Here is a 56,170-nt window from a genome sequence, read left to right as displayed (position 1 = left end):
GCCGGGCCAGTAAAGCAACAGGCTCTGTATCGAGCCCATGGACATCAGTACGAGCGGGCCATGGAGTGTCTGGAGAGTGGTGGTGACTTTGCCTCCTGCGGATTCGGTCAGTGACAGTGTCAGGCTTTTCACCACCCGATTGGTATCGGTTCGATTGGGTGCATCGAGCCATGCGGTGAGCAGGTCATGCTCTTCGACACTCAGGCGATTCAGTGCCCGCTGCATCCCGGCCTCGGCCCGCAGACCTTGAATGTGTGCGTTGTACAGCGCGGTGAACTGGCGGTTGAAGGTGGTCAGGTCGAGCACCCGCTCGCGATAGAGCAGGGCGCGTGCTGCGAGGTCGCTGGCCTGTTCGGCCGTTTCCAGAGTCGTTTGGAGTGCCTCGAACGATTTCAGGGTGTCGCCATCGCTTAATGTTTCCAGCGCATCGTGTGCCCGGGTGATGCTGGCCTGTCGCAGGGAACGGGGAATATCGGGATGCAGGCTGCCGAACAGCGAGACTTCGTCTTCGTCCGCTGTCCGGGCGCCGGACGGCTGATTGTCCAGGCCGGGCGGGGCGCAGAAGACGGCCATGCTGCGTTGCCGGTCGACACTGTCGGCGAGGTCCAGTGCGTGATGGCCCTGTTCGGCCAGACCGCCCTTGCCGTCCGTCCCGTTGCGCAGGGCTGCAACCTGTGCGATCTGCTGCTGCAACAGCCATTCGTTGACCGCCGTAACCAGCGATTGCCTGGCCGGGGTGTATTCGACCTGAAGGTTTTCGAGCGGCAGGCCGGCGGGCACCAGAGGTCGTTGTGCCAGCCAGGCATGCAAGTCACTGCGACGGGCGAAAGCCTGGATCGCGTCTGCTCGATCAGGCACGTACAGCAACTGTGCGGTGTCGTCTCCACGACTGATGACCCAGGCGGCCGGCAGTTTCACCCGCACGCCATTGTGCAGGCGCAAGATCGGCAGCTCGACGCGGAGGGCATCGTCAGCCGCTGGCCGCATACCCGGCTCCCCCATCAGCGACCACAGTGGCTGTAGCTGGTCGGCTGTCACTGTGCGTCGGGCGAAGGCCATTTGCGCGGCCGCTTCGATATGCCCGCGATACAACCGGCCGGCCTGTTCCAGGCGAGAGTAAGGCGTACCCGAGGCGCGGCCCTGCCAGTAGGCATTCCAGCCCTCATCGAGCGCCAGTGCCGGTTCGAGGGCTTTGATCCGGGCGAGCAGTTGCGACGGGGTGAGTGCCGACAATGCATGGCCGCTGTTCACGCCGGTCAGCCGGCATTGGCTGTCGAGCCATTCCTCTGGTCGGGGGGATTGGGTGAGGAAGGCGCAGGCTGTCACCAGGCTGATCCGACGCTCCGGGTACCCGTCGCCCGGGGGGAACGACAGGCCAGCCTGCTCACCGTCCAGGTTCAGTTCCCGGTGGAGCAACCGGTTGAGCGTTGCGCGTACCGAAGGTACGTCGGCACACAGTTGTCGCAGTCCTTCGCTGCATGCTTGCCGGCGGGTGGCCGCATTGTGCAACAGGTTTTCATCGACAGATGCCGGCAGGGCGGTGAAACCGGGAAATGCTGGCAACGGCGCAGGAGGGTTCACTAGAAAGAAGCGTTCGATCATGGCGATGGGGCTCAAGGGAAGGACGGCGGATCCGCCCCACTCAAGCGCCATTCAAGGAAAACCACCAGGTGCCCGGGTGCTACATAGTTATCGGCACGTTCGACCGCTCGGCACTCTTCATCAAACTGTCATCGAACTGTGGCAGCGCGCTTGAACAAACTTCATCAGACTCGCGCTCTACTGGGGTTCTGCGTTTCGGTGTTTTTCATGTTCAAGGGAATTTGTGCAATCGCGGCGTTGTTGGCCGCGGTTTTTTTCGGGCAGACGTCTTTTGCGGCGTCGCGTTGCGACGTCAATGTACCGACCGAACGGGTCGATCTGGCACAGGTGAGCCTGGCGTACCAGAGCATCGGTCGTGCGTCGGATCCGGCGTTGCTGCTGGTGATGGGCCTGGGCGGGCAGTTGATCCACTGGCCGGACGAAGTGGTGGTCGCGCTCTGTCAACAGGGTTTCCGGGTAATTCGCTATGACAACCGCGATGTCGGGCTGTCGACCTGGCGCCAGGCACCGGCCGAGGCCAACCTGACGTTTGAAGTCTTGCGCTACAAACTCGGCCTGCCGGTGGCGGCGCCTTACAGCCTGACCGACATGGCCGACGATGCGCTGGGCCTGATGGACGCGTTGCATGTCGAGCAATTCCACGTGCTCGGCGCGAGCATGGGCGGGATGATCGCCCAGCATCTGGCGGCCATGGCGCCGCAACGGGTCGAGAGCCTGACGCTGATCATGACCAGCTCCGGCGCCGAAGGTTTGCCGGCACCGAGCGCGGCGCTGGTGCAGCTGTTGTCGCGGCGCGGAGCACCCAATCGCGAAGTGGCGCTGGAGCAACAGGCCGATCTGCTGGCGGCGCTGGGCAGCCCGATGGTGACCGATGATCGCCAGGTCCTGTTGCATCAGGCGGCGGTGGCCTATGACCGGGCGTTCAAACCCGAAGGCGTGAAACGCCAGATCATGGCGATCCTCGCCGAACCGAGCCGGGTGGCGCTGCTCAACCAATTGCGGGTGCCGACCCTGGTGGTGCACGGCACGGCGGATCCGTTGCTGCCGGTGATGCACGGCGTGCATCTGGCGGCACACATTCGGGGCAGTCAGTTGAAGCTGATTCCGGGCCTGGCCCATCGCTTTCAGGAGGCGTTCAAGGCGCCGTTGCTGGCGGCGGTGCTGCCGTATCTGCAGCAGCACCGTGAAGACACCTCGCACTGGGCGCAGATCGAACCGGTGGGCGAGCGCAACCTGCTCTAGCGGGGGATCGTGCAGATCATGAGCGAGTCCCGGGGCGGCATCGTGAACTGAATTCAGCGCACGATCTTGTCCACGTGAATCCCCAGTTTCTTCAATCGATACCAGAAACTGCGCTCGGAAATCCCGATCAGCTGCGCCGCCGCAGCCTGCACACCGTTGCTCTGCGCCAGCGCGGCGAGGATGTAGGCTTTCTCCACCTCGGCCAGCGCCGCTTCCAGGTCGGCCGGCACGCTGCCTTCGGCAACCGGAGCACCCGGCTCGCTCGGCTGTGAGGCAAACAGATACGCCGGCAGGTCCTGCTCTTCGATCTGCGCGCCGGAAGCAACGATGGTTGCGCGCTCGACGCAGTTCTGCAGTTCACGAATGTTTCCCGGCCACGAATAACGGGCCATCGCCTGCAACGCCTCGGCACTGAAACCGCTGAAGCGTTTGCCCGCAGCAGCACCCAGGGTGTGGGCGAAATGCCGGGCCAGCGGGGCGATGTCTTCGACCCGCTCACGCAAGGCCGGCAACGGAATCGGGAACACGTTGAGGCGGTAATACAGGTCTTCGCGAAACTCCTTGTTGGCCACCGCGTCCAGCAGGTTCTTGTTGGTCGCGGCGATGACTCGCACATCGACCTTGCGCTCGCGCGGATCACCCACCGGTTCGATGACGCGTTCCTGCAGGGCACGCAGGATCTTCGCCTGCAACGCCAGGGGCATCTCACCGATTTCATCGAGAAACAGCGTGCCCTTGTCCGCCTGCTGGAAGCGCCCGATCCGGTCCGATACCGCGCCGGTGAACGCGCCCTTGCGGTGGCCGAACATTTCGCTTTCCAGCAGTCCTTCCGGGATCGCCGCGCAGTTGACCGCGACAAACGGCTTGTCGGCGCGATTGCCGTGCTTGTGGATGGCCCGGGCGACCATTTCCTTGCCGGTGCCGCTTTCGCCGGTCAGCAGGATGGTGGCGTTGCTTTCGCGCACCGAGTCGATCGCGCTCAGGACCCGGCGAAAGCTCGGGCTGTCGCCCACCAGACTGTCGATCTGCTGATGCTCGTCGAGTTCGGCGCGCATGCGCAGATTGTCTTTGAGGATGTCGCGAAATTGCAGGGCCTTGCTGACGGTGATGTCCAGCTCATCGATGTCGAAGGGTTTGGCGATGTAGTCGAAGGCGCCGTTGCGCATCGACTGCACGGCGTTTTTCACCGTGCTGTAGGCGGTCATCACGATCACCGGCAACTGCGGGTAACGGGTCTTGATTTCCGCCAGCAATTGCGGGCCGTCCATGCCGGGCATGCGCCAGTCGCTGATCACCAGATCGATGTCTTCGGACTCCAGCACCTTGAGCGCGTGCAGGCCGTTACTGGCGGTGAACACCGCAATGTCGTTCTGACTCAGGGCCGATGCCAGCAGGTCGCAGAGCTTGGGCTCGTCGTCCACCACCAGTACGTTATGCGTCATCGCTGTCCTCGTCGAAATCTTCACCGTTGGCCGGAATGTACAGGCTGAAGGTGGCTCCGGCATCTTTTTCGCTGACGCACTCGATGCGCCCGTCATGGTTTTCCATGATCGAAAAGACTTTGGCCAGACCGAGCCCGGTGCCGGACGCCTTGGTGGTGACGAACGGTGTGAAGATCCGTTCGAGCATGTCCGCTTCGATGCCCTGGCCCGTGTCGCTGATACTGAGGACCGTATTGTTTTCGTCGGTGTGAATGCCCAGGGTCAGACGACCGCCGTCGGGCATGGCGTCGATGGCGTTGACGATCAGGTTCAGGCCCGCCTGTCTGAGTTGCTTTGCATCGGCGTACAAGGTCGCACCCGGCGCACGGTCGTCGATCCGCACGTCGATCTTGTGACTGGCCAGCTCCGGCGCGCAGAAACCCACCAGATCATCCACCAAGGGCCGTGCCAGTTGGGTCGAACGCAGTGGTGCACTGGGTTTGGCGAAGTCGAGAAACTCGGTTATCAGGTCATTGATGCGGCTGACTTCACTGACCACGTATTCCAGATGACGCTTGTCGGTCTCCGGCAGGTCGGCGCGCCGGTGCAACAGTTGCGTGGCGGTCTTGATGATGCCCAGCGGGTTGCGGATTTCATGAGCCAGGCCCATCGCCACCTCGCCCAGGGCGTGCAGACGGTCACGGCGCCGCAGTTGCGACTCCAGATGCTGCAACTCGCCGAGGCGTTCGCTCATGTGGTTGAAGATGCTGCTCAGTTCCGCCAGTTCATCGCCGCCGGTGACCGGCAGGCGCTGGCGGTAATCCCCGGCGATCACCGCTTGCACGCCTTTGGCCAGCCCCCGCAGCGGCTTGGTCAGGCGTTCCGACACCAGCCAGCCCACCGCCAGCGAAGCCGCCGAACTGAGAATGAAGATGAGGATGAACAGGTTGCTCTGATTGACCAGTCCCACCAGCGTGGTGTGGCGCAGCAGACCGCTGAATACCACGCCTTGCAGCTCGCCGTTTTCGTTGAGGATCGGTCGGTAGATGCCGCTGTAGCGGTTGGTCGACTGCTCGATCGGCTGGCGGGTGCTGCGCAGTTGCTGTTCGATGTTTTCCGGCACGATCGCCGGATGATCTTCGAAGCGCTGAGTGGAAAAGATCTCGGAGAAATCCGCGTCCCTGGCCAGGTACAGGCGCAGGTCCAGGGAATGCACGTCGGCGACGCTGGTGAGGAAGCTGTTGTCGAGGTAGGTCACCACGATCAGTTTGTAGTCGGTGCCGTCCTGCTCGGACTCGAAGGTCGAGACCACGGCACCGGTCGCCACGCCGCCGACCTGCAACGTCTGCAACACGGCTTTGGGCGCGGTGCTGATCTGCCGCACGATGTCGTCGGCGGCGGTGCTGAACACCACCTTGTGATCGCTGTTGCGCATCAGTGCGACCACGTCGATACCCATGGAGTCGGCAATGTCGGCGGTGAGCTTGTCGCGTCTGGACGACTGCCGGTCCGTAGGCGGACGGGTATAGCGCAGGAACAGCTGAGCGGCCCGGGCATTGTCGCGCACGATCTCGCGGATTTCGTCCTCGACGATCTTGGTCGATTCCTGCAGCCAGATGCGCACGTTGCTGTCGAAAATCTGCGACAGGGTGGTGGCCGCCAGTTCGGCGGCGATCATGGTCGGAACCACGCTGACCAGCCAGAACGCCAGCACCAGTTTGCGTTGCAGGCTCCAGCCGGAAAGGGCGAAGGGTCGGGCGGTGGCGCGTCGGTCTCTGCTCATCATGCTCGCTTATTGTTGTTCGCTTATCGCGGTCGCCATGGCCGGATCGGTGCGGTCCGGGCGGATGAAAATCTTCACCAGCCGCAGCAGGTGATTGAGTACGGGATGGCGATGGCGGAAAAACACCGTATTGCCGATGAACGAACAGCCCAGGCGCAGCTTACTGGCATAACCGGCCTGGCCGCACGCGTAGATCGGAATCCGGTGTTCAATACAGTAGCCGACATTCGCCAGCCAGCTGCGCATGTACAGCTTGTGCTCGCGGGTGCGGGCCAGATCGTGGGCGAAGAACTTGTCCACCAGACGCTGTTCGTCCAGCAGCACCAGGTTGAACGCGACCAGCTCATCGCCGACCCAGTACAGGACGCAGGCGGCGCGTTCGTCGAGGTGTTCCAGCACCTGGCGGAAATAGGCCGCCGGCAGGCATTCGAAGGCCAGGTCGCTGCGCGCCAGCGTGGCTTCGTAGAGCCGCATCATGGTCGGCAGGAGGTCGTCCACCGAACGTCGCCATTCGATGCGCGGGCCGGTTCCGCGCAAAGTCCGGCGCAGCTCCTTGCGGGTGGATTTACCCAACGTGCCAAGGTAGGCGTCGACCGAGGCGAAGGTGATCGGCAGCTCGGCACCGGGCAGTCCCGGCATGCTTTGCAATCCGGCTGCGTGACAGGCTTGCAGCCATGACGGATTGCGATGGGAAGCGTCCTTGACCGCCAGCAGGCCGATCCCGGCCTGATCCGCATCCTCGCGGGCCAGTTTCAGCAGGTGCGCGAACAGCGATGGCAAACGGGCCGGATCGAGTGACGGGAGCGTGCCGACATGGCATTGCTCGGCCACCGGCGAACCGAGGGCGTACAGACGAATGTCGAACAGCCCCGGCCATTGCCGGCGCAGCCACTGGCTGACACGTTTGCCGGTGCCTTGCAGGGTGGTGTCCAGCGAATACGCGGTGGTAAACGCCACGACCCCCGCAATCAGGCGCTGCTCTTCGAACAACGCCAGATAGCGCCACTGAAAGCCCTCGATGCCGGCCCGTTCAATGGCGCGATAGTAGGCCCAGTCTTCGAGTTCATCGGGAAAGCAGGCATTCCACGCGTCGCGATCAATCGCTTCGATGGTTGAAAAGGCTTGGGCCGTGATCACGTCGTTTCCTTAACCGGCATGGCAGGTCGTTTTGCAGTCGCTTCACGCTCGCTGCCGGTATTCCTCGGTGGGCAGGGAATGAGCGGAGGACGCAAGGTCGGTGCGGTGGTTGTCGATGAATTGCACGCTCAGTTCCACGACACGTCGGTACTGCAGATCGACGGTGATCATGTGATAGCAGTCGTCCAGCAGGATCTTCACCACTTCGCCGCCGAGCTTGCGTTCCACATAGTCGGCATTCCAGCGACTGGTGATGTCGTCCTCGATGGAATGCAGCACCAGTGCCGGCACGGTGATCGAAGGCATGCGTTTGCGCACCACGGCGTTCATCCGGTGCAGTTCGCGCACCGTCACGCCTTCCATGGTCAACAGGCCGGCCTCACTGCTGTGGCCTTCTTTCATCTGCCGCTCGACGATGGCCCGCAGGCGCTCGTTCTTGATGCCGTAGGGCGGTTTCTCTTCGAACCTGCAGATGTGCACACCGAACGGGATTTTCATCAGCAACGGCGTCAGGAATGCCAGTTTGTGGATGCTCCAGCCGTCGTACTTGAGCGTCGTGGAATACATCAGCAACCCGGCCACCTGACCCGGATGCTCGGACGCCACGTACATCGACATCACCGCACCCATCGACAGGCCGCCGACGAATACCTTGCTGTGCTGGCGACGGATGCCGACGAAGGTCTTGCGCACGCCTTCGTACCAGTCACGCCAGCCGGTGGCCTGCAGGTCGGCGTTGCCGCCGCAGTGTCCGGCCAGGGTCGGCACGTACACCGTGCAACCGGCCTTGGCCAGTCCCACGGCGACCCGACGCAACTCCGTCGGGGTGCCGGTGAGGCCGTGGATCAACAACACCCCGACCTCCCCCGTGCCGAGAACGAAACCGGCGTCACCTTCGCCCAGATCGATCCCGGCCGCGTTCATCGCTTCATCGCCCGGGCCAGCAGACGGTCGAGCAGGGCGAGGCCCAGGTCGATTTCCGGGTAGCTGATTTCCAGCGAAGGCGCGAGGGTGATCACGTTCTTGTAGTAACCGCCCACGTCGAGGATCAGGCCCAGTTTGCGCCCGTCGATTTCGATGTCGCCTTTCATGCCTTCCTCGACCATGAAGTCCAGGGTGGCCTTGTCCGGGGTGAAACCGTCCGGGGCGCAGATTTCGCAGCGCAGCGCCAGGCCCAGACCATCGACGTCGCCGATGATCGGGTAGCGCTTCTGCAGATCCTGCAGGCCTTCAAGGAAGTATTTGCCCTTGGCCATGACCATCGCGCCGTAGTCGACTTCGCTGGTCATCTTGAACATTTCCAGGCCTACCGCCGTGCCCAGCGGGTTGGAGGCGAAGGTGGAATGGGTCGAGCCTGGCGGGAAGACTTTCGGGTTGATCAGCTCTTCCTTCGCCCAGATGCCGCCCAGCGGGTTGAGGCCGTTGGTCAGCGCCTTGCCGAAGACGATCACGTCCGGTTTGACGTCAAAGTGTTCGATCGACCACAGCTTGCCGGTGCGATAGAAGCCCATCTGGATTTCGTCGACCACCAGCAGGATGCCGTGCTGGTCCAGCACATGCTTGAGTTCGCTGTAGAAGTTCATCGGCGGGATCACATAGCCGCCGGTGCCCTGGATCGGTTCGACGTAGAACGCGGCGTATTCGCTGGCGCCGACTTTCGGGTCCCAGACACCGTTGTATTCAGTCTCGAACAGGCGGGCGAACTGCTGCACGCAATGGCTGCCGTATTCTTCCTTGGTCATGCCTTTCGGGCCGCGGAAGTGGTACGGGAACGGGATGAAGTTGGCGCGTTCGCCGAAGTGGCCGTAGCGGCGGCGATAGCGGTAGCTGGAGGTGATCGACGAGGCGCCGAGGGTACGACCGTGGTAGCCGCCTTCGAAGGCGAACATCAGGCTCTTGCCGTTGCTGGCGTTACGCACGACCTTCAGCGAGTCCTCGATGGACTGCGAACCGCCGACGTTGAAGTGCACGCGACCGTCGAGGCCGAACTTGTTCTTGGCGTCCACGGCGATCATTTCCGACAGCTCGATCTTGCCCTTGTGCAGGTATTGGCTGGCGATCTGCGGCAGGGTGTCGATCTGCTGTTTCAACGCATTGTTCAGGCGCGGGTTGGCGTAACCGAAGTTGACCGCCGAGTACCACATCTGCAGGTCGAGGTAGGCCTGGTCTTCGGTATCCCAGACGTAGGAACCTTCGCAGCGGCTGAAGATGCGCGGCGGTTCGATGTAGTGAACGGTGTCGCCGTAGGAGCAGTATTTGGCTTCTTTTTCCAGAAGGATCTGGTCTTCCTGGGTAGCGATTCGAATATCAGACATGGTGGAAGAGTTCCTGGGTTTCCGGGTTGAAAGTGGTGGCGTTGGCGGCGCTGGCTTTTGGCAGCAGGGCCAGCAGCGCTGGCAGTTCGGCGAAACTGTCGAAGCGGGCGTAAGGGATCGCGTGGCGCTCGCAGTAATCGGCGAGGCGACCCTTGGCGAAGACGAAGTCGGCGGTGGAGGACACGCACATGTCGGACTGGCCGTCGCCGATCACCAGCACCCGTTTGTTGCCGGGCGTGGATTTGCATTTGCAGTTGCCGGAGGCCGCGCGGCAGGCATCGCTGGAATGCGGGAAGTCGATGCGCCAGCTCTCGTGATCGAGTTGTCGCAGACGGTTGGCGAGGATCGGCAGCAGGGTCACGTAGTTGCGCGAAAGAATCCGCGCGATGCCTTGCTCGATGCCGTCGCTGACCACTTCGAACGAAGCGCCCAGGCCGATGGCGTGATCGACGAAGTCGGGGAAGTCCGGATCGATCTCGATGCTGTCGAAGAATTCCAGCAATTGGCCGGGCGTGGCCTTGACCAGCGAGAGCTGGCGGCTGAGGCATTCACGGGAACCGATTTCACCGGCCAGCCACTGGTTTTCGATCGTTTCCCAACTCGGGTCGGCGAAGCGTTCGAGGATGCTGTCGATCACGTCGGTGCGGGTGATGGTCCCGTCGAAATCACACACGATATGCCAGTCAATCATCTGCATTACCTATTGGTCAGAGCGCGTTGTGTGCGCTTGCCGGGGGGTAGAGCAGGGACTGTGCCAAGTGCCGGGAGCCCTTGCGGGCGGGGCCGATGAGGCGCTTTGGCCATTCGAAGCTACAATTTTTGTAGCTCGCTACAAACAACATGAGTGCTTGCGTGGCGGGTGGCATCCGGGGGTTGATGCGCGCATGTTCAATTAAAGGAATGGCCTCATGAAGAGGAAGACACTGTTTTTACTCGTGGCGCTGAGCGCTTTTTCGGCCAGCGCATTCGCGGACAGGATTACCGGGGAAGCGGGCGCGGGCCTGGGCTATCAGCCCCATGACCCGAGTGGCAGCCGTTATGAAACCCGTCCGTTGCCGTATCTGGACCTGGACTGGGGCGATGTCAGCCTCAGTACCGACGACGGCCTGACCTGGAGTGCGTTGAAGACCAATGGTTTCAGTGCCGGGCCCTACCTGAATTACCTGCCGGGCCGCACGTCCAACGGCGAACTGCGCGGCTTGCGCGATGTGCCGGACATGGCCGAGGCCGGTGGTTTCGTGCAGTACGCACCGGCTGACTTCTGGCGGGTGTTCGCCTTCGTTGGCCAGGCCATCGGCGGTAATGGCGGGCAGGGCGGCGTGCTCGGTCGGGTCGGCGGCGAAATCGGCTATCCCCTGGGTGGCGGCGTGATCGGCAGCAGCAACCTGACCGCGCATTTCGCCAACGCCCGGCAGAACAATACGTTCTTCGGTGTCAGCGACAAGGAAACCCTGACGTCCGGCATCCGTGCCTATAACGCCGGTGGCGGCCTGCAGAACATCGCGTTGACCCAGAGTTTCGAGTTTCCGCTTGGGCCGCAATGGTCGCTGGTGACCAGTGCGAGCTGGATTCACCTGACGAACTCGGCGGCTGACAGCAGCATCGTGAAAAGCGTCGGCGACACCAACCAGGGCGAGGTGCAGATGGCGATCGCCTATAAATTCAAGTGACCCCGGCGGGAACTGGTCTGGCCTTTGCAGACAGCCGTGACGAACCCATTGTTTCAGGATGTTCTTCATGGCTCGCCCTGCTTACCGTCTGCTGGCCCACTCGTTGTGGGACCTGATTCCCGTCGCCCTCGGCCTGGCCCACTTTGCCTTCGTGGTGTGGCTGGTCCTGGCCTTTCATGCGCTGTCCTGGTGGGCGCTGGTGCCACTGGCGCTGGGCTATGCGGTGAGCCTGTCATGGAGCATCAACAGCATTTCCCACAACCAGATCCATAACGCCTACTTCACCCCGGCATGGCTCAATCGCGCCTTTGACCTGCTGCTGTCGGTGACCATCGGTTTTTCCCAGACCCTCTACCGCGATATCCACAACCGCCATCACCGGGGCAACTCGGACCGGCCGGGGGCGGATGGCAAGACCATCGATCCGCTGTCGATCTATCAGCGCGGCAAGAATGGCCAGCCCGAGAATCCCTGGGCCTACACCTTTCTGAGTTTCTTTCGTGACGACCCCAAGCCGATCTACGACGAGATGCGGCGCAAGCGTCCCGCCGATGCGCGTTGGGTCAAGGTTGAAATCGCTGTGACGCTGGCGTTCTACGCCGGGCTGGCAATCTGTGACTGGCGGGCGGTGCTGGTGTTGCTGCCGTTCTGGTATCTGGGCCAGGCGCTGTCTTCGCTCAACGGTTACTACGAGCATTTTGGCGGCAACCCGGATTCGCCCATCGCCTGGGGCGTCAGCGCCTACAGCCCGCTGTACAACCTGCTGTGGATGAACAACGGCTACCACGCCGAGCATCACTACCGGCCGAAAATGCACTGGATCCGGGTCAAGGCGTTTCATCGGGAGATCGCCGGGCAGCAGCGGGAGGCGGGGGTGAAGGACATTCCGGTGGCCCATGGCCTCGGGTTTCTGGTGGCGCATCGCAAGGATTGAGTCGCCGAAACCGTGGGAGCCCGCAGGCTCCCACGACCGTTCACCTCAGTTTTCCTCACCTTCGGCCAGCAGCGCGATGCCGCCCATGATCACGGCCACCCCCAGCCAGTGCAGCAGGCTGATCTGTTCACCCAGCCCCAGCCACGATCCCAGCAACACGCCGACGAACACCAGCGAACTGAGCGGGAACGCCAGGGACAGGCTGCTGCGCCGCAGAATCAGCATCCAGACAAAGAACGCGCCGATGTAACAGGCGATTGCCACCAGCACGCCCGGCGCCTGGGCGACGCCGAGCAGCCATTGCAGGGTGAAGTCCATTTGCCCCAGTTGATCGCCGCCGATCTTGGTCGCGATCTGTCCACCACTTTCCAGAATGATCAGCAACGCCCAGAGCACCACGGTGCCGAGGCGGCCGTGCAGCCAGTCCATCGAGCCATTCCTTTTGAGTATCAGTTGAGAATCAGGCATGGCCGACACACACGAGCATCACGCCCGCCGTAATCACCAGAGTGCCCAGCCAGCGTCGGCGGCTGACGGTTTCGCCGAGGAACTGCTTGCCGGCCAGCACCACGCCGCAATAGGCCAGTGCGGCGGCGGGGAACAACAGGCTCAGCGGCGCCCGGGACAGCGCTTCGAGCCAGACGAAAAACTCGATCACGTAGGCGCCGATCCCGCACCACAGCAGCGGCGCATTGAACACCTGGCCCCAGAACGCGCCCAGCCGAAAACCGCCTTCCAGTTCTGGCAAACGGTCCAGGCCGAGCTTGAAACAGAGCTGGCCTATCACGTCCAGCACGATGGAAAACGCCACCAGCAAAATCACGGTCAAGGTCATGGGAACAGCTCCTCGAACAACTCGATCAGCGCCTGATTGGTCGCCGAGTTGCGCAGCAGATCGGTCTCGCTCCAGCGTTCGGCCGGGGGCTGGTCGGACCTGGCTTCCCAGCGCTTGAACGCATTGCTGAAGGCCGGACGGGCGAATTCACCGCAAATGTCGATGCCGAGCACGCGCTTGCTGGCCGCCAGGCTGCGAATGGCCTGAAGCAAGTGGCTCAGACGCATCTGGCCCTGATCCCAATTGGTCGCGGCGTCTTCGCTGGCCAGCACGTCCTTGTCGATGGTGATCCACACGGCTTTGGTCGGAAGACTGGCGATCATCCGGTCGAGAAACGCCGACCAGTCCTGATCGGCCAGATTGTGCCAGTGCAGCAGGTTTTCCTGTTGCTGATGGCCGGCGCCGTCACCGACCCGACCCCAGACTTTCGACGGCGGGTGCTGCCACGGAAACAGCTGCAACACCCCGCGTTTGAGCGCCCCGAGATTGCCGCCCTTGATCTGCGGATTTTGCAGATCGTCGCTGCACGGGCCGAGGGTGACGATACGTTCGATGTTCGGCAGTTTCAGCGCCTGATTGACCCACGAGCCGCAATGGCGACGGGGCGCGAAGTGCACCCAGTCGGGATGGTTGTCGAAGTGGATCAGGCTCACCGGCTCCGGCAGGTCAGTCAGGAACGCGGGCGTCAGATGGTGGTAGTCGCCGGAGCCGACGAAAAAGATTTCCGGTGCAGGGCCGCTGTGCCGGGGCCGCTCGCGCAGGCGTTCGGCAAAGCGGCGGAAGGTGCGCTCGCTGGACCAGAGCCGCAGTTTCGGGCCGAGGTCGAGCAGGTCCAGGCGCCGGGCACGGCCACTGTCGAGCAGCCGCGCGATGGACGCCTGAGCGGTCAGGCTGTGGTCGAGATCTAAAATGTTCAAGGTCGCAATTCACCCTTGGCAGACCCTCCCAGACACCGGCCTCATCGAACATGAGCGCCGGCCGGACGGGCATTTCGGGGTAAATGCAAGGGACGGGCCAGCCTTTTTGGCGTCAGGCGTGCAGGCGTACCCAGACGCTGACCAGCACGGTTGCCGCCATCAGCCATGCCACTGCGGCAACGGCCAGCGAAGCTTCGAGGCGCAGCCGGTCGACCATCACGTACAACGTCGCGAGATACACGAAATACGGAATGATCGACCACATGCCGAACACGATGGTGGTCTTCAGATCATCGACCGAGCGACCCTTGCCGACGATGTAGTGGGCGATCAGGGCAAAGGTCGGAAACAGCGGCACCAGACCGGCGATGTAATAGTTTTTGGTTTTGGCCAGCATGGCGAGGATCACCACCACCGCCGCACCGAGAAAGGCTTTGAAAATCAGATCCACATCGTTCTCGCTTAATGGCTCAGGCCGTATTTTTTCACTTTGTCGAACAGCGTGGTCTTGGCCATGCCCAGCTCCAGACTGGCCTGGGTCAGGTTGCCGCCGCTGCGCTGCAGGGCATCGCTGAGCAGGTTGCGTTCGAAGGCTTCCACCGCTTCGGCGAATGCCAGACCTTGCCCGCCGCTGCCGGCACCGGACTTCTTGAACGCCGGCAGACCGAGAGCGAAGCGCTCGGCGACGTTGCGCAACTCGCGCACGTTGCCCGGCCAGTCGTGGCTCATCAGGCTGGACAGGGTCTGGTTGTCCAGCTCCGGCAAGGTGCGATCGAAGCGCAGGGCCGACTGCTGGGTGAAGTGTTCGAACAGTTGCAGGATGTCTTCGCGGCGCTCGCGCAGCGGTGGCAGTTCCAGTGTCACCACGTTGAGGCGGTAATACAGGTCACTGCGAAACTCCCCGGCCTTGCTCGATTCGTCGAGGTCGGACTTGGTCGCCGCGATCACCCGGCAATCCACCGCCACGCTCTGGTTCGAGCCGAGGCGTTCGAGGGTGCGCTCCTGCAACACCCGCAGCAGTTTGATCTGCAACGGCAGCGGCATGCTTTCCACTTCATCGAGGAACAGCGTGCCGCCGTCGGCGTGCTCGATCTTGCCGATGCGCCGCTTGCCGGCGCCGGTGAAGGCGTTGGCCTCGTGGCCGAAGATTTCGCTTTCGAACAGGTTCTCCGGCAGACCTCCGCAGTTCAGGGCGACGAACTGTTTGCCGTGGCGACGGCTGAAGTCGTGCAGACAACGGGCGACCAGTTCCTTGCCGGTGCCGGTTTCGCCTTCGATCAATACGTTGGCCGAGGTGTCGGCGACGTTGGCGATCAGCTCGCGCAGGTTCTGCATGGCCGGCGAGCGTCCGATGATCCGTCCTTCAAGGGAATCGCGTTCGGCCAGTTGCCGACGCAGGGACGAGACTTCGCGGGCCAGGCTGCGTTGCTCCAGCGCACGCCGGGCGACGTCCACCAGACGTTCCGGAGAGAACGGTTTTTCCATGAAGTCATAGGCGCCTTTCTGCATGGCGCCGACGGCCATGGAGATGTCGCCGTGACCGGTGATCAGCACCACCGGCAGGCTGCGGTCCCGTTGCTTGAGGCGGGTCAGCAGTTCCAGGCCATCGATGCCGGGCAGGCGAATGTCGCTGATGACGATGCCGGCGAAGTTGTCACCGACCTGCTCCAGCGCTTCCTCGGCACTGCCGACGCCGATGCAGGGGATGTCTTCCAGGGCCAGTGCCTGCTGGCAGCCGAGCAGCACATGGGGATCGTCTTCGACGATCAGCACACTAAGGTCGTTGTTCATATTGGCTCGGCAGGGTCAGGGCTTACCAACGGTAAACTGAGGACGAAAGTAGTGCCACCGCCGGCCGGGTGTTCGACACCCAGATGCCCGCCGGTGGCGGCCGCCAGACTGGCGGAGAGGGTCAGGCCGAGGCCCAGGCCCTGTTCGCCGGGTTTGGTGGTGAAGAACGGCTCGAACAGATGCTTGCGCGCTTCGGCGTCGATGCCGTGACCGTTGTCGCGCACCCGCAGGCGATATTTGCCGTCGAAGGCTTCGCCTTCCAGCCACAGTTCCGGCAACGGTTGTGCCTGCATGGCGTCGAGGGCGTTGCCGATCAGGTTGACCAGAATCTGTTCCAGCCGTGTCTGGTCGATCTGCACCTGGACATCGTCGAACCGGCGATGAATCTGCAGGGCGGCGTGTTCGACCCGTGCGCCCAGCACTTGCAGCGCGGCGTCCACCGCTTTGCCAAGGCTGGCGCGGCCCTTGTCGTCGCCGCGCCGGGCGAACGAGCGCAGGCTGGCGGTGATCCGGCCCATACGGTCGATCAGGTCGTTGATGGTCTTGAGGTTGGTGCTGGCGACGTCGAGCTGGCCGCGCTCCAGAAAACGCACGGTGTTGCCCGACAGCGTGCGCATCGCCGCCAGCGGCTGGTTGAGTTCGTGGGCGATGCTGGTGGACATCTGGCCGATGGCCGCGAGTTTGCCGGCCTGCACCAGTTCGTCCTGGGCACGGCGCAGGGTTTCTTCGGCCTGACGGCGTTCACGGATCTGGCTTTTGAGCCGTTCGTTGCTGGCACGCAGGTCGGCGGTGCGTTCGGTAATCCGACGCTCCAGCTGATTGTTGGCTTCCTGCAGGGCCTCGCGGGCGGCGAGGCGGGTGGCGATGACCTTGCGCCGCTCGTTCCAGGCAATCAGCAGGAACGCCACCAGCGCGAAGGCGACCGCCACCAGAATCCCCTGATTGATCGCTTCGCGCCGCAGATCCTGCAACGGCGTGAGCAGGGTGAAATTCCACGGGGTGTCGCTCAATGGCCGGGTTTGCGCCAGGTAGCTGATGTTCTCTTCATCGCGGTCCTGTTGCGGCAGCACTTCGCTGTTGGCCGGGAAGGTGAGTTTTTCCACGCCTTCGGCCAGGGTTTCCCGGGCCAGCGGTTGCAGTTCGTTGAGCGGGAACCAGTAATACTGCAGGCTGCGGGCAAGTTTTTCCTTGGTCTCGTCGCTCAGCGGCACCACGGATTTCAGGCGCCGGGCCGGATCGCTGGAGAGAATGATGATGCCGTTCTCGTCACTGACGAAGGCTTCCAGACGTGCCCGTTGCCAGCGCTCCTCCATGGCTTCCATGCGCACCTTGACCACCGCGACGCCGATGATCTTGCCGTGTTCTTCCAGGCCGTGGGCCAGGTAATAGCCGGGTTCACCGTTGGTGCTGCCGATCCCGTAGAAACGTCCGGGCTGGCCGCGCACCGCGTTCTGGAAATAGGCACGGAAAGACAGATCCTCCCCAAGATAGCTGTCGACATCGCGCCAGTTGCTGGTGGCCATGACCCGACCGGTGGTGTCCATGACGTAGATGGCCCGACTGCGGCTGCGCCGGTTCAGGCCTTCCAGATAATCGTTGACCGTTTGCCGGTGCTCCGGGGTCGGGTCGCCGAGCAGCTGCGAAACGCTGGATTCGAGTTCCAGCAGGCTGGGCAGGTAGGTGTATTTGCTGATTTCGCTTTCGACGGCCCGGGCGTTGAGTTCGAGCTGGCGCTGGCCGTTTTCGCTGAGGCTGCGAATGCCGAAGTGTTCACTGACCCAGAAGCCGGCATACCCCAGACCGACCATCAAAACGATGATCAGCGGCGGCAGGAACAGATGGCGGATCAGACGGGGTTTCACGGCAAGTGATGGCGTGGTTGCGCGATAGAGATTGGGGTCGCATTTCATCACAGATGCCTTGGGTCAACCACAACACTTACCTGAAAGCTGCCACTGCCCCTGTGGGAGCTGGCTTGCCAGCGATAGCGGTCTGTCAGTCGACATCATCGACAACTGACAGGGCCCCTTCGCGGGCAAGCCCGCTCCCACAGGGATCGCAGTGTTTTAGTGCTGCAGGATTTTCTCGAGGAAATGCTGCGCGCGTTCGGAGCGTTGGCTGATGTCGCCGAAGAACTCTTCCTTCTTGCAGTCTTCGATGATCTGGCCCTTGTCCATGAAGATCACCCGATCCGCCACCTTGCGGGCAAAGCCCATTTCGTGGGTCACGCACATCATGGTCATGCCTTCGTGGGCCAGTTGCACCATCACGTCCAGCACTTCGTTGACCATTTCCGGATCCAGCGCCGAGGTCGGCTCGTCGAACAGCATGACGATCGGGTCCATCGCCAGCGCACGGGCAATGGCCACACGCTGCTGCTGGCCGCCGGACAGCTGGCCCGGGTGTTTGTGGGCATGCGCCGACAGACCGACGCGCTCCAGCAATTGCAGGCCTTTTTTGGTTGCTTCTTCCTTGCTGCGGCCCAGCACCTTGATCTGCGCGATGGTCAGGTTCTCGGTGATGGTCAGGTGCGGGAACAGTTCGAAATGCTGGAACACCATGCCCACGCGCGAGCGCAGTTTCGGCAGGTCGGTCTTCGGGTCGGCAATCGAGGTGCCGTCGACCACGATGTCGCCTTTCTGGAACGGCTCAAGGGCGTTGACGCACTTGATCAGGGTCGACTTGCCCGAACCGGATGGCCCGCAGACCACGATCACTTCACCTTTCTTGACCTCGGTGCTGCAATTGGTCAGCACCTGGAAGTCCCCATACCACTTGTTGATGTTCTTGATAGAAATCATACGGCGAACCTTTTTTGCAGACGCTTGACCAGCTGCGAGGCGGCAAAGCTGATGATGAAGTACACGAGACCTGCGAAGATCAGGAACTCATTCGAACGGCCAATGATGTCGCCACTGGCGCGCGAGGCGTTGAGGAAGTCCACCAGGCCCACGGTGTAGACCAGCGAGGTGTCCTGGAACAGGATGATGCTCTGCTGCAGCAGCAGCGGGGTCATCTTGCGGAACGCCTGGGGCAGGATGATCAGGCGCATCATCTGGCCGTAGTTCATGCCCAGTGCCTGGGCGGCACCCATCTGGCCTTTGGGGATCGACTGCACGCCGGCCCGGACGATTTCGCAGAAGTACGCCGCTTCGAACATCATGAAGGCCACGATGCACGAGGTGAACGCGCCGATCGGGGTGTCTTCGCCGGTGATCCAGCGCAGCACGAACGGCACCGCCAGGTAGAACCAGGTGATCACCAGCAGCAGCGGGATCGAGCGGAAATAGTTGACGTAGGCGCCGGCGAGGTTCGACAGCAGTCTGTTATGGGACAGACGGCACAACGCGAGGAGGGTGCCGAGGATGATCCCGCCGACCACGCCCAGCGCCATCAGCTTGAGGGTCATCAGCATGCCGTTCCACAGGCCGGGAATGGCCGGGACGATGCCACTGAAATCGAATTCCATCATTTACCCCCCACGGAGATCAGGCCGGGCACGGCGACTTTCTTCTCGACCATGCGCATCAGCAGCATCAGGCTCATGTTCAGGGTGAAATAGATCAGGGTCGCCAGGGTGAACGCCTCGAACAGGTTGGCCGAGAACTCGGCGGTCTGTTTGGTTTGCGCCAGCAGTTCCATCAGACCGATCAGCGAGGCCACGGAGGAGTTCTTGAACACGTTCAAAAATTCCGAGGTGAGCGGCGGAATGATGATCCGGTAGGCCTGGGGCAGCAGCACGTTCCAGTAGATCTGCGGCAGCTTGAAACCCATGGCGCGGGCGGCGGATTCCTGGCCGCGTGGCAGCGCCTGGATACCGGTGCGAACCTGTTCGCAGACCCGGGCGGCGGTGAACAGGCCCAGGCACACGACGACGCTCAGGTAGGCCGAGGTGGTCGGGTTCAGGTCCTGCTTGTACCACTCCTGCAGGTTTTCCGGCAGCAGATCGGGCACCAGGAAGTACCAGATGAACAGCTGAACCAGCAGCGGCACGTTGCGGAACAGTTCGACGTAGCAGGTCGCGATGCCCGATACGATGCGGTTCGGCACGGTGCGCATGATGCCCAGCAGCGAGCCGAGTATCAGGGCGATGATCCAGGCCACGATGGCGATGGCGATGGTCCAGCCCAGGCCGGAGATGAACCAGTCGAGATAGGTCTCGCTGCCCACGCCGGTGGACTTGAAGAACACGCCCCAGTCCCAGTTGTAATTCATTAGGGTCTCCCCTCGATTCGATCGATGTACAAGTGCCCGCCTGGGGAAGCTCCGTTCCCGCCCTGATTGTGAAAATCAGGCACACGCGATCGGCTCGAAAACCACCGGGTCGAGTGTTCCAGTTGAAACCAGCAGGTATTGACTGTCGCCCGAGGGAGGGTTGGCTCCCTCAGGCAACAAGGTTAGATCAGGTATCAGATCTTGACGTCGGGTGCAGGCTTGTCGCTCGGATTGGCGATCAGCTCTTTAACCTTGTCGCTCATCGGGAAGTTCAGGTTCAGACCTTTCGGCGGGATCGGGCTTTCGAACCACTTGCTGTAGATCTTGTTGATCTCGCCGGACTTGTAGAGCGCGACGATGGCGTCGTCTACCGCTTTCTTGAAGGCCGGGTCGTCCTTGCGGACCATGCACGCGTAGGCTTCGAAGGACTGCGGGGTGCCGGTGATGACCCAGTCGTCCGGCTTCTTGGCCTTGGCTTCTTCGCCGGCCAGCAGGGCGTCGTCCATCATGAAGGCGACGGCGCGGCCGCTCTCCAGCATGTTGAAGGCTTCGCCATGGTCCTTGGCGGAGATGACGTTCATGCCCATCTGCTTGTCGGCGTTCATCGCCTTGATGATGCGCTCGGAGGTGGTGCCGGCGGTGGTCACGACGTTCTTGCCTTTCAGATCGGCAAAGTCGGCATAGGAAGGCTTGCCTTCCTTGTCTTTCTTGACCAGCAGACGGGTGCCGATTTCGAAGATGTTGTTGGTGAAGGCGACCTGCTGGGCGCGTTCGGCGTTGTTGGTGGTGGAACCGCATTCGATGTCCACGGTGCCGTTCTGCACCAGCGGGATACGGGTCTGCGAGGTCACCAGGTTGTATTTGACGTTCAGGTCGGGCTTGTTCAGGTCCTTTTTCAGGGCTTCGACGATAGCGACCTGAATGTCGTGGGAGTAGCCCACGGGTTTGCCCGAAGCATCGGCGAGGTAGGAGAACGGAATGGAGCTGTCACGATGTCCGAGGGTGATGGTGCCGGAATCGTTGATCTTCTTAAGGGTGCCGGTGAGCTCGGCAGCGAAAACTGGTGTGCTGATCAGAGCGGCAGCAATGGCTGCGCCCAGGATATGGGGAACGATGCGCATCAAATTTTCCTCGACATTGTTTTTTTTATGGAGCCGGTTGAGCGGGCCCTTTTGTACTTCGAATGCCTGACGGCTCCTGTTGTGCTGGCGCAACAGGCATTCGTCGAAGGAGTGTAGAGCATGAGTCGTGCCAGACCAGTTGCGACAGGTTAACTGGTTGATTTTTATGATGATTAAAGTTTTGTGATGGCTTTTTTGGACATTTCTGATCCGGTTATCCGAACCGACCGACAGGTCGCGTTCGGAAAACCGAATGCCGACCACTCAGCGCCAGACGGGCAGCAGGTCCAGGGTAAACAGCAGGTGCGAGACCGCGCAGATCACCCCGAAAAACAGCACCAGAGCGATCATGGGCGTGCCGCCCCAGACCCGGTAATGCGGGCTGCCAAAGCGTGTGCGCGAGGCGCGGGCCAGCAGCGCCGGGGTGATCACGGCCCAGAGCGTTGCGGCCAGCCCGGCGAAGCCGATGGCATGAATGAAGCCTTCCGGCCAGAGAAACCCGCAGAACATCGGCGGCAGGAAGGTGGCGGCAGCGGTTCGCAGGCGGCCCATGGGTTGATCGTCGAAGCCGAGTACGTCGGCCAGATAATCGAACAGGCCCAGGGTCACGCCGAGGAACGAGCAGGCCACGGCGAAGTTGGAGAAGAAGGTCAGCAACAGGTCGACATGGGCGCTGTCCAGGCGCGAACCGAGGGCGCTGATCAGCACATCAATGTTGCCGCCGCGCCGGGCGATGTCCTTGAAGGCTTCGCGGGGAATATTGCCCATGCTGCACAGCATCCACACCAGATACAGGCCCAGCGCAATCAGCGTGCCGCCCAGCAGGCAGGCGCGGATGCGCCGAGGATCCTTGCCGAAATGTTTCATCAGGCTCGGCACATTGCCGTGGAAACCGAACGAGGTCAGGCAGAAGGGCAGGGTCACCAGAAGATAGGGCCAATAACGGCTGTCGCCGCCGTTCAGGTCGAGCAGCGTGGCCGCTTGTACATGGCCGAGCAGACCGCCGAAGGTGAGGAAAAACGCCAGGATCTTTGCGCCGAACACTACAGTGGTCATCCGGCTCACCGCCGAGGTGCTGAGCCAGACGATGAACGCCACCAGCACGGTAAAACCCAGCCCGCCGAGGCGCGGCGACAGCGAGATGCCCATGGACTGCACGGTGTGATGGATCACTGAACCGCTGGCGGAAATGTAGGCGTAGGTCAGGGTATAGAGCACGAAGACGATGCTCAGACCGTTGATCCGGCTCCAGGCATGCCCCAGCAGATCACGAGTGATGGTCGAGAAACTCGCCCCTTCGTGGTAGTTGAGGTTGGCCTCGAGAATCATCAGGCCCGAATGCAGGGTGCAGAACCAGGCAAACACCAGCACCGCGACCGAACCGTAGAACCATAGCCCGGACATGATGACCGGCAGGGAAAACATTCCCGCGCCGACGATGGTGCCGCCGATGATCATGGCCCCGCCCAGGATCGAGGGGGGCCGTTCGAGGGCGGAGGATGAAGCGGGTGAATCGAGTGAGGTGGCACGCATGGCAGGGCCTGCATAGATATTGTTATGGAGGATTCGATCCAGCTCGCCCCTCTCGGGGCGAGCGGCGTTCATCGGATGTTCAACGGTGCTGACAGCCGGCTCACGGCCTGCAACAGGAAAAGGTCCTGCCCCGGCAATGCATCGAACGACAGGCCCACCGGCAGAGCATCCGGCGCCGCTACCGGCACGGTGATGCTCGGCGCTGCGAGATTGCTGGCCGGGTCGGTATTGCGCACGAAACGCTCGAAATGGCTTTCATCCGCGCAATCAGTCAGCAGCGGCGCGCTGCAACTGACCGTCGGGTAGGCCATCAAGTCCAGTTGGTGATGCCCGAACAGCTGCCGGTACTCCTGCTCCAGCCGGACTTTGCCCATCAATGCCTGCACATAATCGGTGTAGGAAATTGCCGGGCTCTCCAGTTGCGTGGTGAGGATTTTCTTGATGCCGGGATCTGCGATTTGCGCCAGGACGTCGAGAAAATCCCCGCCACGGCCTTCCTTCATCAGGAAGCGTGGGAAATCGATGAAGAATTCGTAGATCGGCAGCGGAAACTGGATGTATTCGTTGATCTCACCGATCACCGCGTCGTTGATCGGTACGATTTCAACGCCGTTGCTGGCGAGTGCATCGATGGCGACGCGGCAGTCACGGCTGACGTTGTCGTCCAGGTCGGCCCAGAGGAAGCGTTCGGGCAGGCCGATGCGCAGCGGTCGATCCTCGCGCAGCGGCGTGACGTGCTGGCCGGTGAGGTGGCCGTGGACGAACCGACAGTCTTCCACCGTGCGTGTCAGCAGGCCCGGGGTGTCCTTGGTCTGCGAGACCGGGACGATGCCGTCGGCCGGATACTCGCCGGTGGTCGGGCGCAGGCCGACGATTCCACAGAAGGCCGCCGGAATGCGCACCGAACCGCCGGTGTCGGTGCCCACCGCGCACGGCACCAGCCCGGCGGCGACGGCGGCGGCACAGCCACCGCTGCTGCCGCCGGCGCTGTGACGTTCGTTCGCCGGGTTGATGACCCTGCCATGGCTATGGTTGGCCGAGGTCACGCCGAACGACAGTTCGTGCATGTTGTTCTTGCCCACCACGCGCGCGCCCAATTGCTTGAAGCGCGCCACGATGCCGGCATCGTTCTGCGGCCGGTAATCGGCCAGGCCGGGCGTGCCGGCGGTGGTCGGCATGCCGCGGACATTGATGTTGTCCTTGAAGGACACCGGCAGCCCGTACAACGGCGCCAGGCGATCGGCATCCGGGACATAGCCCAGCGCGGTCGGATCGAAGGTGATGAAACTGTTCAGATGCTGCGTTTTTTCGTGGCGCTCGCGCAGGGCTTGCTGCCAGGTGTCGAGGCAGAGCTCGCCACGGCGCAATCCGTTGACGAGCTGTTCGATGGAAAACTGACTGTACATGGAAGGTCTCGGCGAAAAGAGGAGGGCGCCATCAGCAGTAGCGGTATTGCGGGACCAGACCGTCGAGCGGATTACCGTCGATCAGATCGCCACCCAGGCTGCTGATGACCGAACACGCTGCGTTCAGGGCCGTCTGGATCGAGCCTTCGGCCCAGCCGCCGGTGAACGATGCGCCGCAGCCCGCCAGATAAAGACCGGTGTCCTGGCGCGGATCGAGGGCGGTGCGGAACTGATAGAACAGCCGTTCGGAATAGATGTCGTCGCCGGGGAAATTCAGCTTGAAGGCGCCGAGGGCGTGCTTGTCGGTCAGCCAGTCGTATTCGAGCACGTAGCGCTGATAGTCGCCGTCGAGCGGAACCAGGTGGCGGGCGAATTCCGGTGCGCTCATCGCCAGTTCATCCACCAGCCGCAGGCAGCGCTGCACTTTGTCGGTCATGGAAACCATCTTGTGCGAGTCGTCTTCCCAGGTGTAACTGATCAGCACCACGCCCCAGGAGTCCGGATCCTGCGGGGCGTAATCCAGGCAGTACACGCCTTTGACCAGGGTGTCGGTCTGGATGTTCTGCGCCAGGCCGTGCTTGAGCCAGAACTTGTCTTTGGTCAGGATGAACAGCTTGGACGAGCCGACCATGTGGGTTTCGTTGATCGCCCGGGCCACGTCACGGTTCACGAATGCCTGGTTCTGCGTGAGCTTGAGATTGACCTGCAAGGCGCGGGTCGTAGTGGTGGTGATCACCCGGTCGCAGGCATAGGTTTCGCCGTTGCTGCCGGCCAGCAGGATTTGCCCGTCGGCGCCCTTGTTGATCGATTCGATGCGCGTGCGGCAGATCATGTCGCGCAGTTGCATGCCGTTGAAGCGGGTGTCGGCAATCAGTTCTGCCAGCGAAGAAATACCGTTCGGCACCAGCCGCTGATTGACTTCCAGCGCGTTGACCACCAGACGCAGGATTTCGGTGAACGAGGCGCGATAGACCGACTGGAAACCACCGGAGCCGATGCCCAGCGAGCCGAACAGGTGGAAGTCTTCCGGTTTGCGCCAGGCCTTGCCGCCCGGCGGGTTCTGGCTGGTGAAGATGCGCACCATGGCCGAGTAGAACGAGCTGTCGCCGAAGCAGTCCAGATAGCGTTGCCATTCCGGCTGCACTTCACGGAAGTTGTGTTGCTTGAGCAAATCGGTCAGCAGCAGCGGCGGGGCAAGGTGGGTGCCGTCGTCCAGTACGGCGCCTTCGCGCAGAAAGGCATTCCAGCCCTGGTGCACGGTACTGAACAATGCCGGCGGCGGCTGCATCGCGGGCCAGTGGTGGGTCTCGCCACGGTAATGCAGTTCGGTATCGACCACCCCCGGATCGGGAAAGGCTTCGGTGGTCTGGATGCCGAATTTGTTCAGGTAATAGAACAGCCCGACCTCGCTCGGCGGAAAGCGCATGGCGCCCATTTCCGCGATGAACTGCGGTTGTTCTGCATCGAAGCACTGGGTCAGCAAACGGCCGCCGATATGGCTTTCCTCGGCCTCGAACAGGGTCACGCGACGGGCACCGGCACGCAGCAATTCATAGGCCGCCACCAGCCCGGTCAGGCCGGCGCCGACGATGCCAATGTGTTTTTCCGCGGTGTGCGCCGGCAGGCAGCCGATGGCCTGGTCGGCGTTGCGCAGGAACTGACCGTAATCGTAAAGCAGGTCGACATAGGGGAAAGACAGGCACGCGGTAGCCTGGCCGGCAGGATTGTTCATGGAGTTCACAGGGGTAATTCTCGGTCGGTCAGATGATGAGCTGCAGGCTTTCGAGTGCGCGGTCGGGATTGAGCAAGAGGATTTTCTTGCCCTGGATTTTCCACTCGCCGTCGAGGTTGATCAGACGATGTTCGACGGTGGCCGGGTAATGCCATTCACGGTCGCCACGGGCTTCGCAATACAGCAGGTTGCTGCTGGCGACGGCGCTGTACGACGGCTCTTCAATCGTGATCCGTGGTCGCTGGGCAATGTGCAGGCAGCGGCTTTTCGGCTGCTGGGAAAAGTTGCGGGCATTGGCCAGACGATTGATGCGCAGGGTGGTCAGAAAGCGGTCTTCATACACCAACGAGGACTCGTGCAGCGGGCTGCGCTGTTCGCGGGTCATCGGAATCCAGTAGGTGTAGTCGGCGCTCAGCAATTGTTGCCAGGCTTCAAAGTCCTGTTGGTCGAGCAGGTGCATTTCGGTCTCGAGCAAACGCTCGATGGCCCGTTCAGTTTGATCGTGGTGCATGGTCGTTCCGCATCAGGTTTTGCCAGGTGTCGTAAAAGTTGCGCATCGCCAGTTCACTGGTGCCGGACACCACGCGCGTCTGGTCGTGGGTCTCGCCCGGTTCGAACAGGCGGGCGACGTTGATCCATTCGTTGGCATCGCTGTGCAGACCTTCCGTGGCCCGCTCGTACATTTCCACATCGTCATGGGCGACCATCGAGCACGGCGAGTTGATCAGGTTGTTGTACTGCACGGTCCGCTCCAGCAACTGCACCGGGGCACCTTGCAGTTCGAAGATCCACGACTCGACGACGGTTTCCTGCGCACTCACCGGGCGGATCACCCGCAGGGTCTGGATCGGGCCCTTGACCATCAGGTTGGGGAAATACACGGTGTTGTGACGGGTGTCGTCGAGAATGGCCCGGGCCTGGTCTTCGCCGTAGCTTTCCACCATCAGTTCCCAATAACCGGGAATGCTCGTGTAGGCCTTGTGGATCGAGTTGCTGACCCCGGTGTGTCCATGGCCGTTGGGCCAGACGCGGATGCCCATGCCGGCGAAGAATTCGTACGAGCCCATGAACGGCGAGAACAACTCCACGGCCATCGGCACGGGCCGGCTCTGGTCGCCGGTTTCCTTCCACAGGCGGATGGCTTCGCCCGCCGAGGATTCGTGGGCGATCATCGGGTGGCAGGTGTCGGTCTGGTTGTCGACCACCATCTTCCAGTTGCAGCGATGCCTGTGCAGCAGCGGTTGACCGACCACACGCAACTGACCTTGCGGAGAGCGCATGACCATGTTGTCCAGCGTCGACAGCGACTCGCCGAAAAACTCGTCGAAGCCCATACCGGTTTCACTCAGGCGCACGAACACAAAGCCGCGATAGTTGTGCACCGCCGCGACGGGTTGCATGCCCTTGTGGGCCGAGCAACTGCTCAGGTCGCAGTCGTCGTATTCCTTTTTCACCGGGATGCTCAGCAACTCGCCGTCGGTCTTGAACGTCCAGGCGTGATAGGGGCAACGCATGAAGCGGCCCACATTGCCACGTGCTTCGGCCAGCACTTTCACACCTTTGTGCGGGCAGCGGTTGTGCAGCACCACGATGTCACCGTTCTTCTGACGCACCATTGCCAGCGGTCGACCGGCGAGGGTTGCGGTGAAATAGTCGCCGGTCTCGGGGATCAGGCTGTCGTGGCCCAGGTAGCACCAGCTGGCGGCAAAGACACGCTGCTGCTCCTGTTCGAACAGTTGTTGATCAAGGAACAGAGACTTGTGCACTTCTCTGCCATTGAAATAGTTGTCCAACGGGGAGTCCTCTTCAGATCGCCAGTTTCAGGCGCTGGCTTTTCGCCCGGGAAACGCAGGGATAGATCCGTGCGCTGCAGGCCGCTTCTTGTTCGCTCATGATGAAATCCCGGTGCTCGACGTCGCCTTCCAGCACGTCCAGCGCGCAGACACCGCACTCGCCGCGACGACAGTCGGAGATCGGGTCGAGGCCGGCGGCTTCGAGGGCTTCGAGCAAGCTCTGGTCGGGGCCGACCTCGATGCTCACGCCGGAATCCGCCGCCTCGACCGTGAAGCCTTTGGCGCTTTCGTCCGTGGCGACGTTGAACACTTCCAGATGGATGCGATCGCGGGGCAGTCCGGCGGATTCGGCATGGCTCAGGATGTCGTTGAGCATCGCCGCCGGGCCGCAGACGTAGAGCCGGTCTTCGGGGCTCAAATCGGCGAGCACCTGGTGAATCGCCGGGCGTTGACCGGACAGGTGCAGGCTCATCCGTTCCTGCAACAGTGCGCGCAGCTCTTCGGCATAGGCTGCATCGTCAGCGCTGCGGGCGAAGTAATGCAGGTGTGCCGAACGCTCCAGCGCTGTCAGATGGCGCAGGATGCCGGTCAACGGGGTGATGCCGATGCCGCCTGCGATGGCGATATCGCGGCCGGTCCGGCTGTCGAGCGGGTAGTTGAAGGTGTTGAACGGGCCCTCAAGCTGCACGTGATCTCCGACCGCCAGCGAGCGCAGGTAGCGGCTGCTGGCGGATTTGTCACTGAGACGGATGGCGAAGGTGAATTGACCTTCGGCGCAGTCACCCAGCTCTACGGTGGAGTAATGACGCCATTCGCCCGAAGGCGCTATCAGCCATTTGAAGTGCGCCCCGGCGTGGGCCGATTCCGTAGCGGCGGGGGCGCCGCTGACGGTGATTTCCTTGATCGATGCCGACAGCATCCGGCAATGGGTAACGGTGTAATTCATGCCGGGTTTTCCTGGGGCAGCGGCGTTTCGTGCAGGTACAGCCAGCGGGTGCTGTGCTGATGCACGCGCAGGATCGCCACGGAAATGCGCGAAGTCTCGCGCTGGTTCTGGCGATGGGTTTCCTTGTAGCGCAGGGCGACGGTCGGGCCCTCGTGCCAGATCGTGTGCAGGTCGCTGATATCGATCTCAAGGCCTGGTCGGGCACCGACCGCGCCTTTGAACAGTTGCTCGACCTGGGCCCGACCGACGACGGCGGCCGAGGTGGTGACCATGCTGAAGTCTTCGCTGAAGACATCCATCAGCGGCGCGATGGCGGATTCGCCGGCGCCGTCGGCATTGGTGAAGACACGATGAATCAGCTCATGCACGTGGTGGATGCTGTGGCGTGCTTGTTCAACCGGGTTGTTGTTCATGGCATTCCTTTGGAGGGTTCAGTTGACTCATTTGAAACAGCGGGAACAGTCCGACCAGCGCGGCAATCGCGAACGTGGCGTGATAGGCCGGGGTCGAGTCGAACTGTTTGAGCAGCAGGTTGTAGATCATCAGAAACAGGGCCGCGCCGACGCTGAACGACATCTGCCGGTTGATGTTCCAGATCACGCTGGCCTTGTGCGTTTCAGCGCCCTTGAAGTCCATCAGCGAGGTGGTTTGCGCGGTGTTTGCGCCGATCCCGCCGCCGATGCCCATCAGGCTGTAGGCGATCACGATGACCCCGATATCGGTCGGTGCGTCCACCAGCATCAGGGTGGCGATGCCGGCGCTGTGCAGCAGCATGCCGAGGGTGAACAGGCGCCGGGCGCCGATTCTGTTGTAGACCCGGCCGCAGATGAGCATCGCGATGAATGCGCCGATGGCGTAGAGGATCATGAACATGCCGGTCAGGCGTGCGCTGAAGTGCAGGGTGTTCTGCAGAAAGAAGATGCTCATCAGATTGACCCCGGTGAACACGCCGGGAATCGCGTAATAGATGAAGATCGAGGTGCTGAGCTTTTTGCTCCTGAGCAGGCTCAGGTCAATGATCGCGTCGCTTTTGCGGCGGTAGTGCAGCAGGTACAGCGCCACGAACATCAGGCCTGCCGCGACACAGGCAATGGCTTCGATGGCAGGATAGTCGCCGCCATACAGCGACATGCCCATCAGCAGGCTGCCCAGGGCGGCGCTGACCAGCAGCAGGCCGAGGATGTCCGGGCGTGGCAGGCTGGTGGGGCGGGCTTCGCGGATCCAGAACCACGACAGTCCTGCGGCGATCAGCGAAAACGGAATGTTGCTGTAGAACACCCAGCGCCACGAACTGCTGTCGACGATGATGCCGCCGACGGTCGGCGAAATCGCCGGGGCGATCAGGGCCACGGCCATCACCAGCGTGGAAATTTTCGCCCGTTGCTCGCCCTGGAACAGGTTGAAGGTCAACGCCTGGCCCACCGGAATCAGCAACCCGCCACCGATGCCCTGAACGAAGCGCCAGATCACCAGTTCATGGAAGCTGTCGGCCAGCCCGCACATCCACACGGACCCGGTAAACACCAGCATAGAGGCGGTGAGAATCTCGCGGCTGCCGAAGCGTCCGGCCAGCCAGGTGCTGACAGGAATGATCAGCGTCAGACCGAGGATGTAGGCATTGGCCACCCAGGCCACCGAAGAACTGCTTACTTGCAATGTTGCCGAGATACTTGGCAATGCCACGGCAGACATGAATATGTTTATGCAGTCAATAAAAAAGCCGATCAGAAAGATCAGCGCGATCTTGTAGCGATAGTTCATTGTTGTTTCCTCTTTGTCGCAAAGCATAGGGGCGATGGACTTGGAGTGTCGATACGACTATCCTTGAAACAATGTTTGAAGGAATTAAACAGTGAACGCTACCGCCATGCATGCTCATCTGAATCGGGTTCAGACATTTCTTGCCGTAGTCGACTTCGGTTCTTACACCAAGGCCGCGAACTATCTGAGTATCAGCAAAGCCATGGCCAGCCTGCATGTCAAGGCGCTGGAAGAAGTTCTTTCGGCGACGCTGCTGATCCGCAATACCCGAAACATATCGCTGACTGAAATAGGTCAGGACTTTTATGAAGAGTTCAAGGGCATTGTCGCCGATATCGATAATGCCTTTGATAATGTGCTCAAGGGTAATAACCGGGTTTCCGGAAAGTTACGAATCAGTTCAACCAGTGAATATGGCGAGAAGTTCATTCTTCCGTTGATCCCGTTATTCAGCGAGCGTTATCCGGAAATTCGCCTGAGCTACAACTTCAACTCTTCGTTGAATGATCTGGTGGCGGAAAAACTGGATCTGGTAGTGCGTCTTGGCAATCTGGCGGATTCGGCCTTCAAGAGTCGCAAGCTGGCGGATTATCAGATCGTGCTGGTGGCGACTCCGGCATTTCTCGAACGTCACCCGGTGGCGCAGCCGCAGGATCTGAACGGTGTGCCCTGGATTGCCAACAGCAATCTGCAGGCGCCTACGCAATGGGTTTTGCGCGATGATCAGGGGCGTGCGGTGGAGGTCAATGGCACCAGCCATTTCGAATCCAATTCCTCGACGGCGATTCGTTCGATGACCTTGTCTTCGCTCGGCGTCTCGGTGCTGCCGGGCTGGGTGGTCGAGGATGATATCGCCAGCGGACGCCTGGTTCGCTTGTTGCCGGCGTATGCGTTGCCTTCGCAGTCGATCAACGTCGTCTTCCCCAACACCGCGCATCTGCCACACAAATCCCGGGCGTTCATCGATTTCCTCCTGCTGCACCTGGCGCAGTAACACAAAAGCCCCTGAATCTCGCGATTCAGGGGCTTTCGTTTGAGTGGCCTGAAGATCAGGCCGCTTCGATCTTGTTGCGGTTCTGCTCGACCTGGTTCAGGTAGGCCGCCAGTTTTTCCTGCTCGGCCGGGGTGGTGAACAGGCCCAGTTTGCTGCGGCGCCACAGGATGTCAGGGGCTGTGGTTGCCCATTCTTCGGCGCACAGGTAATCGACTTCACGGGTGTAGAGGCCGCCGCCGATGTGTTCGCCCATGTCGGCGAGGGTGTCCACGCCTTCGAGCATGCGCCAGGTCCGGCTGCCGTAGGTGGTGGCCCAGCGGCGGGCAATTTCGCTTGGAACGAAGTCGAACTTGTCGCGGATCAGTGCACTCAGGGCCTGCGGCGTAGTCATGTCTTCACCGCCGGGCAGGGTGGCGGTGGCCGTCCAGCTCGGGCGCATCTGTGTGAAGAACGGCATCAATTGCGCCATCGCCGATTCGGCCAGTTTGCGGTAGGTGGTCAGCTTGCCGCCGAACACCGACAGCAGCGGCGCTTCTTCGGTGCTGCTGGACAGCGCCAGGGTGTAGTCGCGGGTCACGGCCGATGGGTTGTCGGATTCGTCGTTGCACAGCGGGCGTACGCCCGAGTAGGTGTGCAGGATGTCCTCACGGCTGATCTGCTTCTTGAAGTGAGCGTTGACCACTTTGAGCAGGTAATCGGTTTCGCCGTCGGTGATCGCCACTTTGGCCGGGTCGCCGGTGTACTCGCGGTCGGTGGTGCCGATCAGCGTCAGGTTGTTCAGGTACGGAATGGTGAAAACGATGCGCTGATCTTCATTCTGCAGGATGTGCGCGTGCTCGCCTTCGTACAGCTTCGGCACGATGATGTGGCTGCCCTGGATCAGGCGGATGCCGTAAGGCGACTCCATCTTCAGATCGTCACGGATGAACTTGGCGACCCACGGGCCGGCGGCGTTCACCAGCGCTTTGGCGGTGATCGAAAACAGGCTGCCGTCGGCGCGTTCCAGGTTCAGGTGCCACAGGCCCTTGGCACGACGGGCGCTGACGCAACGGGTCTGGGTGTGGATGTGCGCGCCTTTCTCGCGAGCAGCCATGGCGTTCAATACGACGAGTCGGGCATCGTCGACCCAGCAGTCGGAGTATTCGAAGCCTTTGCTGATTTCGCTTTTCAGTGCGCTGTCGGCGCCGAACTTCAGGCTTTTCGAACCGGCGAGTTTTTCGCGCTTGCCGAGGTTGTCATACAGGAACAGGCCGGCACGGATCATCCATGCCGGACGCAGATGCGGACGGTGCGGCAGCACGAAACGCATTGGCTTGACGATATGCGGGGCCTTGGCCAGCAACACTTCACGCTCGGCCAGGGCTTCACGCACCAGGCGGAATTCGTAATGTTCGAGGTAGCGCAGGCCGCCATGGATCAGCTTGCTGCTGGCCGACGAGGTGTGGCTGGCCAGATCGTCCTTTTCGCAAAGGAACACCGAGAGACCGCGACCGGCGGCATCCGCTGCGATCCCCACGCCATTGATCCCGCCGCCGATGACGGCAATATCGTAGATCTCGGAGAGAGGGGGCGTACGCAAGGTAGAGGTGGACATCGGCTGGCCTCGGGCTCTTTTGGTTTTCTGTCTTGGAAATCGAACATAAATGTTCATTTGCGAAAATGGTAGCCCATAAAGACGCGCGCAGCCAGTCGGCTTCGATTGAAAAAACTCATCGAAGGGCGGTTAAAAGAAAATTTTCGAACATTAGATGCTCATAAGGCGCCGGAGCAGGAGTGATCGTCCCCATGCTCCGCGTGAGAATGCATACATTTGACGCTCTGCGTCATCTTTTGAATGGGACGCGGAGCGTCCCGGGCTGCATTCCCACGCAGAGCGTGGGAACGAGAAACAAAGGGGGGATTAAACGACTTCGAGACGAATCTTGTGCTGACTCAGCAGTTGCGCCAGGGCCGGTACCGGTTGCTGATCGGTGACCAGGCAATCGATCAGGCTGATCGGGCCGAGACGGATCATCGCGTTCCGCCCGAACTTGCTGGAGTCCGCTGCCAGGATCACCTGTCGCGCATTGGCAATGATCGCCTGGGATACCCGCACTTCCTGGTAATCGAAGTCGAGCAGGCTGCCGTCCTCGTCGATGCCGCTGATGCCCACCAGCGCGAAATCGACCTTGAACTGATTGATGAAGTCCACGCTCGCCTGACCTACCACGCCACCGTCGCGACGTACGTTACCGCCCGTCAGCAGCACATCGAAATCATCCTTGGCGCTGAGCATCGAGGCGACGTGCAGGTTGTTGGTGATGATTTTCAGATGGCTATGGTTGAGCAGGGCGCGGGCAATGGATTCGGTGGTGGTGCCGATGTTGATGAACAGCGAGGCGTGATCGGGAATCTGTGCGGCAACGGCTTCACCGATGCGTTGTTTCTCATCGCGCATCTGATCGGCGCGCATCGCGTAGGCGGTGTTCTCGACGCTGGAATCATAGGCGGCGCCGCCGTGGTAGCGACGCAGCAGATTGGCTTCCGCGAGCTGATTGATGTCGCGGCGGATGGTTTGCGGGGTAACAACGAACAACGTGGCCATTTCCTCGATGCTCACATAGCCGCGTTCGCGGACCAGCTCGAGGATTTGCTGCTGACGGGGAGGCAGATTCATGGGGCTTCCTTTGGGCTGCCGTGCAAAATTTGCCCATGATGCCGCAGGAATCTCCTCCCTACCAGTTACATACGGATACGAGTCCGGTTCGTGGCTTATTCGGCGTCTTCGCGTTCCCAGTCACGGGTACGGCTGACGGCTTTTTTCCAGCCTTTATACAGCTTCTCTTTTGCCGCCTCGTCCAGGCTCGGTGCGAATTCGCGCTCGATCACTGCCTTGCCGCGCAGTTCTTCCAGGCTGCCCCAGAAACCGCATGCCAGACCTGCCAGGTATGCCGCACCCAATGCAGTGGTTTCGCGCATTTGCGGGCGCTCGACCTGAGTGCCGAGGATGTCGGCCTGAAACTGCATGAGGAAGTTGTTCGCCACCGCACCGCCGTCCACGCGCAGGGCTTTCAGGCGTTCGCCGGAGTCCTGTTGCATGGCGTCGAGGACGTCGCGGGTCTGATAGGCGATCGATTCCAGGGCTGCGCGAATGATGTGATCCACACGCACGCCGCGAGTCAGGCCGAACAGCGCGCCACGGGCATACGGATCCCAGTAGGGGGCGCCCAGACCGGTGAAGGCCGGCACCAGATAGACGCCGTTGCTGTCCTTCACCTTATTGGCGAAGTATTCGGTGTCGTGGGCGTCGTTGACGATTTTCAGTTCATCACGCAGCCACTGCACGGTCGAACCGCCGTTGAACACCGCGCCTTCCAGCGCATAAGCCACTTCGCCGCGCGGGCCGCAGGCGATGGTGGTGAGCATGCCGTGTTGTGATTTCACCGCTTTGTCACCGGTGTTCATCAGCAGGAAGCAACCGGTGCCGTAGGTGTTTTTTGCCTGGCCCGGCTCCACGCACATCTGGCCGAACAGTGCAGCCTGCTGGTCACCGGCGATACCGCCGATGGCGATGCCGCTCTTGGTGCGACCGTAGATTTCCGAGGAGGCTTTGACTTCCGGCAGCATTTCGCGAGGGATGTCGAGGATTTCCAGCATCTTCGAATCCCATTCAAGCGTATGGATGTTGAAGAGCATGGTGCGCGAGGCGTTGGTGTAGTCGGTGACGTGCACCTTGCCGCCGGTGAATTTCCAGATCAGCCAGCTGTCGACGGTGCCGAACAGCAGCTCGCCGTTGCGGGCGCGTTCACGGCTGCCTTCGACGTTGTCGAGAATCCACTTCAGTTTGGTGCCGGAGAAGTACGGGTCGGTGACCAGGCCGGTGTTGTCGCGGATGTAGTCTTCATGCCCGTCGCGCTTGAGCTGCTGGCAGATCTCGGTGCTGCGGCGGCATTGCCAGACGATCGCGTTGTAGACCGGGCGGCCGGTGGTCTTGTCCCAGACCACGGTGGTTTCACGCTGGTTGGTGATGCCGATGGCGGCCACCTGGTCGTGGTGCAGCCCTGCCTGGGCCAGGGCTTCGACCATCACCGCGCTCTGGGTGGCGAAGATTTCCATCGGGTCGTGTTCGACCCAGCCGGCCTGCGGGTAATGCTGGGCGAATTCGCGCTGTGCGGTGCAGACCACGTTCGCATCGCGGTCGAAAATGATTGCGCGGGAACTGGTCGTACCCTGATCGAGGGCAATGATGTAGTTCTTGTTCTGAATGTCGGTCATGTCGATTGCCTTGGACGAAATAAGGGAGAGTGGGCCGTGACGCGGGCTCGATATGGGCAGGAACCCGCGCCGACTGTTTCAAGAGGTTCTTGGTTTGCCGTCAATGGCCGGTTCTGCATCCTTTGTAGCAGGTGTGGCGCCGGTCAGGTGACGGGCAATCAGCCCGCGATACCCGGCAGCGCCGAGGCAGCACCGACAATCGGTGCAAAAACAGGAATCAGGAAGTACGGGATTTCACGGGCGCCGGTGAAGGAAATTTCACCCCAGCCTGCAAAGAAAGTCATCAGTTTCGGACCGAAGTCCCGGGCCGGGTTCATCGCGAAACCGGTCAGCGGGCCCATCGAACTGCCGATCACGGCGATCAGCAGACCGATCAGCAACGGCGCCAGCGGACCTCTTGGCAGGCCGTTGTTATCGTCGGTCAGAGACATGATCACACCCATCAGGATCGCGGTGATGATCACCTCGACCAGGAATGCCTGGGCGGTCGACAGGGCAGGGTTCGGGAAGGTGGAGAACACCGACGCCAGCTCCAGGCTGGCGGCCGAGCCACGAACCATGTGGTGAGTCTGTTCGAAATCGAAGAACAGATTGCTGTACAGCGTGTAAACCAACAGCGCGCCGCAGAAGGCGCCGGCGACCTGGGAAAGCATGTAGGACGGCAGTTTGCGCTTTTCGAAGTCGGCAAAAATGCTCAGGGCGATGCTGACGGCCGGGTTCAGGTGTGCGCCGGAAACACCGGCAGTGAGGTAGATCGCCATGCTCACGCCGACGCCCCAGATGATGCTGATTTCCCACAGGCCGAAGCTCGCACCCGCGACCTTGAGCGCGGCGACGCAGCCCGTACCGAAAAATATCAGCAGTGCAGTACCCAGAAACTCGGCCAGGCACTGGCTCGAGAGCGATGGTTGCTGTAACGCAGTTGTCATTGAAAACCTCGGTTTTTGTTGTTGTCTGGCGCGTTTGCCGACAGGGCAAGGCGCGATTTTCGCCGGGGCAGGATCCCCATCCTGATCCCGGTTTACTGCTGGCTGCTGCGATGACGATAATTCTTACATTATTCAGATTCGAAAAAATATAGACAAGAAACAAAGCTGTCAAAGGTCGAAAGTGAACCGTCAGTCACAAATAAACTATCAGTCATGTGAATGATCCTTCAGGTCACCTGACCGACGATCCTCTTGTCGGCCTGCAAGTCACGGGAAACGTGGCGCGCAATAGAGCCTTTTATGTGGCGATGGCCTAGAATCCGGCGCAGGATCTTTTGCCACTGCCGAGCCTGGAGCTGCCATGACCCCTGCGTTGGACTTGTTGAAAAAAGTTCGTGCCGAACATCGCGTGCACAGTTACGAACATGACCCCAAGGCCGCGTCCTACGGACTGGAGGCCGCGGAAAAACTGGGGCTGGAGCCGGCGCAGGTGTTCAAGACGCTGCTGGCGGCCAGTGAAAAAGGTGAATTGCTGGTGGCGGTGGTGCCGGTCGTCGGAAGCCTCGACCTCAAGGGGCTCGCCCATGCCGCTGGAGTGAAAAAAGTTGAAATGGCCGACCCGGCCGCAGCGCAACGCTCCACGGGTTATCTGCTGGGCGGCATCAGTCCGCTGGGGCAGAAAAAACGTTTGCGGACCTTCATCGATCATTCCGCCGAGGGCTTTACGACCATTTATGTCAGTGCCGGGCGACGTGGGCTGGAAGTCGAACTGGCGCCCGCCGTCCTGGCCGAACACACCCAGGCGAAGTTCGCCGATATCGGTCGTGCCTGATCTCTGTATGAAGAAAATTGTCCGGTTCTGTCACTGGCGCTGATTTTTCCTGCGCCGCATGCTCTTTCGACTGACACAGGGAGAAGGTTATGCAGCTCGAGTTTCATCAGGTCGACGCATTCAGTGATCGGCCATTCAGTGGCAACCCGGCGATGGTTTATCGCCTCGACGCCTGGCTCGCGGACGACTTGATGCAGAAGATCGCCGCCGAACACAACCTGGCGGAAACCGCGTTTCTGGTGCGTGAAGGCCAGGCCTGGCATATCCGCTGGTTCACGCCCACCACCGAGGTGCCGTTGTGTGGTCACGCCACACTGGCCAGTGCTTATGTGTTGTACGAGATCTACAAGGAAACGGCCGAACGTCTGGATTTCACCTGCAAGTCCGGGCCGTTGAGTGTCAGCCGCGAAGGCGGCCGGTTGTGGCTGGATTTTCCGGCCATTGAGGCGGTAGAGAAAGGCGTCACCGTGGAAATCGAGCGGGCGCTGAATGTCCAGGCGGTGGATGTTCTGAGTTCCAATGAGCTGTTCGTAGTGCTGGAGTCCGAGCAGGCGGTGCTCGATTGCACGCCGGACATGGTTGCTCTGGCCAAACTGCCCTGGCTGGGCGCCATCGTCACGGCCCGAGGCAATCAGCATGATTTCGTCTCGCGCTACTTTGCACCGGCCATCGGCATCAATGAAGACCCGGTGACCGGCTCGACCCATTGCAGTCTGATTCCGTATTGGTCAAAACGTCTGGGTAAAACCAGCCTGACTGCGTGCCAGCGTTCGGCGCGGGGCGGGGAGCTGTTCTGTCGGCTGGAGGGCGAGCGGGTGAAGATCGGCGGCAATGCGACGCTCGTTGCGAGCGGCACCTTGATGTTGGGTTGAGGCAAAAAAGAGAGGGAGCCATCAGGCTCCCTTTTCTTTATGTGGATCAGAGTGCGGTGCTGTAGCGGCGAACACCGTTCTCCACGGCCGGAATGTGTGCGGCCGTGCTGCCGGACGCCTGGAACAGCACCAGATGTTCCGCTGCCACACGAATCCCGACATCCACGCCGACCTGATGGTCAGCATGGCTCGGGAAGATCGATTCCAGTTGCGCGCCGGTTGGCAGTTGCAGGCGGTACAGCGTCGAGGCACCGAGGAAGGTCTTGCCGACGATCCGCGCTTTCAGCGCACTGTCCGGCGCATAGACAATGTCATCCGGACGCAGCAGCACATCCACCGCGCCGCCGGTCGGCCAGGTGTAGGCGCGATTGCCACGCAGTTCGCCGAGTTCGGTGTGCACCGATTCCGGGCTGCCGAGCTGGCCGCGAATGAAGTAACCCTGACCGATGAAGCTGGCAACAAACGGCGTTGCCGGTTCGTGGTAGAGGTTGTACGGCGTATCCCACTGCTCGAGCCGGCCTTCCTTGAACACGCCAACGTGATCGCTGACGGCGAAGGCTTCTTCCTGATCGTGAGTCACCAGAATCGCGCTGGTGCCTCGGGCCTTGAGGATGTCACGTACTTCATGGCTGAGCTTGCGCCGCAGTTCGCCATCGAGGTTGGAGAACGGTTCGTCGAGCAGCAGCAGTTGTGGTTCCGGCGCCAGGGCGCGGGCGAGGGCGACACGTTGTTGCTGGCCGCCGGACAGTTCGTGCGGGAAGCGCTTGCCGAGGTGCTTCAGGTTGACCAGCTCGAGCATTTCTTCGACGACACGCTCCCTGTCCGGATGTTTGCGAATGCCGAAGGCGATGTTGTCCGCGACACTCAGGTGCGGGAACAGCGCGTAATCCTGGAACACCATGCCGATCCGGCGTTTTTCCGGGGCGAGGGTGAAGCCGGCGCTGGAGATGATTTCACCGCCAAGCTGGATTTCCCCTTCGTGCACCGGTTCGAAACCGGCGATGGCGCGCAGGGTGGTGGTCTTGCCGCAACCGGACGAGCCGAGCAGGCAACCGATGTCACCGGCGTTGAGGTGCAGATTGAGGTTCTGCACCACACGTTGATCTTGATAGCCGCAAGCGAGGTTGCGAAGGTTCAGCAGTAATTCATGACTCATGCGTGGTGATATGCCGGTTCGACGAGGAACTCGAGCAGGGCCTTCTGTGCGTGGAGACGGTTTTCTGCCTGATCCCAGGCGACGGAGCGCGGATCATCGAGCAGGTCGAGGCTGATTTCCTCACCGCGGTGGGCGGGCAGGCAGTGCATGAATAGCACGTCTTCGGCGGCCAGGTCGAGCAGGGCGCGATTGACCTGGAAAGGCGCGAACAGCTGGAGACGCTTGGCGGTTTCCTCTTCCTGACCCATGGAGGTCCAGACGTCGGTGCTCACCAGGTGCGCGCCGCGCACAGCGTCTTTCGGATCGCGGACGATGGTCACCCGGTCGCCGGCCTTTGCCACGAACTCGGGGTTTGGCTCATAGCCTTCAGGGCAGGCGACACGCAACTGGAAGTCGAACTGGATCGCCGCTTCTATATAGCTGTTGCACATGTTGTTGCCGTCGCCGATCCAGGCCACGGTCTTGCCCTGGATCGAGCCACGGTGTTCAAGGAAGGTCTGCATGTCGGCCAGCAACTGGCACGGGTGCAAGTCATCGGACAGGCCGTTGATCACCGGCACGCGGGAGTTGGCGGCAAATTCGGTCAAGGTGCTGTGGGCAAAGGTACGGATCATCACCGCATCGAGCATGCTCGACATGACGATGGCGCAGTCGCCGATGGGCTCGCCACGGCCCAGTTGAGTGTCGCGCGGCGAAAGAAAGATCGCCTGGCCACCGAGCTGGATCATGCCGGCCTCGAAGGAGATCCGGGTACGGGTCGAGGATTTCTCGAAGATCATCCCCAGGACGCGGTTTTTCAGAGGCTCGAACAGTACGCCGCGGTTACGCAGGTCCTTGAGCTCAACGCCTCGACGGATCACGCTGACCAGCTCTTCGGGCGTGCAATCCATCAGGGAGAGAAAGTGCCTTGCGCTCATCATTGACTACCTTTTTGTTACAAACCGCAGATGCTCAAAGCCTTGTTTTTCGGAACAACGGGCGAGACCTGCGGCGTAAGCCGCACGGGGCGACGAAATAGGGGGAGGCGCGATATTGACACTAAATGTCGCGTTTTTCCAATAGGCTGCGATTCTTGCGGATCAAGCAGCGGTGACGAGGTCGCTTGAAGTGTCGGTTCGGAGGCGGATTCCGGACCTTTGTACACTGGCGTCGCCGGGCTTGGCAATCAGGCAGGGCGGGGATGGAGCAGGCCTGGTCGGTTTGCGACCGGTCGGCCATGGAAGCGCTGGTCGGATGTCAGACCTGAAACATTTGCTAAAGCAAAGTGCTGGGTTATAAATAACTCACGAGCGACGCAGGAAGCCTCCGCATGGAATCGAAAGAAAAACTGTTAATGGAATTGCTGGGCCACACGGCTCGCTCACTGACTCATCTGACCGCATCGGTCACCTCCTTGTCTTTCGAACTGCTGCGCAGTGAGGACGAAGTGGTCAAGACCGCCGGGCGCCACATGATCGATCGCATGGCGACCATCAGCACCGGGCTCGACGAGCACTGGCGCCTGATCGGCGAACTCACCGGGGTGCACGTCGCCCACGAGCAGATCGAAACCATTCAGGAAATCCAGCTGGCAGCGCCGCCGCAGTTGCCCTCCAACTGATTGCGCCAGTATCGGCTTGCCTGATGGCCGTCGATTCACAAGACGAACGTCGCTGGCGCGGCCCCCGGCCACGGGCCATAGTTTTGTTCCCGCAGGCGTTACGGCCTGCCCAGAACAAGACAGAGACTGGCCATGACCAAGACTCTCCACCACCGTGCCTGCCACCTGTGCGAAGCCATCTGCGGCCTGAGCATCGAAACCACCGAAACCGGCGGCCATGTGCAGATCACCTCGATCAAGGGCGATGCACTGGATACGTTCAGTCGCGGGCACATCTGCCCCAAGGCGGTGGCGCTGCAAGACATCCAGAACGATCCGGATCGCCTGCGCCAGCCCATGCGCCGGGTCGGCAGTGAGTGGTTGCCAATCGGCTGGGAAGAGGCTTTTGAGCTGGTGGCTGAAAAGCTCTCGGCGATTCAGGCGCGTCATGGGCAGAACGCGGTCGCGGTGTATCAGGGCAATCCGAGCGTGCACAACTACGGGTTGATGACCCACAGCAATTACTTTCTGGGCCTGCTGAAAACCCGCAATCGTTACTCGGCAACTTCCGTCGACCAACTGCCGCATCACCTGACCAGTTACCTGATGTACGGCCACGGTTTGCTGCTGCCGATCCCGGATATCGATCACACCGATTTCATGCTGATCCTGGGCGGCAACCCGCTGGCGTCCAACGGCAGCATCATGACCGTGCCGGACGTGGAAAAGCGCCTGAAGGCGATTCAGGCCCGAGGCGGCAAAGTGGTGGTGGTCGATCCGCGACGCAGCGAGACGGCAGCGATGGCCGATCAGCATCTGTTCGTGCGTCCCGGCGGCGATGCGGCCTTGTTGTTTGGTGTGCTCAATACCTTGTTCGGCGAGGGCCTGACCCGCGACAGCCATTTGCCGGTGGACGGCCTGGACGAGGTGCGTGCAGCGGTGGCGGGGTTCACCGCTGAAGCGATGAGCCCGTTGTGTGCCGTGCCGGCCGAACGGATCCGCCAACTCGCCAGGGATTTTGCCGCTGCGCCAAGCGCGGTCTGCTACGGGCGAATGGGCGTTTCCACCCAGGCCTTCGGCACGTTGTGCCATTGGGTGGTGCAATTGATCAACCTGGTGACCGGCAATCTCGACCGCGTTGGCGGTGCCCTGTGCACCGAGCCGGCGGTGGATCTGGTCGCATCCACCTCGGGCGGGCATTTCAACAAATGGCAAAGTCGTGTTTCGGGGCGCCCGGAGTACGGTGGTGAATTGCCGGTCTCGGCGCTGGCCGAAGAGATGCTCACCGAAGGCGAAGGGCAGATCCGCGCGTTGATCACCGTGGCCGGCAACCCGGTGCTGTCCACGCCCAATGGCCGGCAACTGGAACAGGCACTGGACGGGTTGGAGTTCATGGTCAGCGTTGACCTGTACATCAACGAAACCACCCGTTATGCCGACCTGATCCTGCCGTCCACCTCGGCGCTGGAGAACGATCACTACGACACCACGTTCAACCTGTTCGCGGTGCGCAACGTCACCCGTTTCAACCGGGCGATCCTCGCCAAACCCGAAGGCGCTCTGCACGACTGGGAGATCTTTGTCGGCCTGGCCGAAGCCTTTGCGGCGAAGACTGACAAGGAACTGAAGCCGACCATGCCGCCGGCGAAGATGATCGACATGGGCCTGCGCATGGGACGGTATGGCGACGCATCCGAGCACAAGTTGTCCCTGGCGACGCTGTTCGATCATCCGCACGGCGTTGATCTGGGGGCGCTGAAGCCCAACCTGGCACCGCGATTGAAGACCGCGAACCAACGAGTCCAGGCAGCGCCGCCGGAAATTCTCGCCGATCTGGCGCGTTTCTCCGCCTTGCAGGCGCCGGCTGCCGGTGAACTGCTGATGATCGGTCGACGTCACGTGCGCAGCAATAACTCGTGGATGCACAACTATCATCGACTGGTGAAGGGCAAGCCGCGTCATCAGTTGTTGATGAATCCGGAGGATCTCGCAAGTCGCGGACTCAGTGACGGGCAGCTGGTGCGGGTCAGTTCACGGGTCGGCCAGGTCGAGGTCGAAGTGCTCGGCAGTGCGGACATGATGCCGGGGGTGGTCAGTCTGCCCCACGGCTGGGGTCATGCGCGCCCGGGTGTGCAGATGGCGATTGCCAGCGGACAGCCAGGTTCCAGCGCCAACGACCTGACCGATGAATGCCGGCTCGACGAGCTGTCGGGCAACGCGGCGCTCAACGGTGTGCCGGTGACCGTGGTGGCGGCTTGAGCAAGTCTGTCGGGGAGACCGAGCAGGGAACTCGGGATTCCGTTACAATGCGCCACCGTGCCGACCCACGAGTCGGAAAGTTCAGCCGAGGTGCTCCATGGATATCATCGAAACGATTAAAGAGCAGATTGCCAACAACACCATTCTGCTTTACATGAAAGGCTCGCCGAATGCCCCGCAGTGTGGCTTCTCCGCGAAAGCTGCGCAGGCTGTGATGGGCTGTGGCGAGAAGTTCGCCTACGTCGACATCCTGCAGAACCCGGAAATCCGTGCCAACCTGCCGAAGTACGCCAACTGGCCGACTTTCCCGCAACTGTGGGTAGCCGGTGAACTGGTCGGCGGCAGCGACATCATGGCTGAAATGTTCGCCAACGGTGAGCTGCAGACCCTGATCAAGGATGCTTCCGCCAAGGCGGCTGCGGCCAAGTCCGAAGCGTGATTGCTTGCCGTGGGAGCGAGCCTGCTCGCGAAGAACGATGACGCGGTGCAATGGTTGAACCGCGGTTATTGTTTCGCTGGCAAGCCGTTCCTGCAGACATGGCAAATAAAAAGCCCCGCCTCTCGAAAGAGGGCGGGGCTTTTTAGTGTCTCGGGTTCAGCGCTCGCTGATTACTCGTCGTCGCCCATCTGCGATTGCAGATAGTTTTCGAGACCGACTTTATCGATCAGGCCCAGCTGGGTTTCCAGCCAGTCGATGTGTTCTTCTTCGGATTCGAGAATGTCTTCAAGCAGTTCGCGGCTGCCGAAGTCGCCAACGGATTCGCAGTGAGCGATGGCGGCCTTCAGGTCTGCATGACCAGTGCGCTCGATACGCAGGTCGCACTCCAGCATTTCCCGGGTGTGCTCGCCGATGTGCAGCTTGCCCAGATCCTGCACGTTCGGCAGGCCTTCGAGGAACAGGATGCGCTTGATCAGCTTGTCCGCGTGCTTCATCTCGTCGATGGATTCGTGATACTCGTGCTTGCCCAGCTTGTTCAGGCCCCAATCTTCGTACATGCGCGCATGCAGGAAGTACTGATTGATCGCGACCAGCTCATTGGCAAGGATCTTGTTGAGATGCTGGATGACTGTAACGTCGCCTTTCATGATGGGAGTCCTGCCCTAAGTAGCGGTATATAAGGCGGAGTTTGAGCCTGGCACTTATAAGTGTCAAACCTAAGTTATTGAATAATATATGAAAATTAATCGGAATAAGAATGTTTGTGTTCCGCGTCTAATCCCTAAGCAATTGATTTTCAGGCATAAAAAAACCGGACAATCGTCCGGTTCTTCGAATTCGGGGCAATTACGCGGCGGTAAATTCCACCGGGTAGGGGATCGCGGCCTGGGCGGTTTGCAGCTTGGTGAGGGTTTCGCGCACCACTTCCTTCGCGAGGCAGGCACATTTGCCGCATTGGCTGGCTACGCCGGTGGCCTGACGGACTTCTTTATAGCTGCAGCAACCTTCATAGATCGCTTCGCGGATCTGTCCGTCGGTGACGCCAGTGCAGAGGCAAACATACATAAGTGAGAACCGTCGCTGGTTGTGGCTCAATTGCGATGGATCTTAATGTTAACGAGAATGATTGTCAAAGTTCTTTCCCAACGGTTTTCATCGCCAACGGCTGTGACTGACGAACGGTGGTGCATGGCCGAATGCCGGTCGGGATTTCGCGAAAAACCTTTGAGGACAGTCCAAACACGCAGTGTATGATGGTCGGCCCTTGCGAAGAGGGTTTGTGTCACAGGGCTGTCGCCTGAGGGTGACAGGCTGATGCGAACCCCGAACTTCAAGTTTCTACACCAGGAGATATCAATGAGCGTACTCGTAGGCAAACAAGCCCCTGACTTCACCGTCCCGGCCGTACTCGGCAATGGCGAGATCGTTGACAGCTTCACCCTGTCCTCGGCCATCAAAGGCAAATACGGCCTGGTGTTCTTCTACCCGCTGGACTTCACCTTCGTCTGCCCGTCCGAGCTGATCGCTCTGGACAACCGCATGGCCGACTTCAAGGCACGCAACGTCGAAGTGGTCGCCGTTTCGATCGACTCGCACTTCACCCACAACGCCTGGCGCAACACCCCGGTCAACAATGGCGGCATCGGTCAGGTGAAATACACCATGGCTGCCGACATGAAGCACGAAATCGCCAAGGCCTACGACGTTGAGTCGGAAGGCGGCGTGGCTTTCCGTGGCGCGTTTCTGATCGACGACAAGGGCGTTGTCCGCTCGCAGATCGTCAATGACCTGCCGCTGGGCCGCAACATGGAAGAGCTGATCCGTCTGATCGACGCTCTGCAATTCCACGAAGAGCACGGCGAAGTCTGCCCTGCCAACTGGAAAAAAGGCGACAAGGGCATGAACGCTTCGCCGGAAGGTGTTGCGGCTTACCTGACCGAGAACGCTGCTGCCCTGTAAGGCGCTTCGTCGAGGTACAAAAAAACCGGCTCTTGAGCCGGTTTTTTCATGCGCGGGATCAGTCGTCGAAGTCTTCCCAGCCGCCCATCTGTTTCCAGCGGTTGACGATGCCGCAGAACAGCTCGGCCGTCTTTTCGGTGTCGTAACGCGCAGAGTGCGCTTCACGGCCGTCGAAATCGATGTCCGCTGCCTGGCAGGCTTTCGCCAGCACGGTCTGACCGTAGGCCAGACCCGCGAGGGTCGCGGTGTCGAAACTGGAGAATGGATGGAAAGGATTGCGCTTCATGTCCAGCCGCGCGACGGCGGCGTTGAGGAAGCCCAGATCGAAGCTGCTGTTATGGCCGACCAGAATCGCTCGCTTGCAGCCGTTGGCCTTCAAGGCCTTGCGCACGCCACGGAAGATGTCGGTCAGGGCCGCTTCTTCGCTGACCGCCATGCGCAACGGGTGATCAAGCTTGATCCCGGTGAACTCCAGGGCAGCCGCTTCGATATTGGCGCCTTCGAACGGCTCGACACGGAAGAAATAAGTGTGATCCGGGTAGACGAATCCCTTTTCATCCATGGCGATGGTGGTCGCGGCAATCTCCAGCAATGCGTCGGTGGCCGAGTTGAAACCACCGGTCTCTACGTCGACGACAACCGGCAGGTAGCCGCGAAAGCGTGCTGCCATCGGATGGCGGGAACCACCGCCACCTTGACCGTCCAGTTCGTCGTCGAAATGGTCTTCACTCACGCGTGTTCCTCCAGCAGGCGCCAGCGCAGTTTTTCACCGGCGCGCAGCGGGATGACGTTCAGCTCGCCGAATGGCAGGCTGGTCGGGGCGGTCCATTCTTCACGAACCAGAGTAATGCGATCGGTATTGGCCGGCAGGCCGTAGAAACGAGGGCCGTTGAGGCTGGCGAACCCTTCCAGCTTGTCCAGCGCATTGCGCTGTTCGAAGGCTTCGGCGTACAGCTCGATGGCGGCGTACGCGGTGTAGCAGCCGGCGCAGCCGCAGGCGGCTTCCTTGGCGTGCTGGGCATGGGGTGCCGAGTCGGTGCCGAGAAAGAACTTCGCGCTGCCGCTGGTGGCTGCATCGAGCAGCGCTTCCTGATGGGTATTACGCTTGAGGATAGGCAGGCAGTAGAAGTGCGGCCGGATCCCGCCCACCAGCATGTGGTTGCGGTTGTACAGCAGGTGATGCGCGGTGATGGTCGCGCCGACATTGGCCGAGGCCTCGTTGACGAACTGCACGGCATCGCCGGTGGTGATGTGTTCGAACACGACCTTGAGCGTCGGGAAGCGCTCGACCACGCGGCGCATGTGTTCATCGATGAAGATTTTCTCGCGGTCGAACACGTCGACGTCGCCACGGGTGACCTCGCCGTGGATCAGCAGCGGCATGCCGACTTCGGCCATGGCTTCCAGTACCGGGAAGATCTTGTCGATGCTGGTGACCCCGGAATCGGAGTTGGTGGTCGCGCCGGCCGGGTACAGCTTGGCGGCGTGCACGAAGCCGCTGGCCCTGGCCTCACGGATTTCTTCGGGCCGGGTGCGGTCGGTGAGGTAGAGCACCATCAGCGGCTCGAAACGACTGCCGGCCGGTCGGGCAGCGAGAATCCGCTGGCGATAGCCGTCGGCTTCAGCGGCGTTGCGCACCGGAGGTACCAGGTTGGGCATGATGATGGCGCGACCAAAGGTGCGCGCAACATCGGCAACGGTGTTGGTCAGCACGGCACCATCGCGAAGATGAATGTGCCAGTCGTCGGGACGCAGCAGGGTCAGGCGGTCGGACATGAGGGGATTCCAGGCGGGTCAAACTGAGGCGAATGCTACCGGAAAAGACTCTTGCAGGCACTCGCTATCAAGTTTTACGACGCGTGTCCGATATCCTGTAGGTATGCCGTAAACATGTATGTATCGGTCTTTTTGTTGTAGAAGCCAATGGAGCCTCCCGTGCGCCAGCGTTATTTAGCCTTGCTCAGTGTGTTTGCCAGTTTCCCCGCGATGGCACTGACCTACCAGACCCGTCTGGAGAACATTGAGTGGACGGTGGAAGGCGACAAGTTCGAATGCCGCCTGACGCAGCCGATCACCGACTTCGGCTCGGGCCAGTTCGTGCGCAAGGCGGGCGAGCAGGCGATCTTTCGTCTGAACGCCTACAACGCGATGCTCGGCGGTGGTTCTGCGACGTTGCTTGCAGCGGCAGCACCCTGGCAGCCGGGACGCAATGACATCAATCTGGGCAGCGTCAGAATCGGCACCGGCAACGTGTTGTTCAACAGTTCGCAATCGCAGGCCGGCGGGTTGATCAGCGGTTTGCTGGAAGGTCGCAGCCCGGTGGTGCGGCGTGCCTCGGGTGATGGACGGGTGTCCGAAGTGCGTCTGCTCCCGGTCAAGTTCAGCAAGGCGTTCAACGATTATCAGACCTGCGTCGCGAAGCTGCTCCCGCAGAATTTCGATCAAGTCAAAAACTCGCAGGTTGGCTTTCCGGGCGAAGGCACCGATCTGGATGCCGCCGCGAAAGCCAAATTGCAAGTCATGCTCGAGTTCATGAAGGCCGACCCCACGGTCAACCACATCGAGCTCGATGGTTATTCCGACAACAGTGGCAATCGCCTGACCAATCGCGAGTTGTCCCGCCGCCGGGCGCTGGCGGTGGTTGATTTCTTCAAGGCCAACGGCATCGCCGAATCGCAGATCACTGTGCGTTTCCACGGCGAGCAATACCCGCTGGTGCCGAACACCAATGCCGCCAACCGGGCGAAGAACCGTCGGGTCACCGTAAAGCTGGCCCGTGTCGCTCCGGTGACTGCTCCTGCACCCCAAGCCAGTGCACCGGCCAATGCGGCGGCAACATCATGACTGTATGGTCACTCCCGTCTGCATGACGGAATGTGTCGCTTTGTCGTCTCAAGCTGTCGCGCCTCTGTAAATTATCGCGTTTGAGCGGTAGACTCCCCGGCTTTCCGTAGAACCCCGTGGAGTGATGGCATGGCGGACGTAAACAAGGTCGTTCTGGCGTATTCGGGCGGCCTGGACACTTCGGTGATCCTGAAGTGGCTGCAGGATACTTATAACTGTGAAGTCGTGACCTTCACCGCTGACCTGGGTCAGGGCGAAGAGGTCGAACCGGCTCGCGCCAAGGCTCAGGCCATGGGCGTCACAGAAATCTACATCGACGACCTGCGCGAAGAATTCGTGCGTGACTTCGTATTCCCGATGTTCCGCGCCAACACCGTTTACGAAGGTGAGTACCTGCTGGGTACTTCCATTGCACGTCCTCTGATCGCCAAGCGTCTGATCGAAATCGCCAACGAAACCGGCGCTGATGCCATTTCCCACGGCGCGACCGGCAAGGGCAACGACCAGGTGCGTTTCGAACTGGGTGCCTACGCACTCAAGCCTGGCGTGAAAGTCATCGCCCCCTGGCGCGAGTGGGACCTGTTGTCCCGCGAGAAACTGATGGACTACGCCGAGAAGCACGCGATCCCGATCGAGCGTCACGGCAAGAAGAAGTCCCCGTACTCGATGGATGCCAACCTGCTGCACATTTCCTATGAAGGCGGCGTGCTCGAGGATACTTGGACCGAGCACGAAGAAGACATGTGGCGCTGGACCGTCTCTCCGGAAAACGCACCTGACAAGCCGCAATACCTGGAACTGACCTACCGCAACGGCGACATCGTTGCGCTGGACGGCGTCGAAATGTCTCCGGCCACTGTGCTTGCAACGCTGAACAGGATCGGCGGTGCCCATGGCATCGGTCGTCTCGACATCGTTGAAAACCGTTATGTCGGCATGAAATCCCGTGGCTGCTACGAAACTCCGGGTGGCACCATCATGCTGCGGGCTCACCGCGCCATCGAATCGATCACCCTGGACCGGGAAGTCGCGCATCTCAAGGACGAACTGATGGCGAAGTACGCCAGCCTGATCTACACCGGCTACTGGTGGAGCCCGGAGCGCCTGATGTTGCAACAGATGATCGATGCTTCTCAGGTAAATGTGAACGGCGTCGTACGCCTGAAACTCTACAAGGGCAATGTGATCGTGACCGGCCGCAAGTCGGACGATTCGCTGTTCGATGCCAACATTGCGACGTTCGAAGAAGACGGCGGCGCCTATAACCAGGCCGACGCGGCGGGCTTCATCAAGCTCAACGCGCTGCGCATGCGCATTGCCGCCAACAAGGGGCGCAAGCTGTTCTGAGGCCCCTGGAGCCGATGTGAAATGGCGGCCTTGTCGTTGTGACAGGGCCGCCATGCTGTAAATCCTTCTGTCTACCTGATCGATGTCGGTCAGCGTTCCTGCTTCCATTCATTGTGTTTCGCATCTTGTACCAAAATACTGCGTGTATCTATTGATCAATTCAGATTTTTCCCGATGCAGTAATGCGCAGTGAGTGAGCGTCATAAATAATCCAGTAGGCGGTTCCCGCCGGCTTTTTATCCTGTTTAAGCGATTTCAGTATGGCTTCTTCAGGTGAGGGGCCTGGAGTGCTATCGGTTAATACGAGGATTATTCCAGGCGAGTGCCTGGTGGGCTTCCGGATTTGTTTGTGCAGCAGATCTGCTGTTGAAGCGACATTCACTCCTCGAACATCAATGATGCATAGTGTACTTAACGGTTTAGGGAGGGTTACAAGATGTACCTTGAGTGTTTCCGGGTTCGATGATTCTCTGGATGAGGGCGATGTTGCTTCAAATGCCTTCAGGAAGTTTTTCTCGTTATTGAAGTCGCAGGGCGCATAAAGGGATCGGTAGTTGAAGTTCAAGGTCATGAAGAAAAGAAATAACAGATAGAACGGAAAGCAGATCAGAAACCAGATGTAAATTTCCCGTTCGTCATTGTCAAGGAAGGGCAGGGATACCGCTGCGGATGTTTCGGAGATGAAAGCGAATACGGCAATTATATTGATCGGGTTGGCGGGTTTTCTGTTGATCTTTGACATGTTTGTTACTCATGGTTATGGTCTTTCTCGTGAGGTTGTTGTTGGATTCGATTTGGGGAGGGAATGATTTCAATTCTTGCTATTTGGTATTTACATCAAAAGTAGTCGGGTTGATATCGGCAGGTTGTTTCCTTTCTTTTTCATATGGAACATTTTTTCGCAGGCGTCACTGTTCGGTTTTTTGCTGCAGGGTGTTTTGGCGTTGAATGATTCGCTGGGGCTGAATTGTCGTCTCTTTGCTCATGGGCAATTTCTGTAGGATAAATCTCTATTGCCTGTAAGAGTTGTCTTTCGCTGCCAGTAAAAGTGAACTTCACTATGCCAAGGGTGAAATGACTACGTTATTGTGCCGGTTCTAAAAAATCGAACAGCGAAACTGGACTTGCCCATGAATAAAGTGCTGATCGTGGATGATCATCCCGTCATTCGCCTTGCTGTGCGCATGCTGATGGAGCGTCATGGCTACGAAGTCATTGCAGAAACGGACAACGGAGTGGATGCATTGCAACTGGCCCGCGACCAGATGCCTGATATTGTCATCCTGGATATCGGCATACCCAAGCTCGACGGACTGGAAGTCATTGCGCGCCTGACGACAAGTGCATTACCCATGAAAGTACTTGTACTGACATCCCAGGCACCCGGTCATTTTTCCATGCGTTGCATGCAGTCAGGGGCGGCAGGCTATGTATGCAAGCAACAGGATCTGACTGAGCTGCTCAGCGCCATAAAGGCTGTTCTGTCCGGATACAGCTATTTTCCGAATCAGGCCTTGCACACCGTGCGTACCAGTCTGGGAAATGCCAGTGAAGCGGACATGGTGGATCGTCTGTCCGGGCGAGAAATGATGGTGTTGCAGCAACTGGCGAGGGGCAGAACCAACAAGGAAATTGCCGACGGCATGTTTCTCAGCAACAAGACAGTCAGTACCTACAAGACTCGTTTGCTGCTGAAACTCAATGCGCGCTCACTGGTGGATCTGATCGAGCTGGCGCAGCGTAATGGGCTGGTCTGATGGTTTCCAGTCGTCGATGGATCCTGGGCGGATCGGTATCGACTCGCGGCAGAAAGTAGAAAGCCTCCGTTGCGGGAGGCTTTCAAAAGTCACAGATCAAAATCGTAATCCGCCAATTGCTTCTGCAGTCGACGCTCTTCGAGCAGGTTATCGATGGTCCGGCGCTTGCTGAGGTTGGTCTTGGCGACTTCGACTACGGGCTCGGCGTCGTCGGTATCGGCAGCGGCGAAATCGTCATCTACGTCCAGTTGTTCTTTGCTGTCAGTCATAAGGTTAGCTCCAGGCTGAGACTGCCTTTGGCGCTCCTTATATCGATATTCCTGCTACGGGTAAAAAAGATTTTTTCAATCGACGAATCAAGAAAACCAATAGCCCATCAATCGTCAGAGGTCTTGTGTTTGTACTCGCACAAATCCTCGATCCGGCAACTGCCACAACGCGGCTTGCGTGCCAGGCAAACATAGCGCCCGTGCAGAATCAGCCAGTGGTGAGAGTCCAGCAGGTAGTCTCTTGGCACAAACTTCATCAGCTTCTTCTCGACCTCGACCACATTTTTGCCAGGGGCAATACCGGTACGGTTGCTGACCCGGAAAATGTGTGTGTCCACCGCCATTGTCAGTTGACGAAAAGCAGTGTTAAGCACGACGTTGGCGGTTTTGCGGCCAACGCCGGGCAGGGCTTCGAGTGCCTCGCGTGTCTGCGGAACCTGGCTGTCATGCAGTTCCACCAGCAGGCGGCAGGTCTCGATCACGTTTTTGGCCTTGCTGTTATAGAGGCCGATCGTCTTGATGTACTCGGACAGGCCTTCCACGCCCAGGGCATGAATGGCCGCTGGCGTATTGGCGACTGGAAACAGCTTCGCAGTGGCCTTGTTTACCCCGACGTCAGTGGACTGTGCGGACAGGATCACTGCGATCAACAGTTCGAAGGGCGAAGAATAGGCCAGTTCGGTCTTGGGTTCGGGATTGTCCTCGTGAAACCTGCGGAAAATCTCCAGACGTTTTGCGGCATTCATGGGTGATGCTTTTCCTCGGGTGGAGCGGGGCGGGTCCAGGCCTGGCGGGCCGCGAGCAATAACCCCAGCAGAATAAAGGCGCCGGGTGCCAGCGTCGCGAAATGCAGGCCGTCGGCAAACAGGATCAAACCTTGCCAGCGCCCAGAAAGGTGCTGGCCGATGCTGCCCTGACCGATCAGTTCGCGCAACACGCCCAGCACTGTCATCAGCGCGGCAAACAGCCCGCACAGTCTCAGTCTTTCACTGATCGGCAGGCGAAAAAACCCATTGTGTTCCAGTACAACGCATTGCAGGCCGATAAGCCCCGAATAAAGGCTGATCAATTGGTGCCACTGAAAAGAGGCGCTTTGCAGGAGAATCTCGCCGCAACTGGCCAGCGTCGCAGCCAGCACCAGACTGACGGGCAACAGGCTCTCGCCGCTCAAGCGCGAACGCAGTGCTGTCATGCACAAGCCGTACGCGCTCACTGCGACAGTGAACAGCAACAGAGTCGCCAGCGCGCCGGCCACGGAGTCGGTAGCACCGATCAACAACACCAGCATCATTGAGTTTGACAGTGTCGCTGACGTGTTCATGGCGCGCTCCCCAGCAGGCTCGTCCGGTGCTCGTCGAAATAACGCAAGGCATCGTGGATGGCGTTGATGGTCGCGCGGGAGGTAACGGTTGCGCCCGCGATCTGGTCGAATTGCCCCTGATCCTTTTTCAAGGCCCACCCGGCATCCGTCGGCTGCTTGCTCGATTTGCCCATAAACGTCTGAAGCCAGGCATTCGGCCAATCGCCGACATGCCCGCCAAGCGCGGGCGTTTCGGTTTGCTCAAGGGTTTTCACTCCGAGCAGTCGACCATCGGCATCGACGGCAATCAGCAACTCGATGCGGCCCGCGTAGCCCTCGGTCTGGCTGCGCAACAACACTGCCACAGGCTGCCCGGCGCGGGTCGCTCGATAACCGCCCAGCAGCAGACTGTGCCTCAGGTCCGTGTCGGTCAGCGTCAGAGGTTGTTCCAGAGGCTGGTTGTCGTACGTATCGACCGAAAGTACGTCCAGCAGTTTGCGATCTTCGAGCTGGCGCCGTTCGGCGGCGATGTGCGGCGCGTTGCTGTGTTGCACAACACAGGTCACGCCGACGCCTGTCATTGCCAGCAGCGCCAGAGTGATCAGGCTGCCAGTGCGGTTCATGGCGTCACCTGCGTCTGACGGGCAGTGGCAAAGCGTTCCAGCGCCGGCACGCACAGGTTCATCAGTAGCACTGCGAATGCCACGCCGTCCGGATAACCGCCCCAGGTACGAATCAGATAAGTCAGCAGGCCGACCCCCACACCGAACAGCAAGCGGGCAAGTGGGCTTTTGGCCCCCGAGACCGGCTCCGTGACGATGAAGAATGCTCCCAGCATGGTCGCCCCGCTCAGCAGATGAAACAGCGGTGATCCATGGGAGTCGGACCCCGAGCCGTTCCAGCACAGCAGGCTGATAACGAACAGGCTGGCGAGCATACCGACCGGCGCCTGCCAGCCGAACACCCGACGCTGCAGCAGGAACAGCCCGCCGGCGAGAAACGCCAGATTCACCCATTCCGCACCATGGCCGCCCAAACGGCCGAACGCCGGGTTACTGGCAAACAATTCATCGATGGTCAGGCTTTTATTGATGCGCAGACTGTCCAGTGCAGTGGCCTGAACCCAGGCGTCCGGCGCCAGGCCCAGGTTGAACACCTGGCCGAAAGCTGCCGTCAGATCCATGCCATGGGCCGGCCAATGAGTCATCGGCTGCGCAAACATCACGATCGCCAGAGCAAAACCGAGCATGGCGGGATTGAAAGGATTTCTGCCCACGCCGCCGTACAAATGTTTGCCCAACAGCAAGCCTGAGGCAATCGCCGTGACCGTCAGCCACCACGGGCAATAAGGCGGCATGGCGATCGCCAGCAGCGTGGCGCTGACCACCGCGCTGCCATCGGTCAAAGTGGTTTGCAGCGGCTGCCGGCGCAGATACGTCACGGCGGCTTCGACGCTCAAGGCTGTGGCGACGGACAGGATCAGGTTGAACAACACGCCCCAGCCGTAAAACCAGAACAACGCCAACAACCCCGGCAATGTCGCCAGCAGAACCAGCTTCATTGCCTGTTGCAGGCGTTCGTCTCTGGTTTCAATGGATGACATGGGCTTGCACCTGCCGCTCCGCCTCTTGCAGACGGGTGCGGGCTTTGTCGAGGACTTCGGCCGGGGTGCCCTCGCGTCGCTGCAATTTGTTCAGGTCGGCGCGCGCGTAGGCCAGTTCGGTTTTCAGCTGACGAAGCTGATTGTCGATCGGACGTTTCTCGACCCGCACAAGATCGGGCAGCGGTTGATCGCTCGCGGCTTCGGCGTCGTGCAACGCTTGTTCGGCTTCACGCAGCGCTTGTTCGAGCGCAGCGATCTGCTGCGGCGGAGCCTCCGCGGTCTGCGCCTTTTTCAGCTCGGCACGGCGCATCGCCAGCTGGATTTTCGCCCGTTTCAGGTCGGCGTCTTTCGCTGGGGCTGTCACGACCGGCGCAGGTGCGGCGCTGCTTTCCAGTTTCGCCAGGGCCTGTTCGGCGGCTTCGAATTGCTGCTGCAACACGATCAATTGCGACTGCTGTTCGAAAGTCGGCGGATGGCCGAAGGCCCTCAACGATTTGTGCAACTGGGCGCGGCTCATCGCCACGTCGATCCTGGCCTTTTTCAGCGCGGCGTCGGCGGTCGCGGCTTTCTGCGCCCGCACCCGTTCCAGCGCGGCCTGTACCGGGTCGAGCGTGGTGGACGCAACTTCAACCTGTGCCGCTCGCTGCGCCCGGGCCTCACGTTCGGCCTGCTTTTGCTGTTCTTCTCTTTGCAGCCGGGCGTTACGCCGTTCGAAACGTTGCCGGGCATGATCGCGCTTGGCGGTGCGCGCCTGTTGTTCTTCGACGCTGCTGGCCAGGCCGCCCACCACTGGCAGCGTGCCAACCGGCAGCGGGTGCATCTCGATGCAGTCGACCGGGCAGGGCGCCACGCACAGATCGCAGCCGGTGCACTCGTCGATGATCACCGTGTGCATCAGTTTCGCCGCGCCAACGATGGCATCGATCGGGCAGGCCTGAATGCACTTGGTGCAGCCGATGCATTCGGCTTCGCGGATAAACGCCACTTGCGGCGGTGCGCTGCCACGGCTGATATCCAGTTCCAGCACCGGAATTTTCAGCAGTCCGGCCAGGGCGGCGATGGTTTCGTCACCACCTGGCGGGCACTTGTTGATCGGCTCGCCACCGGCGATGCCTTCAGCGTAGGGTTTGCATCCGGGATGGCCGCACTTGCCGCATTGGGTTTGCGGAAGCAAGGCGTCGATGCGTTGAATCAGACTCATGTTTTGATCAGTCCACTGAATCCGAGAAAAGCCACAGCCATCAGTCCGGCGCCGATCAGCTGGATCGGCAGGCCACGAAAGGGCAGGGGAATATCGTTGTTGGCTGTGCGTTCGCGCAAATCGGTGAACAGGCTCAGCACCAGCCAGAAGCCGAGGCCGGCCCCGGCGCTCAGCGCTGTCGCATGAAACAGGCCTTTATCCGCCTGCGCGTTGATCAGCATCAGCCCCAGCACGCCGGCATTGCCCAGCAGCAGCGGCCACAACCCGTCGAACGGCATATCGGGTCGCCAACGCGCCAGCAACTTCAGCAACGGCGCGATCAGCAGGACGCTCAGCGGCAGGAATACGAACAGCCGCAGGAATTCCAGTTGCAACGGCACCAACAGCCAATGCCGGATCGTGTAGCCCGTCACACCGACAAT

At 60.7% G+C, this 56,170-nt stretch carries 55 protein-coding genes and 1 pseudogene (2 of these 56 running past the window's edge); 13 read left to right on the top strand and 43 right to left on the bottom strand.

The window, feature by feature from the left end; all coding sequences use genetic code 11:
- Positions 1–1,602 carry the 5' end (the start) of a dermonecrotic toxin domain-containing protein gene (locus BBF94_RS08890; protein ID WP_065258668.1) on the bottom strand. 3,924 nt of this gene lie to the left of the window's left edge, so the window shows 1,602 of its 5,526 coding nt (coding positions 1–1,602); it begins with the start codon at positions 1,600–1,602; its stop codon lies beyond the left edge, outside the window.
- Positions 1,603–1,809: 207 nt separating this feature from the next.
- Here BBF94_RS08890 and BBF94_RS08885 point away from each other — a divergent pair, with 207 nt between their 5' ends.
- Positions 1,810–2,844, top strand: a complete 1,035-nt coding sequence (locus BBF94_RS08885) for an alpha/beta fold hydrolase (RefSeq protein WP_065258667.1) — start codon at positions 1,810–1,812, stop codon at positions 2,842–2,844.
- A 53-nt stretch (positions 2,845–2,897) separates the two neighbouring features.
- Here BBF94_RS08885 and BBF94_RS08880 read toward each other — a convergent pair whose 3' ends face one another.
- From BBF94_RS08880 to BBF94_RS08855, 6 genes are read right to left on the bottom strand one after another with little or no spacing between them, the layout of a single operon-like run.
- A complete protein-coding gene (locus BBF94_RS08880; RefSeq protein ID WP_065258666.1) occupies positions 2,898–4,286 on the bottom strand; it encodes a sigma-54-dependent transcriptional regulator in 1,389 nt (462 codons plus the stop codon).
- Positions 4,276–6,048 (bottom strand): sensor histidine kinase, encoded by a 1,773-nt coding sequence (locus tag BBF94_RS08875; RefSeq protein WP_065258665.1) that lies wholly within the window; start codon positions 6,046–6,048, stop codon positions 4,276–4,278. Before BBF94_RS08875 ends, BBF94_RS08880 begins: the two co-directional genes overlap by 11 nt.
- Positions 6,049–6,057: 9 nt before the next feature.
- On the bottom strand, positions 6,058–7,185 hold the full coding sequence (locus BBF94_RS08870) for a GNAT family N-acetyltransferase (protein ID WP_065258664.1): 1,128 nt from the start codon (positions 7,183–7,185) through the stop codon (positions 6,058–6,060).
- 42 nt (positions 7,186–7,227) lie between these two features.
- Positions 7,228–8,109, bottom strand: a complete 882-nt coding sequence (locus BBF94_RS08865; protein WP_065258663.1) for an alpha/beta hydrolase — start codon at positions 8,107–8,109, stop codon at positions 7,228–7,230.
- Positions 8,106–9,500: an aspartate aminotransferase family protein gene (locus tag BBF94_RS08860; protein WP_065258662.1), complete on the bottom strand. Its 1,395-nt coding sequence runs from the start codon at positions 9,498–9,500 to the stop codon at positions 8,106–8,108. Before BBF94_RS08860 ends, BBF94_RS08865 begins: the two co-directional genes overlap by 4 nt.
- A complete protein-coding gene (locus BBF94_RS08855) occupies positions 9,493–10,191 on the bottom strand; it encodes an HAD-IB family phosphatase (protein WP_065258661.1) in 699 nt (232 codons plus the stop codon). The genes BBF94_RS08860 and BBF94_RS08855 overlap by 8 nt, the downstream gene beginning before the upstream one ends.
- A gap of 217 nt (positions 10,192–10,408) precedes the next feature.
- Between BBF94_RS08855 and BBF94_RS08850 the strand changes: the two genes are divergently transcribed.
- Together BBF94_RS08850 and BBF94_RS08845 are read left to right on the top strand one after the other, a co-directional pair.
- A complete protein-coding gene (locus BBF94_RS08850) occupies positions 10,409–11,170 on the top strand; it encodes a MipA/OmpV family protein (protein WP_065258660.1) in 762 nt (253 codons plus the stop codon).
- 67 nt (positions 11,171–11,237) lie between these two features.
- On the top strand, positions 11,238–12,104 hold the full coding sequence (locus BBF94_RS08845; protein ID WP_065258659.1) for a fatty acid desaturase family protein: 867 nt from the start codon (positions 11,238–11,240) through the stop codon (positions 12,102–12,104).
- 45 nt (positions 12,105–12,149) lie between these two features.
- Here BBF94_RS08845 and BBF94_RS08840 read toward each other — a convergent pair whose 3' ends face one another.
- The 18 genes from BBF94_RS08840 to BBF94_RS08755 form a co-directional block, all read right to left on the bottom strand.
- Positions 12,150–12,533: a DMT family transporter gene (locus BBF94_RS08840; RefSeq protein WP_404820924.1), complete on the bottom strand. Its 384-nt coding sequence runs from the start codon at positions 12,531–12,533 to the stop codon at positions 12,150–12,152.
- Between the two features lie 31 nt (positions 12,534–12,564).
- On the bottom strand, positions 12,565–12,939 hold the full coding sequence (locus tag BBF94_RS08835) for a DMT family transporter (RefSeq protein ID WP_065258657.1): 375 nt from the start codon (positions 12,937–12,939) through the stop codon (positions 12,565–12,567).
- Positions 12,936–13,856, bottom strand: coding sequence for an arginase family protein (locus tag BBF94_RS08830; RefSeq protein WP_065258656.1), 921 nt, complete (start codon positions 13,854–13,856; stop codon positions 12,936–12,938). The genes BBF94_RS08835 and BBF94_RS08830 overlap by 4 nt, the downstream gene beginning before the upstream one ends.
- A 112-nt stretch (positions 13,857–13,968) precedes the next feature.
- Positions 13,969–14,298 (bottom strand): GlpM family protein, encoded by a 330-nt coding sequence (locus BBF94_RS08825; protein ID WP_176704437.1) that lies wholly within the window; start codon positions 14,296–14,298, stop codon positions 13,969–13,971.
- 20 nt (positions 14,299–14,318) lie between these two features.
- A complete protein-coding gene (gene aauR / locus BBF94_RS08820; protein WP_065258654.1) occupies positions 14,319–15,647 on the bottom strand; it encodes a two-component response regulator AauR in 1,329 nt (442 codons plus the stop codon).
- Entirely contained in the window at positions 15,644–17,557 is a 1,914-nt protein-coding gene (aauS, locus tag BBF94_RS08815; RefSeq protein WP_065258653.1) for a two-component sensor histidine kinase AauS, read from the bottom strand. Before aauS ends, aauR begins: the two co-directional genes overlap by 4 nt.
- 156 nt (positions 17,558–17,713) lie before the next feature.
- A complete protein-coding gene (locus BBF94_RS08810) occupies positions 17,714–18,448 on the bottom strand; it encodes an amino acid ABC transporter ATP-binding protein (RefSeq protein WP_065258652.1) in 735 nt (244 codons plus the stop codon).
- On the bottom strand, positions 18,445–19,116 hold the full coding sequence (locus BBF94_RS08805) for an amino acid ABC transporter permease (RefSeq protein WP_065258651.1): 672 nt from the start codon (positions 19,114–19,116) through the stop codon (positions 18,445–18,447). The genes BBF94_RS08810 and BBF94_RS08805 overlap by 4 nt, the downstream gene beginning before the upstream one ends.
- Complete coding sequence (locus BBF94_RS08800) at positions 19,116–19,862, bottom strand: amino acid ABC transporter permease (RefSeq protein WP_065258650.1); 747 nt, start codon at positions 19,860–19,862, stop codon at positions 19,116–19,118. Before BBF94_RS08800 ends, BBF94_RS08805 begins: the two co-directional genes overlap by 1 nt.
- Positions 19,863–20,056: 194 nt before the next feature.
- A complete protein-coding gene (locus BBF94_RS08795) occupies positions 20,057–20,983 on the bottom strand; it encodes a glutamate/aspartate ABC transporter substrate-binding protein (protein WP_065258649.1) in 927 nt (308 codons plus the stop codon).
- A 264-nt stretch (positions 20,984–21,247) separates the two neighbouring features.
- Positions 21,248–22,516, bottom strand: a complete 1,269-nt coding sequence (mtr, locus tag BBF94_RS08790) for a tryptophan permease (RefSeq protein WP_065258648.1) — start codon at positions 22,514–22,516, stop codon at positions 21,248–21,250.
- Positions 22,517–22,584: 68 nt separating this feature from the next.
- A complete protein-coding gene (locus BBF94_RS08785; RefSeq protein ID WP_065258647.1) occupies positions 22,585–23,922 on the bottom strand; it encodes an amidase family protein in 1,338 nt (445 codons plus the stop codon).
- A 31-nt stretch (positions 23,923–23,953) separates the two neighbouring features.
- Positions 23,954–25,654: an NAD(P)/FAD-dependent oxidoreductase gene (locus BBF94_RS08780; protein WP_141676565.1), complete on the bottom strand. Its 1,701-nt coding sequence runs from the start codon at positions 25,652–25,654 to the stop codon at positions 23,954–23,956.
- Between the two features lie 28 nt (positions 25,655–25,682).
- On the bottom strand, positions 25,683–26,165 hold the full coding sequence (locus tag BBF94_RS08775; protein ID WP_065258645.1) for an aromatic-ring-hydroxylating dioxygenase subunit beta: 483 nt from the start codon (positions 26,163–26,165) through the stop codon (positions 25,683–25,685).
- Positions 26,146–27,447, bottom strand: coding sequence for a Rieske 2Fe-2S domain-containing protein (locus tag BBF94_RS08770; protein ID WP_065258644.1), 1,302 nt, complete (start codon positions 27,445–27,447; stop codon positions 26,146–26,148). The genes BBF94_RS08775 and BBF94_RS08770 overlap by 20 nt, the downstream gene beginning before the upstream one ends.
- 13 nt (positions 27,448–27,460) lie before the next feature.
- The gene (locus BBF94_RS08765; protein WP_065258643.1) at positions 27,461–28,393 is read right to left on the bottom strand and encodes a PDR/VanB family oxidoreductase; all 933 of its coding nucleotides are present in this window, start codon (positions 28,391–28,393) and stop codon (positions 27,461–27,463) included.
- Positions 28,390–28,806 carry a DUF4440 domain-containing protein gene (locus BBF94_RS08760; protein WP_065258642.1) on the bottom strand — a complete coding sequence of 139 codons (417 nt, stop codon included), beginning with the start codon at positions 28,804–28,806 and terminating at the stop codon, positions 28,390–28,392. Before BBF94_RS08760 ends, BBF94_RS08765 begins: the two co-directional genes overlap by 4 nt.
- Entirely contained in the window at positions 28,787–30,154 is a 1,368-nt protein-coding gene (locus BBF94_RS08755) for an MFS transporter (protein WP_065258641.1), read from the bottom strand. Before BBF94_RS08755 ends, BBF94_RS08760 begins: the two co-directional genes overlap by 20 nt.
- 106 nt (positions 30,155–30,260) lie before the next feature.
- Between BBF94_RS08755 and BBF94_RS08750 the strand changes: the two genes are divergently transcribed.
- A complete protein-coding gene (locus BBF94_RS08750; protein WP_065258711.1) occupies positions 30,261–31,148 on the top strand; it encodes a LysR family transcriptional regulator in 888 nt (295 codons plus the stop codon).
- A gap of 55 nt (positions 31,149–31,203) precedes the next feature.
- Here BBF94_RS08750 and glpD read toward each other — a convergent pair whose 3' ends face one another.
- The 4 genes and pseudogenes from glpD to BBF94_RS08730 all read right to left on the bottom strand — a co-directional run bounded on the left by glpD (position 31,204) and on the right by BBF94_RS08730 (position 36,331).
- Positions 31,204–32,742, bottom strand: a complete 1,539-nt coding sequence (glpD, locus tag BBF94_RS08745; protein ID WP_065258640.1) for a glycerol-3-phosphate dehydrogenase — start codon at positions 32,740–32,742, stop codon at positions 31,204–31,206.
- Between the two features lie 306 nt (positions 32,743–33,048).
- Entirely contained in the window at positions 33,049–33,804 is a 756-nt protein-coding gene (locus tag BBF94_RS08740; RefSeq protein ID WP_065258639.1) for a DeoR/GlpR family transcriptional regulator, read from the bottom strand.
- Positions 33,805–33,899: 95 nt separating this feature from the next.
- A complete protein-coding gene (glpK, locus tag BBF94_RS08735) occupies positions 33,900–35,402 on the bottom strand; it encodes a glycerol kinase GlpK (protein WP_065258638.1) in 1,503 nt (500 codons plus the stop codon).
- 78 nt (positions 35,403–35,480) lie between these two features.
- A pseudogene (locus BBF94_RS08730) lies at positions 35,481–36,331 on the bottom strand (MIP/aquaporin family protein).
- Between the two features lie 361 nt (positions 36,332–36,692).
- Between BBF94_RS08730 and ybaK the strand changes: the two are divergent.
- Together ybaK and BBF94_RS08720 are read left to right on the top strand one after the other, a co-directional pair.
- Entirely contained in the window at positions 36,693–37,163 is a 471-nt protein-coding gene (gene ybaK, locus BBF94_RS08725) for a Cys-tRNA(Pro) deacylase (protein WP_065258637.1), read from the top strand.
- Positions 37,164–37,252: 89 nt separating this feature from the next.
- Positions 37,253–38,035, top strand: coding sequence for a PhzF family phenazine biosynthesis protein (locus BBF94_RS08720; RefSeq protein WP_065258636.1), 783 nt, complete (start codon positions 37,253–37,255; stop codon positions 38,033–38,035).
- Between the two features lie 46 nt (positions 38,036–38,081).
- Here BBF94_RS08720 and BBF94_RS08715 read toward each other — a convergent pair whose 3' ends face one another.
- Both BBF94_RS08715 and argF read right to left on the bottom strand, forming a co-directional pair.
- The gene (locus BBF94_RS08715) at positions 38,082–39,191 is read right to left on the bottom strand and encodes an ABC transporter ATP-binding protein (protein WP_065258635.1); all 1,110 of its coding nucleotides are present in this window, start codon (positions 39,189–39,191) and stop codon (positions 38,082–38,084) included.
- Positions 39,188–40,108 carry an ornithine carbamoyltransferase gene (gene argF, locus BBF94_RS08710; protein ID WP_065258634.1) on the bottom strand — a complete coding sequence of 307 codons (921 nt, stop codon included), beginning with the start codon at positions 40,106–40,108 and terminating at the stop codon, positions 39,188–39,190. The genes BBF94_RS08715 and argF overlap by 4 nt, the downstream gene beginning before the upstream one ends.
- Before the next feature lie 392 nt (positions 40,109–40,500).
- Between argF and BBF94_RS08705 the strand changes: the two genes are divergently transcribed.
- From BBF94_RS08705 to grxD, 3 genes are all read left to right on the top strand, one after another.
- Positions 40,501–40,791: a hypothetical protein gene (locus tag BBF94_RS08705; RefSeq protein WP_065258633.1), complete on the top strand. Its 291-nt coding sequence runs from the start codon at positions 40,501–40,503 to the stop codon at positions 40,789–40,791.
- A 132-nt stretch (positions 40,792–40,923) separates the two neighbouring features.
- Complete coding sequence (locus BBF94_RS08700) at positions 40,924–43,029, top strand: molybdopterin oxidoreductase family protein (RefSeq protein ID WP_065258632.1); 2,106 nt, start codon at positions 40,924–40,926, stop codon at positions 43,027–43,029.
- A gap of 97 nt (positions 43,030–43,126) precedes the next feature.
- Positions 43,127–43,468 carry a Grx4 family monothiol glutaredoxin gene (gene grxD, locus BBF94_RS08695; RefSeq protein WP_065258631.1) on the top strand — a complete coding sequence of 114 codons (342 nt, stop codon included), beginning with the start codon at positions 43,127–43,129 and terminating at the stop codon, positions 43,466–43,468.
- A 170-nt stretch (positions 43,469–43,638) separates the two neighbouring features.
- Here the strand turns inward: grxD and bfr are convergent, their stop codons facing one another.
- The gene (gene bfr / locus BBF94_RS08690; protein WP_065258630.1) at positions 43,639–44,115 is read right to left on the bottom strand and encodes a bacterioferritin; all 477 of its coding nucleotides are present in this window, start codon (positions 44,113–44,115) and stop codon (positions 43,639–43,641) included.
- A gap of 199 nt (positions 44,116–44,314) precedes the next feature.
- On the bottom strand, positions 44,315–44,533 hold the full coding sequence (locus tag BBF94_RS08685; protein ID WP_003227725.1) for a bacterioferritin-associated ferredoxin: 219 nt from the start codon (positions 44,531–44,533) through the stop codon (positions 44,315–44,317).
- 291 nt (positions 44,534–44,824) lie between these two features.
- On the opposite strand from BBF94_RS08685, the gene BBF94_RS08680 reads away from it, so the two are divergent.
- Entirely contained in the window at positions 44,825–45,427 is a 603-nt protein-coding gene (locus BBF94_RS08680) for a peroxiredoxin (protein ID WP_065258629.1), read from the top strand.
- Positions 45,428–45,485: 58 nt separating this feature from the next.
- Here the strand turns inward: BBF94_RS08680 and rnt are convergent, their stop codons facing one another.
- Positions 45,486–46,160 carry a ribonuclease T gene (gene rnt / locus BBF94_RS08675; RefSeq protein WP_065258628.1) on the bottom strand — a complete coding sequence of 225 codons (675 nt, stop codon included), beginning with the start codon at positions 46,158–46,160 and terminating at the stop codon, positions 45,486–45,488.
- Positions 46,157–47,203, bottom strand: coding sequence for a dihydroorotase (pyrC, locus tag BBF94_RS08670; protein WP_065258627.1), 1,047 nt, complete (start codon positions 47,201–47,203; stop codon positions 46,157–46,159). The genes rnt and pyrC overlap by 4 nt, the downstream gene beginning before the upstream one ends.
- 159 nt (positions 47,204–47,362) lie before the next feature.
- Here pyrC and BBF94_RS08665 point away from each other — a divergent pair, with 159 nt between their 5' ends.
- Together BBF94_RS08665 and BBF94_RS08660 are read left to right on the top strand one after the other, a co-directional pair.
- A complete protein-coding gene (locus BBF94_RS08665) occupies positions 47,363–48,271 on the top strand; it encodes a flagellar protein MotY (protein WP_065258626.1) in 909 nt (302 codons plus the stop codon).
- 129 nt (positions 48,272–48,400) lie between these two features.
- Positions 48,401–49,618, top strand: a complete 1,218-nt coding sequence (locus tag BBF94_RS08660; RefSeq protein WP_065258625.1) for an argininosuccinate synthase — start codon at positions 48,401–48,403, stop codon at positions 49,616–49,618.
- 160 nt (positions 49,619–49,778) lie between these two features.
- On the opposite strand, the gene BBF94_RS08655 is transcribed toward BBF94_RS08660, so the two are convergent.
- Entirely contained in the window at positions 49,779–50,360 is a 582-nt protein-coding gene (locus tag BBF94_RS08655) for a hypothetical protein (RefSeq protein WP_065258624.1), read from the bottom strand.
- Positions 50,361–50,748: 388 nt separating this feature from the next.
- Between BBF94_RS08655 and BBF94_RS08650 the strand changes: the two genes are divergently transcribed.
- Positions 50,749–51,375 (top strand): response regulator transcription factor, encoded by a 627-nt coding sequence (locus BBF94_RS08650; RefSeq protein WP_065258623.1) that lies wholly within the window; start codon positions 50,749–50,751, stop codon positions 51,373–51,375.
- Positions 51,376–51,464: 89 nt separating this feature from the next.
- On the opposite strand, the gene BBF94_RS08645 is transcribed toward BBF94_RS08650, so the two are convergent.
- From BBF94_RS08645 to BBF94_RS08615, 7 genes are all read right to left on the bottom strand, one after another.
- A complete protein-coding gene (locus BBF94_RS08645) occupies positions 51,465–51,644 on the bottom strand; it encodes a PA3496 family putative envelope integrity protein (RefSeq protein WP_065258622.1) in 180 nt (59 codons plus the stop codon).
- Between the two features lie 107 nt (positions 51,645–51,751).
- A complete protein-coding gene (nth, locus tag BBF94_RS08640) occupies positions 51,752–52,390 on the bottom strand; it encodes an endonuclease III (RefSeq protein ID WP_065258621.1) in 639 nt (212 codons plus the stop codon).
- Positions 52,387–52,965, bottom strand: a complete 579-nt coding sequence (locus BBF94_RS08635) for an Rnf-Nqr domain containing protein (RefSeq protein ID WP_065258620.1) — start codon at positions 52,963–52,965, stop codon at positions 52,387–52,389. The genes nth and BBF94_RS08635 overlap by 4 nt, the downstream gene beginning before the upstream one ends.
- Positions 52,962–53,567: an RnfABCDGE type electron transport complex subunit G gene (locus tag BBF94_RS08630; RefSeq protein ID WP_065258619.1), complete on the bottom strand. Its 606-nt coding sequence runs from the start codon at positions 53,565–53,567 to the stop codon at positions 52,962–52,964. Before BBF94_RS08630 ends, BBF94_RS08635 begins: the two co-directional genes overlap by 4 nt.
- Positions 53,564–54,547 carry an RnfABCDGE type electron transport complex subunit D gene (locus tag BBF94_RS08625; RefSeq protein ID WP_065258618.1) on the bottom strand — a complete coding sequence of 328 codons (984 nt, stop codon included), beginning with the start codon at positions 54,545–54,547 and terminating at the stop codon, positions 53,564–53,566. The genes BBF94_RS08630 and BBF94_RS08625 overlap by 4 nt, the downstream gene beginning before the upstream one ends.
- The gene (rsxB, locus tag BBF94_RS08620; protein WP_065258617.1) at positions 54,534–55,748 is read right to left on the bottom strand and encodes an electron transport complex subunit RsxB; all 1,215 of its coding nucleotides are present in this window, start codon (positions 55,746–55,748) and stop codon (positions 54,534–54,536) included. The genes BBF94_RS08625 and rsxB overlap by 14 nt, the downstream gene beginning before the upstream one ends.
- On the bottom strand, positions 55,745–56,170 hold the 3' portion of the coding sequence (locus BBF94_RS08615) for an Rnf-Nqr domain containing protein (RefSeq protein ID WP_065258616.1). 144 nt of this gene lie beyond the right edge of the window; the window shows 426 of its 570 coding nt (coding positions 145–570); its start codon lies off the right edge, out of view — the gene reads right to left on this strand; the stop codon is at positions 55,745–55,747. The genes rsxB and BBF94_RS08615 overlap by 4 nt, the downstream gene beginning before the upstream one ends.

The sequence above is a fragment of the Pseudomonas bananamidigenes genome, from assembly GCF_001679645.1.
GTDB classification, from domain to species: domain Bacteria; phylum Pseudomonadota; class Gammaproteobacteria; order Pseudomonadales; family Pseudomonadaceae; genus Aquipseudomonas; species Aquipseudomonas bananamidigenes.
This window is presented reverse-complemented; position numbering and strand designations above follow the sequence as displayed.

Coding starts and splice junctions, on each gene's coding strand:
- BBF94_RS08750 (WP_065258711.1), top strand. CDS start 30,261: ATGCATGCTCATCTGAATCGGGTTCAGACATTTCTTGCCGTAGTCGAC.
- BBF94_RS08720 (WP_065258636.1), top strand. CDS start 37,253: ATGCAGCTCGAGTTTCATCAGGTCGACGCATTCAGTGATCGGCCATTC.
- grxD (WP_065258631.1), top strand. CDS start 43,127: ATGGATATCATCGAAACGATTAAAGAGCAGATTGCCAACAACACCATT.
- bfr (WP_065258630.1), bottom strand. CDS start 44,115: ATGAAAGGCGACGTTACAGTCATCCAGCATCTCAACAAGATCCTTGCC.
- BBF94_RS08865 (WP_065258663.1), bottom strand. CDS start 8,109: ATGAACGCGGCCGGGATCGATCTGGGCGAAGGTGACGCCGGTTTCGTT.
- BBF94_RS08850 (WP_065258660.1), top strand. CDS start 10,409: ATGAAGAGGAAGACACTGTTTTTACTCGTGGCGCTGAGCGCTTTTTCG.
- BBF94_RS08885 (WP_065258667.1), top strand. CDS start 1,810: ATGTTCAAGGGAATTTGTGCAATCGCGGCGTTGTTGGCCGCGGTTTTT.
- BBF94_RS08785 (WP_065258647.1), bottom strand. CDS start 23,922: ATGTACAGTCAGTTTTCCATCGAACAGCTCGTCAACGGATTGCGCCGT.
- ybaK (WP_065258637.1), top strand. CDS start 36,693: ATGACCCCTGCGTTGGACTTGTTGAAAAAAGTTCGTGCCGAACATCGC.
- BBF94_RS08775 (WP_065258645.1), bottom strand. CDS start 26,165: ATGCACCACGATCAAACTGAACGGGCCATCGAGCGTTTGCTCGAGACC.
- glpK (WP_065258638.1), bottom strand. CDS start 35,402: ATGACCGACATTCAGAACAAGAACTACATCATTGCCCTCGATCAGGGT.
- BBF94_RS08875 (WP_065258665.1), bottom strand. CDS start 6,048: ATGAGCAGAGACCGACGCGCCACCGCCCGACCCTTCGCCCTTTCCGGC.
- BBF94_RS08760 (WP_065258642.1), bottom strand. CDS start 28,806: ATGAACAACAACCCGGTTGAACAAGCACGCCACAGCATCCACCACGTG.
- BBF94_RS08840 (WP_404820924.1), bottom strand. CDS start 12,533: ATGGACTGGCTGCACGGCCGCCTCGGCACCGTGGTGCTCTGGGCGTTG.
- BBF94_RS08660 (WP_065258625.1), top strand. CDS start 48,401: ATGGCGGACGTAAACAAGGTCGTTCTGGCGTATTCGGGCGGCCTGGAC.
- BBF94_RS08805 (WP_065258651.1), bottom strand. CDS start 19,116: ATGGAATTCGATTTCAGTGGCATCGTCCCGGCCATTCCCGGCCTGTGG.
- BBF94_RS08880 (WP_065258666.1), bottom strand. CDS start 4,286: ATGACGCATAACGTACTGGTGGTGGACGACGAGCCCAAGCTCTGCGAC.
- BBF94_RS08685 (WP_003227725.1), bottom strand. CDS start 44,533: ATGTATGTTTGCCTCTGCACTGGCGTCACCGACGGACAGATCCGCGAA.
- glpD (WP_065258640.1), bottom strand. CDS start 32,742: ATGTCCACCTCTACCTTGCGTACGCCCCCTCTCTCCGAGATCTACGAT.
- BBF94_RS08705 (WP_065258633.1), top strand. CDS start 40,501: ATGGAATCGAAAGAAAAACTGTTAATGGAATTGCTGGGCCACACGGCT.
- BBF94_RS08800 (WP_065258650.1), bottom strand. CDS start 19,862: ATGAATTACAACTGGGACTGGGGCGTGTTCTTCAAGTCCACCGGCGTG.
- mtr (WP_065258648.1), bottom strand. CDS start 22,516: ATGCGTGCCACCTCACTCGATTCACCCGCTTCATCCTCCGCCCTCGAA.
- BBF94_RS08655 (WP_065258624.1), bottom strand. CDS start 50,360: ATGTCAAAGATCAACAGAAAACCCGCCAACCCGATCAATATAATTGCC.
- BBF94_RS08795 (WP_065258649.1), bottom strand. CDS start 20,983: ATGCGCATCGTTCCCCATATCCTGGGCGCAGCCATTGCTGCCGCTCTG.
- BBF94_RS08700 (WP_065258632.1), top strand. CDS start 40,924: ATGACCAAGACTCTCCACCACCGTGCCTGCCACCTGTGCGAAGCCATC.
- argF (WP_065258634.1), bottom strand. CDS start 40,108: ATGAGCGCAAGGCACTTTCTCTCCCTGATGGATTGCACGCCCGAAGAG.
- BBF94_RS08740 (WP_065258639.1), bottom strand. CDS start 33,804: ATGAATCTGCCTCCCCGTCAGCAGCAAATCCTCGAGCTGGTCCGCGAA.
- BBF94_RS08630 (WP_065258619.1), bottom strand. CDS start 53,567: ATGAACCGCACTGGCAGCCTGATCACTCTGGCGCTGCTGGCAATGACA.
- rsxB (WP_065258617.1), bottom strand. CDS start 55,748: ATGAGTCTGATTCAACGCATCGACGCCTTGCTTCCGCAAACCCAATGC.
- BBF94_RS08680 (WP_065258629.1), top strand. CDS start 44,825: ATGAGCGTACTCGTAGGCAAACAAGCCCCTGACTTCACCGTCCCGGCC.
- BBF94_RS08855 (WP_065258661.1), bottom strand. CDS start 10,191: ATGATTGACTGGCATATCGTGTGTGATTTCGACGGGACCATCACCCGC.
- BBF94_RS08845 (WP_065258659.1), top strand. CDS start 11,238: ATGGCTCGCCCTGCTTACCGTCTGCTGGCCCACTCGTTGTGGGACCTG.
- BBF94_RS08755 (WP_065258641.1), bottom strand. CDS start 30,154: ATGAACTATCGCTACAAGATCGCGCTGATCTTTCTGATCGGCTTTTTT.
- BBF94_RS08860 (WP_065258662.1), bottom strand. CDS start 9,500: ATGTCTGATATTCGAATCGCTACCCAGGAAGACCAGATCCTTCTGGAA.
- BBF94_RS08650 (WP_065258623.1), top strand. CDS start 50,749: ATGAATAAAGTGCTGATCGTGGATGATCATCCCGTCATTCGCCTTGCT.
- nth (WP_065258621.1), bottom strand. CDS start 52,390: ATGAATGCCGCAAAACGTCTGGAGATTTTCCGCAGGTTTCACGAGGAC.
- BBF94_RS08645 (WP_065258622.1), bottom strand. CDS start 51,644: ATGACTGACAGCAAAGAACAACTGGACGTAGATGACGATTTCGCCGCT.
- BBF94_RS08835 (WP_065258657.1), bottom strand. CDS start 12,939: ATGACCTTGACCGTGATTTTGCTGGTGGCGTTTTCCATCGTGCTGGAC.
- BBF94_RS08635 (WP_065258620.1), bottom strand. CDS start 52,965: ATGAACACGTCAGCGACACTGTCAAACTCAATGATGCTGGTGTTGTTG.
- aauR (WP_065258654.1), bottom strand. CDS start 15,647: ATGAACAACGACCTTAGTGTGCTGATCGTCGAAGACGATCCCCATGTG.
- BBF94_RS08765 (WP_065258643.1), bottom strand. CDS start 28,393: ATGAATTACACCGTTACCCATTGCCGGATGCTGTCGGCATCGATCAAG.
- pyrC (WP_065258627.1), bottom strand. CDS start 47,203: ATGTCCGACCGCCTGACCCTGCTGCGTCCCGACGACTGGCACATTCAT.
- BBF94_RS08810 (WP_065258652.1), bottom strand. CDS start 18,448: ATGATTTCTATCAAGAACATCAACAAGTGGTATGGGGACTTCCAGGTG.
- BBF94_RS08625 (WP_065258618.1), bottom strand. CDS start 54,547: ATGTCATCCATTGAAACCAGAGACGAACGCCTGCAACAGGCAATGAAG.
- BBF94_RS08780 (WP_141676565.1), bottom strand. CDS start 25,654: ATGAACAATCCTGCCGGCCAGGCTACCGCGTGCCTGTCTTTCCCCTAT.
- BBF94_RS08715 (WP_065258635.1), bottom strand. CDS start 39,191: ATGAGTCATGAATTACTGCTGAACCTTCGCAACCTCGCTTGCGGCTAT.
- aauS (WP_065258653.1), bottom strand. CDS start 17,557: ATGAAATGCGACCCCAATCTCTATCGCGCAACCACGCCATCACTTGCC.